The sequence below is a fragment of the Enterococcus sp. DIV0174 genome, assembly GCF_050529065.1.
GTDB lineage: Bacteria > Bacillota > Bacilli > Lactobacillales > Enterococcaceae > Enterococcus_B > Enterococcus_B thailandicus.
In genome coordinates this window covers 1,325,589-1,383,259 of record NZ_CP172881.1, presented here as the reverse complement: position 1 = coordinate 1,383,259, position 57,671 = coordinate 1,325,589, and the positions used below count along the sequence as shown (strand labels likewise).

At 36.0% G+C, this 57,671-nt stretch carries 49 protein-coding genes (2 of these 49 cut by a window edge); 17 read left to right on the top strand and 32 right to left on the bottom strand.

What is annotated here, in order from left to right; translation table 11 throughout:
- Positions 1-588: the start of a sensor histidine kinase gene (locus IGJ93_RS06620; RefSeq protein ID WP_373270177.1), read on the bottom strand. The gene continues 723 nt to the left of window position 1, outside the view; only the first 588 of its 1,311 coding nucleotides appear in the window; its start codon is at positions 586-588; its stop codon lies off the left edge, out of view.
- Between the two features lie 13 nt (positions 589-601).
- Entirely contained in the window at positions 602-1,276 is a 675-nt protein-coding gene (locus IGJ93_RS06615) for a response regulator transcription factor (protein WP_075491162.1), read from the bottom strand.
- Positions 1,277-1,472: 196 nt separating this feature from the next.
- On the opposite strand from IGJ93_RS06615, the gene IGJ93_RS06610 reads away from it, so the two are divergent.
- From IGJ93_RS06610 to IGJ93_RS06590, 5 genes are all read left to right on the top strand, one after another.
- The gene (locus IGJ93_RS06610; RefSeq protein ID WP_075491164.1) at positions 1,473-1,889 is read left to right on the top strand and encodes a hypothetical protein; all 417 of its coding nucleotides are present in this window, start codon (positions 1,473-1,475) and stop codon (positions 1,887-1,889) included.
- Positions 1,890-1,916: 27 nt separating this feature from the next.
- Positions 1,917-2,423: a cysteine hydrolase family protein gene (locus tag IGJ93_RS06605; protein WP_086270932.1), complete on the top strand. Its 507-nt coding sequence runs from the start codon at positions 1,917-1,919 to the stop codon at positions 2,421-2,423.
- A gap of 153 nt (positions 2,424-2,576) precedes the next feature.
- On the top strand, positions 2,577-4,772 hold the full coding sequence (gene topB, locus IGJ93_RS06600) for a type IA DNA topoisomerase (RefSeq protein WP_270492601.1): 2,196 nt from the start codon (positions 2,577-2,579) through the stop codon (positions 4,770-4,772).
- A gap of 122 nt (positions 4,773-4,894) precedes the next feature.
- Positions 4,895-5,188 carry a hypothetical protein gene (locus IGJ93_RS06595; RefSeq protein WP_172843746.1) on the top strand — a complete coding sequence of 98 codons (294 nt, stop codon included), beginning with the start codon at positions 4,895-4,897 and terminating at the stop codon, positions 5,186-5,188.
- 1,022 nt (positions 5,189-6,210) lie between these two features.
- Complete coding sequence (locus tag IGJ93_RS06590) at positions 6,211-7,638, top strand: amino acid permease (protein WP_071868385.1); 1,428 nt, start codon at positions 6,211-6,213, stop codon at positions 7,636-7,638.
- A gap of 204 nt (positions 7,639-7,842) precedes the next feature.
- Here the strand turns inward: IGJ93_RS06590 and IGJ93_RS06585 are convergent, their stop codons facing one another.
- Together IGJ93_RS06585 and IGJ93_RS06580 are read right to left on the bottom strand one after the other, a co-directional pair.
- A complete protein-coding gene (locus IGJ93_RS06585) occupies positions 7,843-8,136 on the bottom strand; it encodes an rRNA processing protein (RefSeq protein WP_067482048.1) in 294 nt (97 codons plus the stop codon).
- Positions 8,137-8,241: 105 nt separating this feature from the next.
- Positions 8,242-9,273 (bottom strand): Gfo/Idh/MocA family oxidoreductase, encoded by a 1,032-nt coding sequence (locus IGJ93_RS06580; protein ID WP_071868383.1) that lies wholly within the window; start codon positions 9,271-9,273, stop codon positions 8,242-8,244.
- A 201-nt stretch (positions 9,274-9,474) separates the two neighbouring features.
- Between IGJ93_RS06580 and IGJ93_RS06575 the strand changes: the two genes are divergently transcribed.
- The gene (locus IGJ93_RS06575; RefSeq protein WP_075491608.1) at positions 9,475-10,347 is read left to right on the top strand and encodes a MurR/RpiR family transcriptional regulator; all 873 of its coding nucleotides are present in this window, start codon (positions 9,475-9,477) and stop codon (positions 10,345-10,347) included.
- A gap of 39 nt (positions 10,348-10,386) precedes the next feature.
- Here IGJ93_RS06575 and IGJ93_RS06570 read toward each other — a convergent pair whose 3' ends face one another.
- Together IGJ93_RS06570 and IGJ93_RS06565 are read right to left on the bottom strand one after the other, a co-directional pair.
- Positions 10,387-11,331, bottom strand: coding sequence for an L-lactate dehydrogenase (locus tag IGJ93_RS06570; RefSeq protein WP_067482042.1), 945 nt, complete (start codon positions 11,329-11,331; stop codon positions 10,387-10,389).
- 130 nt (positions 11,332-11,461) lie between these two features.
- Positions 11,462-12,514: a family 20 glycosylhydrolase gene (locus IGJ93_RS06565; RefSeq protein WP_095803647.1), complete on the bottom strand. Its 1,053-nt coding sequence runs from the start codon at positions 12,512-12,514 to the stop codon at positions 11,462-11,464.
- A gap of 202 nt (positions 12,515-12,716) precedes the next feature.
- On the opposite strand from IGJ93_RS06565, the gene IGJ93_RS06560 reads away from it, so the two are divergent.
- Positions 12,717-13,766, top strand: coding sequence for an AI-2E family transporter (locus IGJ93_RS06560; RefSeq protein WP_067482039.1), 1,050 nt, complete (start codon positions 12,717-12,719; stop codon positions 13,764-13,766).
- A gap of 126 nt (positions 13,767-13,892) precedes the next feature.
- On the opposite strand, the gene IGJ93_RS06555 is transcribed toward IGJ93_RS06560, so the two are convergent.
- Positions 13,893-14,921, bottom strand: a complete 1,029-nt coding sequence (locus tag IGJ93_RS06555; protein ID WP_430596883.1) for an MBL fold hydrolase — start codon at positions 14,919-14,921, stop codon at positions 13,893-13,895.
- Positions 14,922-15,027: 106 nt separating this feature from the next.
- On the opposite strand from IGJ93_RS06555, the gene IGJ93_RS06550 reads away from it, so the two are divergent.
- On the top strand, positions 15,028-15,456 hold the full coding sequence (locus IGJ93_RS06550; RefSeq protein WP_071868378.1) for an Rrf2 family transcriptional regulator: 429 nt from the start codon (positions 15,028-15,030) through the stop codon (positions 15,454-15,456).
- Positions 15,457-15,519: 63 nt separating this feature from the next.
- On the opposite strand, the gene IGJ93_RS06545 is transcribed toward IGJ93_RS06550, so the two are convergent.
- The 4 genes from IGJ93_RS06545 to IGJ93_RS06530 form a co-directional block, all read right to left on the bottom strand.
- Positions 15,520-16,377, bottom strand: coding sequence for a class C sortase (locus IGJ93_RS06545; protein WP_430596882.1), 858 nt, complete (start codon positions 16,375-16,377; stop codon positions 15,520-15,522).
- 121 nt (positions 16,378-16,498) lie between these two features.
- Complete coding sequence (locus IGJ93_RS06540; RefSeq protein WP_430596881.1) at positions 16,499-18,358, bottom strand: SpaH/EbpB family LPXTG-anchored major pilin; 1,860 nt, start codon at positions 18,356-18,358, stop codon at positions 16,499-16,501.
- Entirely contained in the window at positions 18,351-19,955 is a 1,605-nt protein-coding gene (locus IGJ93_RS06535) for a SpaH/EbpB family LPXTG-anchored major pilin (RefSeq protein WP_430596880.1), read from the bottom strand. The genes IGJ93_RS06540 and IGJ93_RS06535 overlap by 8 nt, the downstream gene beginning before the upstream one ends.
- Positions 19,952-23,542, bottom strand: coding sequence for a SpaA isopeptide-forming pilin-related protein (locus IGJ93_RS06530; protein WP_430596879.1), 3,591 nt, complete (start codon positions 23,540-23,542; stop codon positions 19,952-19,954). The genes IGJ93_RS06535 and IGJ93_RS06530 overlap by 4 nt, the downstream gene beginning before the upstream one ends.
- 434 nt (positions 23,543-23,976) lie before the next feature.
- Here IGJ93_RS06530 and IGJ93_RS06525 point away from each other — a divergent pair, with 434 nt between their 5' ends.
- Positions 23,977-25,464: a helix-turn-helix domain-containing protein gene (locus tag IGJ93_RS06525; RefSeq protein WP_270344517.1), complete on the top strand. Its 1,488-nt coding sequence runs from the start codon at positions 23,977-23,979 to the stop codon at positions 25,462-25,464.
- A gap of 117 nt (positions 25,465-25,581) precedes the next feature.
- Here the strand turns inward: IGJ93_RS06525 and IGJ93_RS06520 are convergent, their stop codons facing one another.
- The 6 genes from IGJ93_RS06520 to ptcA all read right to left on the bottom strand — a co-directional run bounded on the left by IGJ93_RS06520 (position 25,582) and on the right by ptcA (position 32,312).
- Positions 25,582-26,556 carry a Gfo/Idh/MocA family protein gene (locus tag IGJ93_RS06520; RefSeq protein ID WP_075491536.1) on the bottom strand — a complete coding sequence of 325 codons (975 nt, stop codon included), beginning with the start codon at positions 26,554-26,556 and terminating at the stop codon, positions 25,582-25,584.
- A gap of 213 nt (positions 26,557-26,769) precedes the next feature.
- Complete coding sequence (locus tag IGJ93_RS06515) at positions 26,770-27,567, bottom strand: MurR/RpiR family transcriptional regulator (RefSeq protein WP_071868372.1); 798 nt, start codon at positions 27,565-27,567, stop codon at positions 26,770-26,772.
- A 7-nt stretch (positions 27,568-27,574) separates the two neighbouring features.
- Entirely contained in the window at positions 27,575-28,675 is a 1,101-nt protein-coding gene (gene aguA / locus IGJ93_RS06510) for an agmatine deiminase (protein ID WP_075491535.1), read from the bottom strand.
- 114 nt (positions 28,676-28,789) lie between these two features.
- Positions 28,790-29,887 carry an agmatine deiminase gene (aguA, locus tag IGJ93_RS06505; RefSeq protein WP_067482016.1) on the bottom strand — a complete coding sequence of 366 codons (1,098 nt, stop codon included), beginning with the start codon at positions 29,885-29,887 and terminating at the stop codon, positions 28,790-28,792.
- Positions 29,874-31,259, bottom strand: coding sequence for an APC family permease (locus tag IGJ93_RS06500; protein ID WP_071868369.1), 1,386 nt, complete (start codon positions 31,257-31,259; stop codon positions 29,874-29,876). Before IGJ93_RS06500 ends, aguA (IGJ93_RS06505) begins: the two co-directional genes overlap by 14 nt.
- A gap of 18 nt (positions 31,260-31,277) precedes the next feature.
- The gene (gene ptcA, locus IGJ93_RS06495) at positions 31,278-32,312 is read right to left on the bottom strand and encodes a putrescine carbamoyltransferase (RefSeq protein WP_430596878.1); all 1,035 of its coding nucleotides are present in this window, start codon (positions 32,310-32,312) and stop codon (positions 31,278-31,280) included.
- Between the two features lie 271 nt (positions 32,313-32,583).
- Here ptcA and IGJ93_RS06490 point away from each other — a divergent pair, with 271 nt between their 5' ends.
- A complete protein-coding gene (locus IGJ93_RS06490) occupies positions 32,584-33,243 on the top strand; it encodes a GntR family transcriptional regulator (RefSeq protein ID WP_067482010.1) in 660 nt (219 codons plus the stop codon).
- Between the two features lie 80 nt (positions 33,244-33,323).
- On the opposite strand, the gene IGJ93_RS06485 is transcribed toward IGJ93_RS06490, so the two are convergent.
- Positions 33,324-34,637: a PTS sugar transporter subunit IIC gene (locus tag IGJ93_RS06485; RefSeq protein ID WP_075491533.1), complete on the bottom strand. Its 1,314-nt coding sequence runs from the start codon at positions 34,635-34,637 to the stop codon at positions 33,324-33,326.
- 15 nt (positions 34,638-34,652) lie between these two features.
- Positions 34,653-36,428 (bottom strand): glycoside hydrolase family 9 protein, encoded by a 1,776-nt coding sequence (locus tag IGJ93_RS06480; protein WP_430596877.1) that lies wholly within the window; start codon positions 36,426-36,428, stop codon positions 34,653-34,655.
- A gap of 1 nt (position 36,429) precedes the next feature.
- Between IGJ93_RS06480 and IGJ93_RS06475 the strand changes: the two genes are divergently transcribed.
- Genes IGJ93_RS06475 through IGJ93_RS06465 form a run of 3 tightly spaced genes read left to right on the top strand, consistent with a single transcriptional unit; the run spans position 36,430 to position 38,049 of the window.
- Complete coding sequence (locus IGJ93_RS06475) at positions 36,430-36,609, top strand: HAD hydrolase family protein (protein WP_143353570.1); 180 nt, start codon at positions 36,430-36,432, stop codon at positions 36,607-36,609.
- A complete protein-coding gene (locus tag IGJ93_RS06470) occupies positions 36,554-37,657 on the top strand; it encodes an SIS domain-containing protein (protein ID WP_075491531.1) in 1,104 nt (367 codons plus the stop codon). Before IGJ93_RS06475 ends, IGJ93_RS06470 begins: the two co-directional genes overlap by 56 nt.
- A 29-nt stretch (positions 37,658-37,686) precedes the next feature.
- Positions 37,687-38,049 carry a DUF2200 domain-containing protein gene (locus IGJ93_RS06465; RefSeq protein ID WP_075491530.1) on the top strand — a complete coding sequence of 121 codons (363 nt, stop codon included), beginning with the start codon at positions 37,687-37,689 and terminating at the stop codon, positions 38,047-38,049.
- Positions 38,050-38,107: 58 nt separating this feature from the next.
- Here the strand turns inward: IGJ93_RS06465 and IGJ93_RS06460 are convergent, their stop codons facing one another.
- The 6 genes from IGJ93_RS06460 to IGJ93_RS06435 all read right to left on the bottom strand — a co-directional run bounded on the left by IGJ93_RS06460 (position 38,108) and on the right by IGJ93_RS06435 (position 44,322).
- Positions 38,108-39,121 (bottom strand): Gfo/Idh/MocA family protein, encoded by a 1,014-nt coding sequence (locus IGJ93_RS06460; RefSeq protein ID WP_071868367.1) that lies wholly within the window; start codon positions 39,119-39,121, stop codon positions 38,108-38,110.
- Between the two features lie 17 nt (positions 39,122-39,138).
- Entirely contained in the window at positions 39,139-40,299 is a 1,161-nt protein-coding gene (locus tag IGJ93_RS06455; RefSeq protein ID WP_075491529.1) for a Gfo/Idh/MocA family protein, read from the bottom strand.
- Positions 40,299-41,165 carry a sugar phosphate isomerase/epimerase family protein gene (locus IGJ93_RS06450; protein WP_075491528.1) on the bottom strand — a complete coding sequence of 289 codons (867 nt, stop codon included), beginning with the start codon at positions 41,163-41,165 and terminating at the stop codon, positions 40,299-40,301. Before IGJ93_RS06450 ends, IGJ93_RS06455 begins: the two co-directional genes overlap by 1 nt.
- Before the next feature lie 19 nt (positions 41,166-41,184).
- Positions 41,185-42,081, bottom strand: a complete 897-nt coding sequence (locus IGJ93_RS06445) for a carbohydrate ABC transporter permease (RefSeq protein WP_430596876.1) — start codon at positions 42,079-42,081, stop codon at positions 41,185-41,187.
- 2 nt (positions 42,082-42,083) lie between these two features.
- Positions 42,084-42,959: a carbohydrate ABC transporter permease gene (locus IGJ93_RS06440; protein WP_071868431.1), complete on the bottom strand. Its 876-nt coding sequence runs from the start codon at positions 42,957-42,959 to the stop codon at positions 42,084-42,086.
- 70 nt (positions 42,960-43,029) lie between these two features.
- The gene (locus IGJ93_RS06435; protein WP_071868363.1) at positions 43,030-44,322 is read right to left on the bottom strand and encodes an ABC transporter substrate-binding protein; all 1,293 of its coding nucleotides are present in this window, start codon (positions 44,320-44,322) and stop codon (positions 43,030-43,032) included.
- A gap of 263 nt (positions 44,323-44,585) precedes the next feature.
- On the opposite strand from IGJ93_RS06435, the gene IGJ93_RS06430 reads away from it, so the two are divergent.
- Positions 44,586-45,503: an ArsR/SmtB family transcription factor gene (locus IGJ93_RS06430; RefSeq protein ID WP_075491525.1), complete on the top strand. Its 918-nt coding sequence runs from the start codon at positions 44,586-44,588 to the stop codon at positions 45,501-45,503.
- Positions 45,504-45,553: 50 nt separating this feature from the next.
- Here IGJ93_RS06430 and IGJ93_RS06425 read toward each other — a convergent pair whose 3' ends face one another.
- The 6 genes from IGJ93_RS06425 to IGJ93_RS06400 all read right to left on the bottom strand — a co-directional run bounded on the left by IGJ93_RS06425 (position 45,554) and on the right by IGJ93_RS06400 (position 54,025).
- Positions 45,554-45,787 (bottom strand): hypothetical protein, encoded by a 234-nt coding sequence (locus IGJ93_RS06425; RefSeq protein WP_071868361.1) that lies wholly within the window; start codon positions 45,785-45,787, stop codon positions 45,554-45,556.
- A gap of 71 nt (positions 45,788-45,858) precedes the next feature.
- The gene (locus IGJ93_RS06420) at positions 45,859-46,080 is read right to left on the bottom strand and encodes a hypothetical protein (RefSeq protein WP_067481993.1); all 222 of its coding nucleotides are present in this window, start codon (positions 46,078-46,080) and stop codon (positions 45,859-45,861) included.
- Between the two features lie 177 nt (positions 46,081-46,257).
- Complete coding sequence (locus IGJ93_RS06415) at positions 46,258-47,109, bottom strand: class C sortase (protein ID WP_071868360.1); 852 nt, start codon at positions 47,107-47,109, stop codon at positions 46,258-46,260.
- A gap of 146 nt (positions 47,110-47,255) precedes the next feature.
- Complete coding sequence (locus IGJ93_RS06410; protein WP_075491523.1) at positions 47,256-49,139, bottom strand: SpaH/EbpB family LPXTG-anchored major pilin; 1,884 nt, start codon at positions 49,137-49,139, stop codon at positions 47,256-47,258.
- Positions 49,136-50,560 (bottom strand): SpaH/EbpB family LPXTG-anchored major pilin, encoded by a 1,425-nt coding sequence (locus IGJ93_RS06405; RefSeq protein WP_311797854.1) that lies wholly within the window; start codon positions 50,558-50,560, stop codon positions 49,136-49,138. Before IGJ93_RS06405 ends, IGJ93_RS06410 begins: the two co-directional genes overlap by 4 nt.
- Positions 50,561-50,563: 3 nt before the next feature.
- Complete coding sequence (locus IGJ93_RS06400; protein WP_430596875.1) at positions 50,564-54,025, bottom strand: vWA domain-containing protein; 3,462 nt, start codon at positions 54,023-54,025, stop codon at positions 50,564-50,566.
- A gap of 150 nt (positions 54,026-54,175) precedes the next feature.
- On the opposite strand from IGJ93_RS06400, the gene IGJ93_RS06395 reads away from it, so the two are divergent.
- The 3 genes from IGJ93_RS06395 to IGJ93_RS06385 all read left to right on the top strand — a co-directional run bounded on the left by IGJ93_RS06395 (position 54,176) and on the right by IGJ93_RS06385 (position 57,498).
- Complete coding sequence (locus tag IGJ93_RS06395) at positions 54,176-55,600, top strand: helix-turn-helix domain-containing protein (protein WP_075491521.1); 1,425 nt, start codon at positions 54,176-54,178, stop codon at positions 55,598-55,600.
- A 114-nt stretch (positions 55,601-55,714) separates the two neighbouring features.
- Positions 55,715-56,242, top strand: a complete 528-nt coding sequence (locus IGJ93_RS06390) for an HdeD family acid-resistance protein (RefSeq protein ID WP_071868356.1) — start codon at positions 55,715-55,717, stop codon at positions 56,240-56,242.
- Positions 56,243-56,337: 95 nt separating this feature from the next.
- Entirely contained in the window at positions 56,338-57,498 is a 1,161-nt protein-coding gene (locus IGJ93_RS06385) for a cation:proton antiporter (RefSeq protein ID WP_071868355.1), read from the top strand.
- 75 nt (positions 57,499-57,573) lie between these two features.
- Here the strand turns inward: IGJ93_RS06385 and IGJ93_RS06380 are convergent, their stop codons facing one another.
- Positions 57,574-57,671, bottom strand: the end of a protein-coding gene (locus IGJ93_RS06380; RefSeq protein WP_249024339.1) for an ABC transporter ATP-binding protein. It continues 1,597 nt past the right edge of the window; 98 of the gene's 1,695 nt are visible here — the last part of the coding sequence; the start codon falls outside the window, past its right edge — the gene reads right to left on this strand; it ends in the stop codon at positions 57,574-57,576.

Below are 57,671 nucleotides of genomic sequence, written 5' to 3'. Positions count from 1 at the left end.
ACTAATACCAATTGAAATCAGCCAGAAGACGATCATACAAATAATCATAACAGTTTGAAAGGTAGCTAGAGAATCTTTAATCTGATTTGTATTTGCTAATACTTGAATATAAGCAATTTCGCTCTGATTGGACTCAGCTTTACGTGTAATTGAACGAAAAGCCAACGAATGATCGTTCTCTGAGTCAGATAAATCGATACTTTGAATAACATCTAGATTTTTGGTATTCAATTTCAATCCTTGGATTTGATTTAAACGGCCACCAATAGCAGCTTTATTTAAAATCTCGCCAGAAGCAGACCACAAAATAACTTGGGTATTAAAACGATTGTTATCCGGATCACTTAAGGGTTGTCCGCCAGGAAAATTTTCTAAAAAGGGGTTTCCTTGTTCATAACGAGAAATTTCTAACTGAACGGCTCGCGAATTTGCATCAATTTGAGTTAGACTTAAATCAGTTTCTCTGTAGGCAGATTGGTTCAGAAGCTGAAGCGTGATAAAGCCTAATAAAATAAAAATACTAGCAAAAGCAGTAACATTAGTTAAAAAGAAACGGATTTTTTGCTTGTTAGGAAATCTGTCTTTTATTTTTTTCATTTTGTTACACTTCCTGTAAAATGTAGCCAACGTTTCGGAGTGTTTTGATGTCTTTCGCAAGAGTCGTTTCACGCAGGTGTTTTCGTAAATTACTCATATAAACTTCAACGACTGTTAATGTTGTATCGGAATCAAATCCCCAAATCCGATCGAAAATCTGTTCCTTTGTTAAAATAATACCTTTGTTTTGCAAAAAGTAAGTTAAGAGTTCAAATTCTTTTCCTTGAATTGGTAAAATTTCGCCTTTAAAAGAGACCTCATTACGATTTAAATCACAAGTAACACCTTTGTATTCAAGTGAATGCTCATTAAAAAGTCCCAAAGAACGTTTCAATAACGCTTTGACACGCATAATCAACTCTTCACGATAAAATGGCTTAGTTAAATAGTCATCAGCGCCTTTTTCAAACCCTTCGATTTTATCTTCTAAACCATCTTTTGCTGTTAAAATCAAGACAGGCGTCTGGATATTTGCTTTTCTTGCTTGGGCTAAAACTTCGTATCCGTTCATTTCGGGCATCATCAGATCAAGAATAACTAAGTCATAAATACCACTTTCTAATTCAAAGAGCCCTTCACTACCATTGTAAACTTGGACGACTTCTCCAAGATCGTTAATAATCTCTTTGATGTTGTCAGATAAAACTTTTTCATCCTCAACAATGAGTAACTTTATCATTGATTCACCTCATTTTTTATTCTAATTAATTTTAACATAGTTAACCTAAAGTTAGCTTAAAGCAATTTTGTGTGTCTAATTGAGGAATTACCGACTGCAATTATTAATAATAAGTAAAAAAAGCGTTTTTTCAGTGAAAATAAATGTAATGTTTCTGAAAATAGTTTTATAGTGTTGAAAAAGAGAGGGGATAGCTATGTTAAAGAAAAAAACAGTCTTTTTGGTGACTCGTACGCAATCACTTGGAAAACATATTACCAAACAGCTTTATCGGAACGTTCGGACAAGTGATTTGAAAAATAAGTTGAAATTTGTTTATGTAGAACTAGCGAAAAATCAAGACATGATTCATGCACTTCAAGGAGACATCGTTTTAGTCGATTATTTTTTGAATCGAGATGTACCCAAGATTGCTTCTAACTTATCACCAGATGTGTGCATTGAGTTATTGAATATTGGAAGTACTAGTACGCATTCGCCAATCATGCTCGAACGGCAACTTGAGCCTTTGCTACAGTTAAACCCTTTGGAAATTCGCGTGCATAATAATCAAGATTTCTCTTTGCTTGAATACGTGTTGCCAGCGGCAGATATCGGACTAAATCGGCTATAATGTAGAAAACAATGAGGGGACGTTTGTATGAAAGCACAACTATGTGATGCACTAGTCGTAATTGATTTACAAAACGGTGTTTGTCACGATAAAACTGAAATTTTTGGATTAGAATTGCTAACAAAACAAGTAAATGAACGTATACTTTTATATAAAGAACAACAAAAGCAAATCATCTTTATTCAACATTCCGATAAAGAACTAATTTCAGGGACAACGGCTTGGAAAATCATTCCCGAAATTATTCAACCAAATGAAGCGCGTTATGTAGAAAAAACGCATGCGGATGCTTTTTTCGAAACAGCGCTACAAAATATGCTGATGGAGTTAAATATTCAGACGCTGGAAATTTGTGGGGCACAAACAGAATATTGCATTGATACGTCAATCAAAGTTGCGCACCACCTAGGCTATCAAGTAAGGATGCTGCATTCTTTAACAACGACTTACGACAACGCATTTATGAGTGCGCAAGACACAATTGCATTTTATGAAAAAATTTGGGATCAAAGATTTGTTGAATTTATGGTCTAAATGGATAAATCTTCATTTTTATGAAACTACGAACGTATTTTCGCCTTTCCTTATCAGACTCTTGATGAGGTAAGGCTTTTTTTGGTTGTCAGATTCAAGAATTTGTTTCATAATAGGTAAGTCGAAAATAGCTTGAATAACGGAGGGAAAGCTATGAAAACAGTCATTTTAGCTGAAAAGCCATCACAAGCAAAAGCTTATGCTGAAGCCTTTCAACAACGAAAAAAACGGGATGGTTATTATGAAATCAAAGATCCGTTATTTACAGGTGAAGTAACAATTACTTATGGATTTGGCCATTTAGTAGATATGGTTCCACCGGGAGCATATGATCAACGTTGGGCGAGATGGTCCTTAGAAAATTTACCTATTTTCCCTGAGACTTTTCAATATGAAGTTCCTACGGATAAGAGAGCGCAGTTTGCAATTGTCAAAAGAGAGCTGCAGTCTGCAAATACCATTATTGTTGCTACTGATGGGGATCGAGAAGGAGAAGCGATTGCCTGGTCGATTATTCGTCAAGCAAAAGCATTTTCCAAAGAAAAAAAATATCTTCGTTTATGGATTAATTCCTTAGAAAAAGAAGCAATTTATGATGGCTTTAAAGATTTAAGACCAGGTGAATACTATTATCCGAAGTATAAAGAGGCAAAAGCAAGACAAAATGCTGATTGGCTAATCGGAATGAATGGCAGTCCCTTATACAGTTTGTTGCTTCAAAATAAAGGAATTGATGGTAGCTTTTCACTAGGAAGAGTGCAAACACCTACTTTATATATGATTTTTAAACTACAAGAAGAAATCAATCATTTCAAAAAGGAACCTTATTTCGAAGGTGAGGGAGAAATTCGACATCAAAATGGGCGATTCATCGGAAAAATGGAACCCAAAAAAAATTTCAAGACACCAGAAGCATTAACAGAAGAATTACAAAAATTAGGTACGCATTTGGGTGTTCAAGAAGGGCGAATCAACAAGGTAGAAAAAAAAGAAAAGCAAATACGTAGTCCACGATTATTTTCGCTATCTAGTTTGCAATCGAAAATGAATCAGTTGATGAAAGCTAGTGCAAAATCAACTTTAGAAGCGGTTCAAGGGTTATATGAAAGTAAATTTTTAAGCTATCCCAGAACAGATTCGCCATACATTACTGATAATGAACATCGCTATCTAGTTCAACGGTTAGAAAAATATAAAGGATTTCTTGGTATTGAAACGATTGAAACACCAGAACTCTTTCCGAAAAAACGTTACGTTGATGCTAGTAAAGTACAGGAACATCATGCAATTATTCCTACCAAAACGATCCCGACCAAAGAACGTTTTGCTAAACTTTCGCGTCTCCAACAAGCGGTCTATTTGCAGGTGCTACAAACGACGCTCGCAATGTTTGCAAGTAACTACATTTATGAAGAAACAACTATTTTGACAGCTGTAAATCAATTGAGACTAAAAAGTATTGGCAAAATACCTATCCAACAAGGTTGGCAAGCAATCTTAAATACTGGAAAGAAAAAGAAAAAAGACCTGCAAAAATTGCCGATAATTCAAGAAGGTGATTTTGTTGAAGTCGAATTGAAGCGTCTCGAAAAAGAAACACAACCTCCCAAACCTTACAATGAAGGGACGCTGATTACAGCTATGAAAACAGCGGGGAAAACATTAGATGATAACGAAGCACAAGAAATATTGAAAGAAGTGGAAGGGATTGGAACTGAAGCAACACGTGCAAATATTATCGAAAATTTGAAGCAGCGTCACTATATCGAAGTAAAGAAAAATGAACTATTTGTTACTTCAAAAGGTATCACTTTATGTAAAGCTGTCGCAAGTGAACCACTATTGACCAGTGCCGAAATGACTGCGCGTTGGGAAGGGTATTTACGAAAAATTGGAGAGAACCAAGGAACTCCTGAAGTATTTTTGGAAAATATCAAAAAATTTATTTTACATTTGCTAGATTCAGTTCCGCAACAAATCCAACAAGTTGATTTATCAAAGGAAGTTAGCGGTACACGTCAAATTAAGGCGATGGAGAAGAAGAACGATCAATTGGGTCGCTGTCCAAAGTGTCAAAAAGGGGTTGTGATGTTGTATCCTAAGGTTGCAAGTTGTCTCAACGCAGAATGTGACTTCAAATTATGGCCAATAGTCGCTAAAAAGAAACTGACTAAGACGAACCTACGTGAGCTTTTATCGAAAAGAAAGACCAGCAAGGTAATCAAAGGATTTACTGGTAAAAAAGGGAAGTTCGATGCAGTTTTAGTATTAAAAGCGGATCTAACAATTGGCTTCGAATTCCCATGGATGGACAAAGCAAATTCAGAAAAAGAGTCACAATCAGAGTAAAGACATTTATTCCGAAAAGTGAGAATTTTAACACTTAGAAAACAAAAATAAAAATATTTATAAAATAATAAAGATAAGAGGTACCGTTTTTGCGAAAAATTCATTCATTACTAAATTATTCAATGGGGGCAATTGTTTTAATTGCGCTATATCAAGCATTTATCAAGTATCCAACTTATGGGACGAAATTACTAGCTGTTACTTCGGAAAAGCAAACAGCTTATTCACCAACATTGATTTTATCGACAGTAACAGCGTTAGCAAAAAGTGCTTTGTACTTTTTTCATAAAACAACAAGCATGCTGAAACGAAAAAAACAAAGAAAACAACTATTCTTAGTTCTAGGAGCTGCCGGAGTGATCTATTTCTTGCCTGTAATCAAAGAGGTTTTTCACCAGGTGACAGCAGCTTTCTAAAAAATGTTTGAAACTCTCTTTTTAGATTAAGAAGTTTTAACATTACAATGCTTAATTATATATTATTGTCAGTAGCCTAAAAAGCCATCAAAAGAGGAATTGTATCCCAAGATTCCTCTTTTTTGTGCTTAATTAGTCTGAATCAATCAAGACACAGATAATAAAATAATTCCACTTTATATGTCTAAAACCAGTGTTTTTGATTATTTTCTATATTCTAATTGGTAATTTTGTAGCTGTATAAATGATTCCATTAATCCACCAAGCACGCCAAAAACCTGTGAATTCTTCGTGGCGAAGCAAATCTTATGTTTATCCTACGAACAAATGACAATATTGACTACGAATTTTTGGAATTTGGGTACATTTTTTCAGAAATTAAGTAGTTTCAAGCTAAATCTAAAACATTTTTACCAAGACAAGTGTACGTCAGAATTTTAAACACAAATTTTACTGTGTTTTACGTATATAAAACAAAAACGAATGATTTTCGTCAAATAATGCTTAATTTAGGAACAAAGGGAGGGTTGGTACAGCGATTTAAATTTTAAATTTATTTTAGTTTACATAATATATATTATACAAAGTAGATTATAAGAATGAGATTCACTCTTTTAATCAAATAATTGCTGTTTTATATTAATTTTAGCTAATTATTACTGAATACAACATTTAAAAATTATTTTGCATGAATTTTGTATGTTGCTTTTATCTTTACTCAACATAAATACTATAAAAAATGATTTATCTTTATGTATTGTGATCAATACAATTATTGTAACTTTTTTAATCGAAAAACTACTGATTATGTTTAAACGCTTGTGGGATTTCAACCTTAACTATTGATTATTTAGTGAAATTTGCAGATTGATTGTTTTAATCGCTTTATTTCTTAACTTATAGATGATTTTTATTTTTTAGTTCTCTTTGTGTTCTTTCGCTATATTTTAAGTGAAACACAGATTGTCTTTCATATTATTTTCAGAAAAATAAGATTATAATACTTGCTGGAGGTTATGTATATGGAAGAAAAGAAAAATTTTATTTCGTGGCCCGTGTTGGCATTAATGTCTTTTGTTACGGTTATTGGGTTTGATGATATTATTTATAATTTTGCTAATCAAGGCATGGGTGTTATTACTTCATGGGTTATTTTGTTAATACTATACGTTGTTCCCTATTCATTGATGGTTGGTCAGCTTGGGTCTGTCTTTAATCATGAAGGTGGTGGTTTGAGTTCGTGGGTTCGTGGGACAAGTGGTGATAAACTTGGCTATTTTACGGCATGGACTTATTGGGCTGCTTCTATCCCCTATGTTGTTGACACCGCTAATGCAGTGGTAGTTGGTTTTGGTTGGTTGATTAATGGAAATGATTCGATGGAAGACACAATGTCTAATTCGTTATTTGCTTTACTGACATTTGTTATTTTCTTGGCATTTATTTTCTTGCAACGTCATTTTAAGAAGTCTTTAGAAGTTCTAAGCACAATTGGCGGTGGTGCAATGTTTGTGATGACAATCTTATTCGTTATTATGACCTTTACTTCTCTATTTATGCCAAATGGACACATTGAAACACAACCAATGAATTTCAAAACAATTTTGCCAAAATTTGATCTGCATTACTTAACGACGATTGGGTTACTGATTTATGCAATTAATGGAGCAGAATTAGTTGCGCCTTTCGTTACTCGAATGCGTAAACCGAAGAGAGAATTTCCTAAAGCAATGATTATGTTAACTGTTATGACTATTTTCTTAACTGTTTTTGGTTCTTTTTCTTTAGGTGTATTCTTCGATGCGCACCATTTACCGAATAATCTAAAGATGAATGGTTCTTATTATGCTTTTCAACGTCTAGGTGAGTTTTTTCATATGGGGAATAGCTTGATGTATATCTTTGCGGTGACACAAATTATTTATATGTGTGCGCTGCTTGCAGTTTTACTTGATGCTATGACAAGAATGCTTATCTCAGATACAGGTAAAGAATTCATGCCTAAAAAATTAACAAAATTAAATGAAGATGGTCTACCAATTAATGGATATATTCTAACAACTGCGTTAAGTGCTTTTATTCTATTGTTGGGTGTTTTCTTGCCAGAAATGAATGATATTTTTAACTGGTTATTGAACTTGAATGGGATTATTTCTCCAGGTGTGACTTGTTGGATTTTCTTTGCGTTTATCAAAATCCGTTTAAATAGTCAAAAATACCAATCAGAGTACGTGTTTATCAAAAACGACCGATTTGCTGTTGCCGTTGGTGTCTGGTGTTTTGCTGTAACAATAATTGCAACTCTTTTTGGTGTCTTACCACAGGATGCCGCTTTTGGTTCATCACTTTTTTGGCATGAATTAATCATCAATATTGTTGGAATTGTTGTTTTGATTGGTTTAGGGTTCGTTATGCCCTATCTAGCAAAACGCGAAAGGAATCAAATTTAATAGTGTAAACATAAATAAAAAAAGACAAGGCACTAGCGTTTAGTGCCTTGTCTTTAGAATAAAGAGACGGGTAGAAAACTAGAAATCCAGTCGTTATCAACACATTTTCCAATTAAAAAAAGCCTAAAATCAACGTTCTGAGAAACGAATTTTAGGCTTTTTTTCTATTTAAGTGAGGCTACGTTTGTCTCAGCCTATTTTTGTTTATTTAGAATGTTTGTTTTTTGATGTCAATTCTTCAAATTTTTCTTTGACATCTTCTATGACTTCTTCAACTACTTCTTCAAGTTTGTTTGGTTCTTCTTTTGTGTCATCTTCAACCGCATTTGATCCAGATAATGCGACTGTTTTTTCTTCCCCAGAGTTAGTTCCAGATAATGCTTCTTGTTTGTTTTGTGTTTCGCCAGAATTAGTGCCAGCCAAAGCTACTTCATCATCTGTTTTTGGTGCCATTGATCCTCTTAGTCGTTTTCCTTTTTCACCATCGTAATTAGTCATAGTTTTGTCCCTCCAGAAAATTATCATGTTCTCTTATTTATCTTACCTAAGAATAAATAGACTGTCAAAAAGGATCTCTTTAATTTAAATTTTTGAATATAAATGTTATTCTTTCTCTTCGTTTTCTTGAATAGAACGAATGCCATTTTCTAAAATCTGCATTTGTAAAATGGTTTCTTCATCTTTAATGAGTTTTTCTGCACCATTGATTAATGTTTCATAAATACCGTCATATACACGGCTATAATCACCTATCTCTGAAGTCACCTTTTCTTCACGATAGATGTTTTTATCATCCATGTAAGTTAAAACACCAAAATGTTCCGGTAAATCTATTCCAAAATCAGCGTTATCTGGCATATAAAACATTTTCAAATGTTCTTCTTGACGATCTTTCGTTTGTTTGACAAACATGCCTTTTTTTCCATAAACAACAAAGCTAGGACGTTCTTTGATTCTAAAGTAACTTGATTTTATTGAGATTTTCATTGTTCCATAGAAAAAATCTAAATCAAAATAATCATTCATCCGACCTTTTCCTAATAATTGGCGAACATCATAATGAATGTCGTCTGGTTCACCAAAGTAAGAAAGAACTTGGTCTACTGTGTGACACGCATGTCCGTAAAGATAGCTGTTTGCTATAGAAAACGTAGTGGTGCTTTCAGGGATTTCTGGTCGAAAATAATCGTAATGCATCTCGATTTCTAAAATATCTCCTAGTTTGCCACTTTCAATTACCTTTTGTACAGTTAAAAAATCTGAATCAAAACGTCTATTTTGATAGCATTGGATAAACAATCCTTGTTCTTTAGCTAGAGAAAAGAGTTCTTTTGCCTCTTTAGAAGTTTCTGCAAAAGGTTTTTCAACTAAAACATTTTTGCCGTGTCTTAGTGCAAGTTTGGCATATTCATAATGAAATTGACTTGGTGTCGTGATAACGACTAATTGAATCTCAGGGTCGTTCCATAAATCAGCTAGTTTTGTAGTGTACTCGATATCATCAAAAGTTTCCCAGGCTGGTTCACTTGGTGAGTAAATTTTTTTTATTCTTATTTTGTCTGATAATTTTCTAGAAAAAGGTAAATGATAACGATTTGTACTCTTTCCATTTCCCAGATAAGCAATTGTTAACATAAATAAACCTCCTATATAGTTGATACGCCAAGTATACTGAATCCTGTGTTCAAAGTCTTAACGTACACGTATTTTGGTAAAAATGTTCTGAATTTCACTGGAAATTAACCGTTTTTTGAAAAAAAGTACCAATTTTTAGGAATTAGTAGCCAACCTTGTCATTTGTTAGTAAGATGATAAAGACGTTAGGAGGTTGAAAGCGTGTTGATTGAAGATAAATTAGCCGAACAAGAAACATTTACTACTACAGAGAAGCGGATTGCAGATTATATCCGATTACATTTTGAAGAAGCCGTCTATTTAACGATTGAGGAACTGGCAAAAGCTACATATACTTCTCACTCAGCTATTATTCGTTTATGTAAAAAAATGGGTTATACGGGCTTTAAAGAATTTCGCTTTGAATTAGGACGTGAAGTTCATCAACTAGTAGCCCAGTTTAATCATGTGATTGATCCAAATTTTCCATTTTCACATGAAGATAATGCTCAAACGATTGCTAAGAAAATGGCAGATCTTACTGTTCAGACAATAAAAAAAGCGCAACTACAAATTGAAGGACAAGAATTAGATACGATAGCAACCACGTTAAATAAAGCAAACCGAATGTTTTTATTCGCAAAAGGAGATTCCCAGATTACTGCAAGGAAGTTTCAAAATAAGTTAGTTAAGCTTAATAAATTTTTGATTCTTGCTGAAGAGTATAGTGATTCTTCATGGAATGCTGCTAATCTGATGAAAAATGATTGTGCGATCTTTATTAGCTATAGTGGTCGTATTCACCATTATGAACGGATATTGGCTTACTTGAACTATGTGGGTACCCCTTCTTTGCTAATTACAGGAAACGAACATTCTGAAATGGCAAAGAAAGCGACAATGAGTTTAGTTATTTCTCAAGATGAATATGACTTTGCAAAAGTCGCTACTTTCTCTTCTCAGATTGCTTTTGATTATGTGCTAAATACCCTTTATTCAGTCATGTATGCACAGAACTTTCAAGAAAATCTACTTAATCTTAAAGACAAGCAAGAACTTTTGCAAAAAGGGCTTTTGAAAGAATATCATAACTAAAAAAGGGAAGAGCTCCACCTCTTCCCTTTCACCACATTATTATTTTACAGTATCTAGAACAGCTTGTAATTCGGATACAGAGCGATTAAATGACTCTTGTTCTTCGTCTGTGATAGCTAATTCGATTATTTCACGGACACCATTTTCATCTACTACAGAAGGTACCCCAGTAAAGATGTCCTTTTGACTATATTGATTTGATAAATAAGCTGAAACTGGTAGCACGGCTTGCTCATTATTCAAGACGGCTTTTACAATCCGAGTAGTACTCATTCCGATACCATAGTATGTTGCTTTTTTTCGGTCAATGATTTCGTAGGCTGCATTTTTAACCTTTTCAGCAATTATTGTTAGCTCACCTTTTGTTAGGCGAGAATCACTTTCTACTAGTTCGAGAATCGGTTTGCCACCTACTGTTGTGTGAGACCAGACAGCAACTTCAGAGTCACCATGTTCACCCATAACATAGCCGTGAACACTTCTTGGGTCGACTTGTAATTTCAATGCGATTTCTTTTCTTAGTCTAGTAGTATCTAAAGTTGTTCCTGTACCAATCACACGATTATTTGGTAATCCAGATGTCTGCCAAGCAATATAAGTGAGAATATCTACGGGATTTGAAGCAATCACAAGGATACCATCAAATCCAGCATTCATAATTTGTACAACTATTTCGCGCATGATAGTCGCGTTTGTTTTAACAAGGTCTAGGCGAGTTTGACCAGGTTTTTGATTGATCCCTGCTGTGATGACTACTAGATTAGCATCTGCGCATTCAGTATAGTCACCAGATTTAACAGCAATATTTTCTTCGCCCCAAGCCATACCATCTAGCAAGTCAAGTGCTTCTCCTTCTGCTTTTTCGTGATTAACATCAATTAAAACTAATTCATTTGTAATCCCTTGATTAATCATCGCATAGGCAATACTTGTTCCAACGAATCCAGTACCTACAATTGCGACTTTTCTACTTGTTTTCATCATATATAATCATCTCTTTCTAGTAGTTTTCTTTTCATGAAAAGTATAAATGATTATTTTTCATTTATAAAGATGATATTTATAATAGTTTTTATTATGAAATCTTATAGAAAAGTAATGAGAATGAATGACTTTATTTTGTTGCTAGCTGATCATTCCAGAGCATTGTTTGTTGCACTTTTAGTGGTTCTTTAATCATTTGTAATACTTCCTCTTCCGTTAATGCATCTGGGAAGTCGCACCAGATGGCAAAATATGTTCCAGGTACTTTAGTTAGTTGCTCCTCTGTAATCTGTTGATTACCAGAAAAAATCGTTGGCTTCCACTCTTTTTTTATTTTATCTCCAGTAGGATAACGATAGCCCGCTCCTTCACCAAGTACAAAATAAAAATAGTTATCATTGAAATTTAACACTTGATGCCCTTCTTCAAAAAAGGTTTGAACATCTGCCATTTGTGCATTGTAATTTGTCCAATAAGTGATTTGAATTGATTTCTTCAGGCCGCTTTCCGCTTTCTGATTCTTTTTGTAAACTCCATCATTCCAGATACGTGCAGTTTTACCAGTTGATTCAACTAGAGTTGCTAGGTCATTGATATAATCAATAAATAGATCATAGGTTCTATCAGGATTCTGATAAATTTCCTCTGCTTTTCTCGCTAATTGAGGATAGCGATCTAATTCATCAAAACTAATATATTCGTCTGCTCCTAAATGAAAATAATGTGAATCATGGAATAGTTCTAAATATTCTTTGATAATTTCTTTGATTTTATTCACTGCCAGTTGATTTGTGATATCTATTGCACGGTTTGAAGGGAAAACATCTGAGTCTTCTCCTAAACGTTCCATCTGCCATTCTGGATAAATACTAAGTAGTCGTTTCAAGTGACCAGGACTATCAAATTCTGGAATGATTTCGATTCCCAGTTGCTTAGCATAAGCGATTAATTCTTTGATTTCTATTTTTGATAAGTAGTGCGACGAAGTTAACGCTGGAACAGTTTCGCATTCAATTCGGAAACCTTCGTTGTCCGAAAAATGAAGCTGTAACGCATTCATTTTTAGTGATGCCATGTAATCAAGTAGATCTTTTAAAAAATTTGGTGAATAAAATTTGCGACCAATATCAATTGATAAACCTCGTTCTGTGGAAATTGGTAAGGAATCTGTTAGTTTTGTCATTTTGTCTGCACCTCTACTTTATATATTTAGATCTCTTTAGTAGTATGACATAACTCTTTTGTATGTAAACCCTTTCTTTTTTAGATGTTAGTAAGGAATTGATAAGAAAGTACCTAATGTTACTTTTAACGGTTTTCTTTTTAAGTTTGTTCATTCTATAATGAGTTTGTTACGTACTATAATTTTCTGGGAGGTTGTATGATTGTCTTTTTACCAACGATTTTTGGCAAATGAAAAAATTCGTAGGTTGACTGTTCTACTTTCAGTTATCTTACTACTTTTCTTATCTAAAGCAATGATTACTACGGTCTTGCTCACCTTTATCTTTACCTATTTAATGATTCATCTTGTTCAGATTATTCAGCGTTTTGTTAAGATACCAACTGCAGCACTAACAGTAGTTATTTATTCGATAGTGGTTTACATGATTTATCTGGCACTAACGAAGTATATCCCTATCTTGATTCATCAGACTTTTGATATGGTTGGTTCAGTTATTCACTTTTATGAACAGCAACCTAAAGATGATAATCCACTACTAACCTATGTTCATAATTATATTGAACGCAATGATTTTTTTGAACAAGTGCAAAATAGTGCATCTATTGCTATTGGCTATCTACAAGATCTTGGAAAATTAGCTGTAGCGTTTGCCATGTCCTTTATTTTGAGTTTCTTTTTCATGATTGAGAAGAAAAAAACAGTGCTTTTTTCTCGACTCTTTTTGAAAAGTGAGTTTGCTTGGTTCTTTCAAGATATTTATTATTTCGCAGATAAATTTGTTAACACGTTTGGCTTAGTTTTGGAGGCACAATTTGTGATTGCTGTTTTGAACACCGTGATTACGACAATTGCCTTAGCTGCATTTGGATTCACTCAATTACCTAGTTTAGCGATCATGATTTTTATTTTGAGCCTGATTCCAGTAGCGGGTGTTATTATCTCTTGCATTCCATTGTCATTTATTGCTTACTCGCAAGGAGGAATCAGAGATGTTGTTTATATTTTAATCACGATTTTGATTGTCCACTTGATCGAGTCTTATGTATTGAATCCTAAATTGATGTCTAGCAAAACAGAATTACCGATTTTTTATACTTTTATCGTACTATTAGTCAGTGAGCGTTTGTTTGGTGTTTGGGGACTAATCGTGGGTATTCCGATTTTCACTTTCTTTTTAGACATTTTAAAAGTAAAAGAAATTCCTCTACATCTAAAAAAAGAGCAACAAGAAGTAATTAAAAAAGAGTAAAAAATAACGTCGAAGTCCTGTAGTGACCCCGAAAAGTTAGACTTTTTATAGAGTGGATTCATCCGCTCTATTTTTTATGCCGTTTTTTGATTTCATCCAGAACAATCAAAAGTCATGTTCCACCATTTATTTGGCACTTTGGTAACGGAGATACTTAGTAAGATAAGGGGTTATCTTATTCTCGTTTTCTAATAGATATATGGAATGAAAATGGTGGTTGCTTATTTCTCCAGTCACAACTTTAGCACTCATTTCTAAACTTCCATCTGGCAAATTTGGATAAGCTTTTTTCATTTTTTCGATAATCTCTGCGCTTGCTTGACTATCTTTTTCTACTTCAATAAATTTTTGAATATAGTCTTTGGTAAATTCAATATTTTTGGCTGAAAAATCATTTCCTTGTTCAAAATGCCCTGGAATAACTACTTTAGGCTGCAAAGAAGTTAGTTCATCAAGGTCTGTAATCCATTGTTCTTGGGCTTCAATCGTTTTTGTATCTGCCATAAATAAATGGCTACCTGTAGAAACAAGAATCCCACCTAAAAGTAAGTCATCTTCTTTATTGTAAAGTGTTTGTTCCTTTCTATCGCTGCCAAAAATTGAGAATTCTGTTCCCTCTAAGCTAATTGAATCTTTCACTTCTTCGGGAATAATGATTTCGTCGGGTGTATTTTCTTTTAGCGTATCCGACCATACAGAAAGCTTCGCCTTGTAAGTTTCTTTGATTCTTTCAATGTTAGAAGCTGTAGCTAAAAGTTTAGCGTTTGGAAATTTCTTTGTGATTTGGCTTGCTCCAAAATAATAATCTGGATCACTATAAGAAATATAAATTGTCTGAATATCAATGTTCTTGTCTTTAGCTACTTTTAAAATCTTTTCTGCGTCTGTTTTTGAAAACTGAGTATCTACTAATAAGCCTTTACCGTTTTTTTCAATAATTGTTGCAGTAGCCCCAAACACTTCATCTGGATTCATAGTGTAATATGTGATATTGTGCCCGTTCGTTTCTGTATACATCTTTGTGTCCTCCTTTGTCATTGTTGTGGCGTTACTTGAATTATTTTTTGTGTTTTCCTCTTTATTTTGAGATGAACAAGCAGCTAACAAAACCGTGCCCATACTAATTGCTAATAAAAATAAACCAATTTTTTTCATACGATACCCCTTTCTAGATAATACTTCCTGCCTGTATATTTGTAAATTACAGGTAAATAATATATAATAAAAGTATAGATGTCAAACAAAAAGAAAAGGTGATCGAATGAAGTATTCAGTGCGACTTAGTGATGCTATACATATCTTAGCTTATATTCAAATTTTTCAAGGAACTGATTTATCCAGTGAAGCAATTGCCAAAAGTGTGCAAACAAATCCGGTAACTGTTAGAAAAATCATGGGTGATTTGAGAAAAGCAAACCTAATTAAAACAGAATCAGGAAAGGCTGCCCCCTCTTTAGTAATGCCACCGGAAGAAATTTCATTAGCTACTATCTATAAAGCGGTCGAAAAAGACCCAGCAATTTTTCATTCAGATAAAAATACTGCCCCAAATTGCTTAGTTGGTGGAAATATTCAAAAAGTATTGGATCAGAAATATATTTTTTTACAACAATCAGTCGAAAACGAAATGAAAACTATTTTTTTATCAGAAATTATTGAAGGAATTCTTCAAGAAAGCACGAATGGTTAATTACAATCAAAAAAGCGTAAGCAGGCTCCTTCCAAGAGTAGTCTGACTCACGCTTTTTATTGATTAATGTGTTCTTTTCTTTTTGATTTTTCTAAAAATGAAAAGACTAAGTAACACGGCTAAAATTATTCCACCTATCCAAATAAATAATTTGTTTCGATTGTGGTTGATAGTTTCTTTGATTTCTTTCTCCGCTTCTGGCTTATATGGGATTCTGTGGCCCCGAACGAGCAAACGATGTGTATTGACCATATAAGGGGTACATGTCATCAAGGTAATAAGGTCTTCTCCATCTTGAATCAGTAAGTCTTGAGTGTCTGTAGGTTCAATCGTTTTTATTTGGTCAACTTCATAAGCTAGTCGTTCATTGTTGATGTCAATATAGAAAACATCTGTCTTTTTTAGTTTAGGTAAGTCCGTAAATAGTTTAGCTTCTGGTAATCCTCGATGAGTTGACAAGACGCTGTGAGTACTTGGACCACCAGAAGGGATACTTGTACCTTCAAGCAAGGAAACACCGTTTTGTAAAAACAATTCGTTTGTCTGATCAAAAATGGGTAAACTAACTTTGATTTTTGGAATAGTTAAAGTTGCAATTGTATGCTGTTTTAAATAAGATTGTTCTTTTTTGATTTTCTTTTGCTGTTCATTACTTACCGCATCATTAAATACTGCTACTCCAGGATTATTTCCATCTTTTGCTAACTCCGCATTCTGTTTATCTTGTTTCTCTTTTAGTTTGGCAACTGCTTCTTCATTTTCGTTATTGGCCTTTTGTTGGTAATACTGAACTAATTGTTGATCGAAATAACTATTAACGGCATCACTAACAAATGGATAGGAAAATAAACCAATACCAAGAAATAGAACAATTATCATGAAGATATCTGTTTTTTTTCTGTCCTTTTTTTGTTTTTTCATCTCACTCACCTCACCTGTTTGTAAAATCATCGAAAAATTGCTAGAAAAAGGCTGTAACAAAAATCAATTTTGACTTTTGTTACAGCCTCACCTTACCTACCACTCTTACAGCTACATCTTATTATTCTGATTTTCGTTTTTTAAAATAATAACCAGCAGATAGGACAGCTGTTAGTCCAGCAGCTAGGAAAACAGTAATCCCCATACCACCGGTAATCGGTAACTTACCTTTTGTCTTATTCACTACCACGAGTTCAACTTTTCCATTATCTGCGACAAAGTTTGTTGGTGTATTTGGTAAAACATAACCATCAGGAGCTTTTATTTCCACCAATTGATAAACGATATCAGCACCAAGTTCATCTGTTTTAGCAATACCGAAAACTTCAATTACGCCTTGGTCATTTGATTGAAAAACTGTTGCATCTCCTTGTGTAGCAACCCAACTAACTTTTCCGTCTGTCATTTTTAAAAAGGCCTCACCGCGCTTAACTACAAATTCTGCTCCAGCAAGTGTTTGTTTTGTATCCGCATCTTTTTTGACAAATTTCTTACCAAAAGTCTTTACTTCTTCCTGGGCTGTTTTTGGAATAAAATTATTGTCAAACTTGATTTGGTTGTCGATTGCTGTTGCTAGTGGAGCGCCTGGTTTGATTTTCATTTGAATTTCAAAAGTTAATATTTTACCTGCATGGTTTGCTAACTCAGCTGGTGTGAAGCTAACAATAAATGGGTTAGCTGTAATGTCAGCAATAGTTGCGGTCACATCTCCAGTGGCTGCGCCATCAATTTTGATACTTGAAAGAATTTCATCTGCTGTAGAAACAAGTTCCAGTGATGAATGATACGTATCAACTAAATCGAATTTCGTAAATTGCGCTACATCTTTAGGAATTTGTTGTGTGATTGTAAAGGTGACGATTTGATCCACATCTACATCTACATCATCTGCTTCTTTTTTAGGTTCAGGAACTTTGTAGTTGTATGCAGATGCATTTTCTTTATCAGTTAATAGCACTTGGAGTTCGTTGTAATGTGAGTATTTGATCGCCATTGAACCATCACTTGCATTACGAGTTGCAAAGGCTGTAACAACTGGATTATTCAAATAGTGATAAATTTCTGCTCCTGTTTGAAGTTGACTTGTTGCAACCGGTGTGTCTACTTCATAAAATTCATAAATACCGCCATCAGCTAAAATCAAATCTTCAACAGTAACTTGGCCAGATGCATCCGAGAAAAGAATTGTTGCTGCATCAACTGTTCCATCAAATTTGCCTGTGCTTGCTTGGTAATACATTCCTGATGCTTGATCTTTTAGAATGAACCCAGCGTCTTTTAATGCGACTGGATTTGCTTGATTTCCCTCAGCATCTAGTCCTACACCATATTTTTTGAATGTTAGGTCTGAGGTTTTGTATTCATTTTTTGGATAAAGATGAACAACCGGACGATTGTTTCCACCTTCATCAGTTACGGGTAATCCGACCACGAATGGCACTGATTTCTCAGCAATCGCACCAGCGGGAGTAGTCGTTTCTTTAAATAGATAAACAGCATTTCGTCCACCTGATTGTGTTGGTAAGGCGAGTGAAGAAATACCGCTTGAGTCAGTTAGTGCAAATTCATGAGATGCTAACCCAGTAGTATCTGCTGCAATTGCAGCATCGGTAGCTTCAGTGACTCGTTCTTCATGTGTACCACTTGCGCCATCATAAGCAGCCCAGTAAATGCTCGTTACATCATATGCTGTAAAACCTGCACCACTTAATGGTGTCGAATTTGGCCAAGTCATCTCATCACCAGTATTTTGAATTGACTCGGGTAGCGTATCAAAAGCAAGTTTGTGTAGTGTAACAGTTTGCTCTGTTTCAGTGTCGCCTTCTTCAACGGCATAAACAGCACTTCCCAACCCTAAAAACAACGGTAACATTAGTAAAAGTGAAAGAACCCAGGTAAATACTTTCTTTTGCTTATTCATTTTCCTCACTCCCATTCTTTTTTTTCACTCCATGATTGTGTTGCTTGACCAACAAATAACCTGCACTTGCTATCATGAGTAAACCAGCTGCTAATAGATAATTATTGAATTGATCTGCCGTTTTAGGTAAATCTTTTCCAAATTTGCTTGGTGTAGCAATTGAAGCCGTTGGAACAACGGGCGTAGCTGGTATACCTTTTTTGACTGTTTCCTGTTGATTTACAATTTTTAAAGTTTGGTTTTCTTGTTGTGTAAACGTTCCTTTTGCAACAACAAATGGCACTTTTTCTTTATTTAGAAGGTAACCTTCTGGGGCTTTGATTTCTAATAGTTGGTAGTTGCCATAACGTAATCCATTGATCCAAAACAGACCGTTTGTGTCAGAGACTAATTTCACTAGATTTTCATAAGAAGTTGGTACTTTCGTTGCATCAATCCAGATGTTTTTTCCATCTGCACGTGCTAAATATTCTCCTTTATCATTTAGTACGACAAACTCTGCACCCGTTAATTTTTTTGATTCATCTGTTGCATCAACTTTTACAAAGTATTTCCCTCCTGTTTCGACGGTTGTCGTTACTTCAATTTTTTTCTCACCATCAACTATTAGTGAGATTCGATTCAAGAAATCAGACTGATTTAAATTATTTTCTTGGATCAACATTTGATAAGAAAAAGTGATTTTTTCACCAACATGGTCTGCTAAAACCTTTGGATCAAATGCGACAGTGAATCCGCGCTCTGAAATCGAAGTGAATGTATAAAATGGACGCGTTTCAGGTTGACTAAGCGAAATTGAGACTGTTTCTTCGGCAGTTGCTTTTTGAATTAGCATCAAAGAGTCATCCGGTATATCAGTCACAACAAAGCTTTCGTAATTAGCAATATCTGATGGAACAGTCAGTGTTGACTGATAGTCGATTGGTTCACCAAATTCAAAGTCGATTTTCTCACCATTGATTTTTTTCGTTAGTGTTGGTGGAATTGTTCTGGTTGCTCGACTTTTTGGGAAAATTCGAATGGTTTGTAATTCATTCCCATTATTATCAAATACTGGTAAAACAACTAACATGGGGCGAGTGATAGAATTGACAGTTGGTGGATGATTCGTTTCTTTGATGAAGAAAACACTATCCTTATCCCCTTTTTTAGCAGGAAGTTCAAAGGAAGCAATCCCCTTTTCATTTCCCTGTGTTTGGGTAACACCAACGTATTTGGTCAATGCTTCAACATCCGCCGTTTGCATGTGTTTAAGAAATGCTGCTCGAAATTCTTCAATTGATTGATTTTCAAAATCTGAGGCTGCTAATTGTTCATAATACATATCTGTTACTTCATAAACAGTAAATTCAACATCATTTAAACCTTCAAAGTTCTGGAGTCCAATCGGTTCTTCAAAAGGATTTGTTTCACCATCATTGTGTTGTTCGTCAATATCTGCTTCATGGTCAAACAACAGTTTGTGAATGTGTAACGTGATTGTTGAAGAAGCCTCAGTTTCTGCATGAACTTCGGTTGAATTAATTTGCGCCATCATGAAGACAGAGAGAAGTGAAACTAGGACAATGCTTAATCGGGAAAGTAGTTGTTTCATCATGCTCTACCCCCTCTTCTTCTTAAATAAATGTAAAAACTCAACATCAACGTGCTACCGAGTGCTAAATACGGAATAATTGTCATTCCACCAGTTTCTGGAAGTGGCTGTTTTGCATGGTTTGTCACTTCTAATTGGATGATATTACCTGATACAGTGAGAACGTCTGTCTGTTCTTCTCCATCAATAGTCACTTTTCCTGTATCACTAATAACAATCACAACTGGTTGAGTTAAGCCGATAAAACCACTTGGGGTAAAGGTTTCTTCTAGGCTGTATTCTCCTGGTCGTAAGCCAGTAAAGATAAATGTGGAACTATCTGTTTGTTTAATCGTTTCACTATAGTTATCTGGTCCAGTAAGCGTGAACTCTGCACCATTTAGCAATCGACCATCTTGATCTTTTTTCTCTAGTTCTAAAGTAAAGTCTTTTAAGCGGTTAGTCAGTGTCAAACCGGTAATAATAAAGCGGTTTTGAGTTTCATCAAAAGTAGCGGGTTCTGAGTAGAGAAGTGTTTCATCCTTATCAAAAATTTGAATCACTTTATCTGAACCAATAACTACTTTCCAAGGTCCCTGATTGTTTTCATATCCAAGTGGTACATTCGTTTCTTTCAAGAGATACTCACCTGGTTGTAACCCTTGGCTAAATTGGACAACTCCATGTAAATCTGAAGTTGCTTCAATTGGTTCTAATAGATTTTCACCTTCCAATGTGAAAGTTGCACCTAAAAGTGGTGTTCCAGTTTCATTTGTTTTCTTAAATTCAAGTAAAAATGGAACGAGTTGGTTACTGATTTGATTGTTTTCAGGGAATCCAGTGACGCTTAAACTTAAATCAGATTCTTGTTTTACCAAAATCGTAAATTCTTCAATTTCTTGATATCCCTCAGGTGCAGCTAATTCACGAATGATATACTCACCAATCGGATATGCTGGAAATTGAACTAACCCGGAGTCATTAGAAGTTGCCTCAGCAAGAAGAACAGTTGGCGCAGACTTCTGATAAATACCAAATTTTGCCCCCGCAAGTGGTGTTTCATGATCCTCACCGACTTTGATAAAACTGATTCCTTTTTTCAGCAAAGTATTTGTAACGGTTAATGTTTGATTTGTTTCTTTTGTAGTTGATGCTGGTACGTATGTCGGTGCGCTGTACCCAGTGACGTGATTTGCTTCGCCGACTTTTTCGATGATACGGTATTCGATAAGTTGACCATTTCGAAGTGCGACCACATCAGTGAATATTCCTTCTGTCGACGTAGCTCCTTTTGGTACCGATAAGTGTTGATTTGGGACATCTACCCAGTTACCATCTTGATTTTTTTCTTGTAATTGTAAGGTGATGTCTTCACGTAAATTCCATTGATTAGATTCATCTTCCCAGATTTTTTTCGCCTGGATATCAAATGTGGTTACTGGAACTTTTACAGATGGAATTGCGAAATGAAGATAATCTGGCGTTGTTGTTCGATTATTTGTTACATAGGTTGTCTTATTCGCCGGATAAAACAGGCCATCGCGATAGGCTTCTTTTACTTCAACCAGGTACTCGATTCGATAACCTTCTCGTCCAGTCTCTGTCTTTCCTAGATTCATATTTGATAAGTTGATCGTACTTCCATTGATGGCAACTTGGACTTGTTGTGCAAATGACGGATAACTACCACTTGTAGATGGAATAACAGTCAACCCATTATCAACTTTCAAGGCAAAAGAACTTACATCACCAATCAAATTGACATAGTCACTCATTGGATCTGTAACCGTTGCTTGTTGGAGCGTAGCTGAGAAAGTAGTACTCAATGTTTTTAAAACCTGAATCAGCTGTTCACGATTATTTGCGGTGAAATAACCATTTTTCCCAATGGCTGTTAAGACACTTTCAGCAGTCTCACCTGTAGCAAAACCAATTGAGTATTTTATGATATTTTGATTTGCTGGATGCGTAGCTCTTTGATTAACATAATCAACTGTTGGTGTAACATGTCCAGTTGACGATGTTCCGTTCCCGTTGTAGTAATTTGTATTGTTCATTCGTGCATAGTAGCGTTCAGAATTGCCTAGATTTGTTTGATTCAAACTGAGTAGGTTATTTGTCAGATTCAAATAATTTTGATTTGGTGAAAAAGTAGGTTCACCATCAGTTAAAACGATTAGGACTTTTGCTGCTTCACTCCTAGTTCCATAACTTGGATTTGTTAGCATGGCATAACCTGCATCAAGACCAAGGTAAGTTGGTGTACCAGAAGTATCAGGTGTCGCAGTATAGATTGTGTGACTGGTAATTGCTGATGGACTTGTTGTGAAACCACTAGAACCAAATTTCCCAATTTCTCCATATGGAACATCGACTGAATTATTGTTGATTTGCATACGTGTAGAACCAAATGCTGCTAGTCCTAAACGAATATTTCCATCATTGCCGGGTCCAAGCAAATCATTTGCAAATGTAGTCACTGCGTCTTGTAAGGCGACCCAACGAGTCATCCCTTCAGGAACAGTTTCTTGAACCATTGAGCTCGACTTATCTAATACTAAAGAGATATCAATCGGTTGATTTGTTTCCAGTGCATCCCCAATTACATCTAATTGGACTTTAAATTGATTTGGGTTACTAGTTGGAATAACAATTTTTTTAATTGCTCCATCACCATAATCATGATAACCATTAGTAAAGTTCAGCGGATTGCTATCAATGATATTATTTATTGATGAAGTCCCCTCTGTTTTCTCTGTACTAAAATCATAGTTCTTGATGAATGTGGAAGAGTCATTGGTCGTGTAATTATTTGTCGAGTGTTCTGGATACGTTCCTAACGCATCATTAACGTAATTAAATGGATCGACATTGACCGGACTTCCTGCTAAAGGTGTCATAGCAAATGGTGCTGCAGTAATCAATGGAAGTGCCTTTTCATCAGAAGGTTGAGCAGCTTCAGTATCTGCTGTTTGCTCTTTTTCTGAAGTTTTATCTTCCTCAGATTCCTTCGCTTGTTCTGAGCCATCCGTGCCTAACGTATTTTCTTGAACAGTTGTATCATTTTCTTTCTTAATTTCTTCCTGTTCATCAGTAGATTCATTCGTTTGTTGACCATTTATAGAGGGATCAATGCTTGATTGGAACTCAATTGCTTGAGCTGTTTCTTCTAAAATTTTTCCTTGCTCATCTAATAATTTTATTTGAATTTTGATAGCTGATTGTTCAATAGCTGTTTGAAATTCGATTGTATTCATTTCGGCATCATGAACTTCTTCAATCCAGCCATTTTCAATTTCTATAAAATCTGTTTGCGTTACTTGTTTAATTGGCTGATCTTCAGCGGTAACTTTTAGTTGTAAAGTTGTTTGCGTTTCTTCGCTTACTTGTTTATGATATCTCAGGGTCCAGTTCTTGATACCTTCTGAGCCATCTTCTGTGGCAATTGAATCTTTCCCTTCAAGTTTCAACTGTTGACTGGTTGCAATTTCTCGAAATTCGGTGGTCTCTTCTGCATGAATTAAACTAGAAATCCCTAACAACTGACTAAAAATACTTAGCAACAAAACACCAATCCATAAGAAGCTAACTAGTTTTACTTTACGATTCATTCCGACTCCCCTCCCTCCAAATTCACAAACATGAAAAATGTTCCCTCTACAATTTGAAGTTTAGCAACGGAATTATGTTATAGCAAAAGTTAACAATGTGTGGTTTAAAGAGGATGTTCGTTTTTTATATGTTATTTTCTCAAAAATGTAACACATTTTATTTTTTGATTTATAAAATATTCACAAACTATGATAATGGCATGATGTAATGATGAGCGTATAACACATAGTTAGTATGAGTTATATTTTGATAAAGTAAAAATTTATGCATTAAAAGTGCGTAATATTTCTGTAAATCCTTTATTTGTATTAAAATATAATTAATATTTAAAATGTTTTTTGTTACAAAAAACGATATAGTTTAATTTTTTTGTCAGAAAGTTGATGGATTATGTAAGAAATCTGGTCAAAAATAAAGAAGGAGAGAGTTCATTATGTTTGAATTTGTGGTTCTTAATGATTATGACAGGCGAAAGTTAGCAGTTTTTCAGATCCTTAATTCACAGAATGCTTCTTGTTCCATTTCCTATTTAGCTAAAGAATTCAAACTATCTTTTCCAGCCACTCAATCGTTGATCCAGTCATTTGATCGTGACATGATTACGCTCTTTGATAAGAGTGTTTGGGATGAGAGCGGACGAGTTAATTGGCACACTAAAGGCTATAATTACAATATATATTTACAGTTTTTGATTAAGTGTTCTCTACCCTATCAATTTTTACTTTCTATATTGACAAGACCAGAACAAACGATTGAAGATTTTTTAGAAGAAAACTATATCAGTCGCTCGACTGCAATCAGAGCATTACAAACGACTAAAGTGTGCTTAGATGATTTGAATGTAAAACTTAACTTTTCTAAAATGAAAATTTTTGGAGAAGAAAGCAACATTCAACTGCTTTTTTTTTATGTGATTTGGTTAGGCTCCACTGGAGATGATGTGCTAACAAACGAAGAACTTGATTTACCGTATTATAATGAAAAAGAACTTTTAAAAGACTTTGATTTTTTTAACTTTTCTCATGTTCATCCAAAAGCAATCCGATTAATGTTAACGATTATGAAAATTAGAAGTTTACAAGGTTATGAATTGGATGAATTTGAAGGAAATGAATTGATTTATTTTGACGCTAATCCCGTTTTACAACAATATTTTTCTCAGTTTATTAAGGATCCCTATCAGATTATTTATCACATTAATTTTTTGAAATATGTATTTGTTTTTTCGTTCTACTATGCATCACCGGTTGATTCTCGCTTAACTATTTTAGTTGATTTTTATCAAAATTTAGAAAAGAGAGAACAGCAATTTCACAGGTTTTTGATAGAATTTAATTCATTTTATTCAAAAAAAATCTTACCTGAAAATCTGACTGAAGAAGAAGAACTGCTTATCCGTGCAAATTTATTTTCTACGCTATTTTCTCACTATACTAATGGGGGAAAACTACCCAAATTCTATGGGTTTGATGGCGTTTCTAGTTATTCAGAAACACCGGGGTATCAAAAGTTAATAGAGATTTTAGGTCATTATTTTGAGCAATATTTTCAAAAAACGTCCTTTTTTATTTTTAAAGATCGTAAAAAAGAATTGCTTGAAGATTTAAGTTTTATCCTCTATCCTTACTTCCAGAAAAAAATCAAAGATAGACGAGTGAAAGTTGCAATCATTCCTATGATTAATCAAAAAATATTACAGAATATTGTTTTGTTTTTATCACAATTGCAATTTGTTGACTATGAACTATCAGTAACTGACCATTCAGAAATCGATTTGTTTATCACTAGCTTTTCAGAAATTTTGCCGAGTACGACGAAACCATGCTTTATCGTCGAATTAACAGATGAATCAAATTATTTAAGTGAGTTGTTTAATTGGTTGTGGGATATGTATTTAAACAATCTAGCACCAGAAATGTAATATTAAGCAGCTGGACTAAGCAGAAAACTATCTGTCTTTGAAACAAGTAGAAATGTAAAACTGTTTTAGAGACAGATAGTTTTGTTTGCAGTTTTTTTTAAAAATTGATGCGAGGAATTAATTTCTTGATTTCGTTGATAATTTTGCCTGGTCAATCACCCACATGACAGTTTCACTATGTTTTAATTGTTTTTGCATGGCAAAAAAATCTTTACTTTGAATCATCTGATCAAACATTGCAAATTCTTGATACATTCTATGTGCGTGACTATTCGCAGAAATAGTTTCTAAGAGTTGATTTTTTTGATAGATACCAAAGGAAGTTAGAACATTGGCAGGACTGTCAACTACAATCGACCTATTTTCACCTTGAATAACTGAGCGAACGGGTGCATCAGAATTCTTAGCCGCGATACAAACTGCTTGATATTCCTTATATTGCAACACTAAAATGCCAGAAGTATCAACCTCTTTTTCCATATGTGGAAAATAATAGACTTCTAATGGTTTTCCTAATAGTCCTACAACAAAGTGGACATTGTAAATGTTAAGATCCATCAATGCTCCTCCACCTTTTTGAGCATCGAAAGCAGGCGCAATCTCTCCGTTTTTAAACGCATCATATCGTGAAGAATATTGAGAATAGTTGCATTCGATTAGCTTTATCTCTCCTAAGGAAGACAGTTGTTTCTTGATTTCCAAATAATTCTCCAGGTATTGGTTTGTAATTGCTTCAAGCAAAAATTTTTGTTTGCTTTCTGCTAAATGTTTTAGTTCTAAAAATTGTTGATAATCAGTAGTAAATGGTTTTTCGCAAATGACATTTTTACCAGCTAACAATGCTTTTTTTGTAAAAGAGAAATGTAAATGATTAGGGACAGCAACATAAACGGTATCAATCGTATCTTCCTGTAAACATTGTTCGTAGTCAGTAAAATAGTTTTTGATTCCATATTTTTTTTGTAGTTCTTCTAATGTCTCTTTGCTTCTTTTTGTTCCGACGATTGCTTCTAATTTGATTTGAGGTAAGTCTTTTGTAATTGTTAAAAAGTCTTGTACAATTTTGCCAGAGCCAATTATCGCTAACTTCATATTGTTCACCCTTTTAATTGAAATTTCATTTCCATAGATTGTTGTGGCCTCATTGAACCATGAAAATGATTCTTTGATAAGAGAACGACTGAAAATTGGCAGTTTGTACCAGAAAAAAGCCTGTTTATCGCAAAAAACTGAAACTTTTTACCAAAAAAGAAACTACCTATAGACACGAAGAACATGTTGTTCTAAGCTCTAAAGGTAGTTGATTCAACGAAATACCAGATGATAGTCCTGGGGATCACAGCCTTCGATATATTGATAAAGCAACAGCTCCATCAAGGCAATCATCGAGATATGCGAAGTAAGATTTAGTTGATTAAGGTACAATTCGTCTGTAAATAAGTAGAGATTGATATCGCTTGTGTTTTGCATCAGGTTATTGTCGGCACCGGTGATTGATACAATCAAGGGATGTGACTGCTCTTTTAACTTTCGAATCAAGGTAATTAACTCATTGTCCTCACCACGATAACTAAAAACGAAAACCAAATCTTTTGATTCAGCTTGTTGTAAAGCAATTGTTCTTGTTTGTTGATCTTCTGGAAAGATGACAAAAAATCCAGCTGTAGTATAGAGATATTTGATATAGCCCATAATTTCTTTGCTCATTCCTTTGGCGAATAAAAAGATTTTTGGTTTTTCCTGCATGGCCAAAACAATTTTTTTGATTTTATCACTATCCATTACACGAACGGACTCAATTAAATTTTTTAAGTATTCTTCCCGATAATCTCTTTGAGAAACCACAAATGGACTTTGTTGAGGAACATCATTTTTTGTTAATAAAGTGTATTTGATAACTGTTGAAAATTCACTATAACCACTAAAACCTATTTTTCTAACGAAACGCAAAAAAGTCGTGGTTGAAACAAAGCATTCTTCAGAAACTTCTCTAATACTTTTATTTTTGATGACATTCAAGTTTGAGATAACATAATCAAACAAAACCCGTTCATTTCTTGTCAGTTCTGCTAGATGGGAATTAACAATTTCATAGAAATCCATAATCATCCTACTTTCTATGTTTTGGTAGTGCCTGAGCAATACAGTGGATATTTCCTCCACCTAAAAGAATTTCTCGTGCAGGAACTCCGATGACCTCATATCCAGGATACAAGTCTTTCAGTATTTTATGTGCTTTTTGGTCATTAGGGTCGTCAAATACAGGATAGATTACGCCTTGATTTGCCGTATAATAACTAACATAACTAGCTGTTAATCGATCTCCAGGAAAGCGTGGAAGCATACCATTTACTGGGTCTACTCCTTGACTTTCTTCTTCAGTAATGTACATTGCTTGCGGTAAAGGCATTTTATGAATTTGTAGTCCCCGTCCCTGGGCATCTGTTACTTTTGATAAGTACATATAAGCTTCTCGTACAATTTCATACATTGGGTCTTCTGGATCATCGCACCAATTAAGGACGAGTTCACCGGGGCGAACGATATTCAACAAATTATCAATATCACCATTTGTTTCATCTAAAAAGAAGCCATGTGGAAGCCAGATGATTTTTTGAGCTCCGCAATACTCCAAAAGGATTTCTTCGATTTGTGTTTTAGTAAATTGCGGATTCCTTCCTTCAGATAGGAGACATTCTTCCGTAGTAAAAATTGTTCCTTCCCCATCGCTGTGAATGGAGCAACCTTCTAGTACGAAATTTGCTAAGGAATAATAGTCTAATCGTTGCCAATTACAAATTTTTTCTGCCAATAAATCATCTTGATCCCAAGGGAAAAACAGCCCGTCTAACAATCCGCCCCACGCATTGAATCGAAAGTCTACAGCACGAAGATTTTCTGACGTGTCCATGACGTAGACTGGACCTGTATCCTTGATCCATGCATCATCTGAACTCATTTCTAAAATACGGATGTTTTCGTTAAGTAAATGGCGAGCATTTTTGTATTGTCTTTTTGATACAAGCATTGTCACTGGTTCGAATTTCGCAATAGTTTGTGCAACTTCTGCATAAGTAAGTTGAGCTGGCTTTGCACCATTTCGCCAATTATCAGTTCTCTCCGGCCAAATCATAAAACATTCCTCATGAGGAACTGTTTCTGCTGGCAAGCGAAAACCATCTTGCTTCGGGGTACTGTGTTCGATTTTCATTTGGACAACTCCTCTTCTCCTATTAGTATAGCAAAAAACGAGGATTCGAAACAAACCTGTTTGCGAATCCTCCGTCCTCTCCTTTTAACTTGTTAAATCATTTCATTGTATCTTTTAGTGGCTACTAGGTATCTGTTGAGTGATACAGTGAATATTCCCTCCGCCTAAAAGGATTTCTCGTGCAGGAACCCCGCTAATTACACGATCTGGATATAATTTTGCTAAAAGTTTTTCTGCCTCATGATCCATAGGGTCACCAAATAATGGAAAGACGATTCCGCCATTAGCCGTATAATAATTAACATAACTAGCAGCTAAACGGTCGCCTTCTTCTCTTGGCAAGGTACCTGCTACAGCGTCTACACCTAAGCTTTCTTCTTTAGTAATCGTAACAGGATTTGGTACATACATTTTATGAACGACCAACTTCCGCCCTTTGGCATCTGTTTCGTTTTCTAAAATATTCAAGCATTCTTGAGAAATTTCATACTGCGGATCAGCTATGTCGTCTGTCCAAGCAAGAACCACTTCACCTGGCTTAACAAAATTAGCAATATTGTCAACGTGACCATTCGTTTCATCTAGATAGATTCCACGTTTCAGCCAAATAATTTTTTCAACGGCTAACTGTTCTTTTAAAACATGTTCAATTTGTTCCTTAGATAATTGAGGATTCCGTCCGTTTGAAAGTAGACACTCTTCCGTTGTTAATAAGGTACCCTCTCCATCGACGTGGATTGAGCCGCCTTCTAAAACAAAACTATCTAACCGATAACGATCTTTACGTTCGATTTCACAAATTTTTTGAGCGACTTGATCGTCTTTATCCCATGGGAAATAAAGACCATCTTCCAATCCGCCCCACGCATTGAATGACCAATCGACACCGCGGACTTCACCACTACTACTTTTAACAAATGTTGGGCCACAGTCACGTACCCATGCATCATCATTAGCGATTTCAACTACTCTGATTTCTTCCGGTAGTAAATGACGTGCATTATTATATTGGTCAGGATTTGCTCCCACGGTTACTGGTTCGAAGGCAGCAATTGCTTTGGCTACTTCGACAAATGTTTGTTGTGCTGGCTTTCCACCATTGCGCCAATTATCTGATCGTTGGGGCCATAAAATATAAACGCCCTCATGGTTTTCAAATTCGCCAGGCATCCAAAAGCCATCTTGTTTTGGGGTACTATCAATTGTTTTCATGAGAATGAACTCCTTTTTCTAACGTTTTTCCTGCGTGTTTTATCATTATTTCACCAATCAATGCTACAAGAATTGTACCTATCAATACCGGAATTTTTCCGGAAATTTCTTCTGGACTATTATCAAGTGGTACGACTGAGAAAATTAAAGTTAAGACCAGTAAAGTAAATGGAACATAAGTCAGAATTCGAAGAAACCATGTTGGTCCAGGAACTTTGAATGGTCGAGGTGTATCGGGATCTGTTTTGCGTAGTTTTAAAAATGCTGGGAACATCATGATATATGATAACAATAATGCAACGACATTTAATGAAAAGAATGCCCAAAAAATATTTTCGTTGGGGATCATTGGTGCGGCGACAACAAGCAATGTTGCAATGATTCCGTTAAGTAAAGAAGCACCAACGGGCATTTCATTTTTGGAATTTACACGTGCAAAAATCGCAGGCATATCGTTATTCTTTGCTGCGTATAAAGCAACATAATTCACACCTAAAGACCATGAAATCAAATTGGCAGCTAAAGTATACATAAATAATAAGCCAATAATCACTACAAACGGATTCAAGCCACCGACTAATAAGATAAAGCTGTCGATTAAGCCGCCTGATGCAGATAATTCATCGGCAGGAACCGCTGCGCCCATACCAAATGCCGCAAATAGATAAAAGAATGCAATAAGTATTCCACCATAGATAATTGATTGCGGAATTTGCTTTTTCGGATTATCCATGTCGCTTGCCATAGTAGTTACCACTTCGAATCCCAAAAAGTTAAATAGAATAACTGAAAGAAAGCTAAGGCTCTTAATATCCATTTTTGGAAGTAAAGCTGCTCCTGAAAAATCGTTTGCTACACCTTTCGTTACCGCATGATAGATACCCAGAACACCTAAACAAATCATGATGGCAACTTTCGCAAAAGCGGCAAGATTCAAAATCCATTTACTGTCACTCACAGGATAACAACTAATAAAAGTAACGACCCAAATGAAGAGCAACTGGATTCCAATAGTTACAAATAAATGAAGCTGAATTTGAAAAATTTGTGATAGGACTTCTTGGAACAAAACGGCTAAGCTTGCCATCCAAATAGGAAAGTTGATCCAATAAAACCAGGCAACTCTTCCACCCCAACGTCGACCAAAAGCTTTCTTTACCCAATCATAAATTCCGCCGTCGCCTTCATAAGTTGTACCTAACTCTGCAGAAATTAATCCATAAGGTAAGAAGAATAAAATCAGTAGTAACCCCCACCAAAAAAATTGTGAGGAGCCAATTGCTGCGGCGGGGGCAGCAGATTCTACTACCAGGATAACCACAACTGCCATTAATACAGCGTCAAATAATCGGAACTTCTTTTTTTCCATTATCCTTGCTCCTTTCTAGCCTTAGTTTTTGCGTTCGTATTGTTTTGTTTGACGTAATAAACGTTCAAATTCACTATTGTATGTTGTGACTACTGCTTCACTCGCATAGTTTAAGTAAGGATTTAAGAAGTAAACTAGCAAAGCCCGCATCGCTGTTAATCTGTTTTCGGCTTCGTCCAGTACCACTGAGTAAGGTGCATCTAATACTTCATCAGTTACTTCTTCTCCACGGGTAGCGGGTAGACAATGCATAAATTTAGCATGTGAGGCCGCTTTTTTCATTAAGTCTGCATTGACTTGATATTTTGGATAAAATACGTTCATCCGTTCTTCTTCAGATAGTTCCGCTTCATACAAACCATACCAAACATCTGTATAAACAAAGTCTGCATCTTTCATAGCAAGATCAGCGTCTTCAGTAATTAACACGCTTCCGCCAGATATTTGTGCATTTGCTTCACCAATAGCCAATGTTTCTGGTTTGATTTGGAATCCTTTTGGTCCAAATTGAACAAAGTCCATCCCCATTTTTGTAGCAATAAACATTAACGAAACGCAAACTTGTGTCGCATCACCGACAAAAACGACTTTACAGTCACTTAATTTTTTGCCGGCTGGTAGCTGTTCTGTCATGGTGATGATGTCACCTAGTTCTTGAGTCGGGTGATTATAGTCGCTCATTCCGTTTATTACAGGAATCGTTGCTGTTTTAGCTAATTCAACTACTGAGTCATGACGTTCTACCCGAGCCATCAAAATATCTACTAAGCGAGATAAGACGCGGGAAGTATCGCCCAGACTTTCGTGTCCACCTAATTGGATTTGTCCAGGCGCTAGGTATTGTGCGTGCCCACCTAGTTGCGTCATAGCTGTTTCAAAAGATACACGGGTACGTGTAGAAGATTGCTCAAAAATCATTCCTAACGTTTTGTTTTTCAACAAAGGAGGATAGTAGCCATTAGTAATTGATTCTTTCAATTTCAATCCCAATTCAATCAAGTAATCTACTTCTTCTTTTGAAAAATCATTTGTATCGATAAAATCACGTTTTTGCATTTTACATTCTCCTTCAATTATCTATTTTTTGTCGTTTATACTCGAGTAATCCTTTTGACACTTTGAGCATACTTGTTTTTTTAATAAGTTGTAAGGGCTTTTCTAGTTTAAGAAAGGAATAGAAAACAAAAAGAACATGTTACATTTTGCGTAACATGTTACATGCTTTTTTTATAAAATAGACTAACGAGCTACTAGTTGCATAACATACTTTTAAGTGGTTTTCTGCTATAATAAAACAGATATTGATGGTGGAGTTGGAGGAATGAACATGATTGATAGCTTGCAAAATCAAGCATACCAGGAAATTAGAAAACGAATTATTTTTTCAGATTTAGAACCAGGACGCAAAATATCTGAAAAAAGTTTAGAAGACTTACTTAACATTGGCCGCACCCCTATTCGTGAATCTTTGATACAATTGCGTCAACAAGAACTTGTTTATACGATTCCTCAAAGTGGTACCTATATTTCAAAAATTGATTTGGCTTCTGCGCAAAATGCACGCTTTGTACGTGAGCAACTTGAACAGCAAATCATGGTTGAGTGTTGTACAAAATTAACTCCTGAAACACAACAACGATTACAAGAAATATTAAACTTACAACAAAAAACAATTGAAAAACAAGATGCACGTGGATTTTTTCATGCGGATAATTTATTTCATGAAACGTGTTTTGACATTGCTGAGCGCAAAGAAGTTTGGAATTGGTTAGATAACCATAATACGCATTTAGAACGATTTCGTTGGCTACGGGTGACGATTTCTGGGTTACCTTGGGAAACCATCACAAACCAGCATCAGCAATTATTTGACGCACTAGTTGCTAAAAATCCTGAAGAAGTTCGCTTTTTAACGATTTTACATTTGCATATGATGTTGAACGAGCAAGAGTCAGTTGTGGAAAGATATCCAGAATATTTTGCTTAATGAATGTTTGAAAAGAGCCGAGACAAAATGATGTCTCAGGCTCTTTTTTCACTTAGTACTTCTTTAGTTTTTACCTTGGCTTAGACTTCTTCTTTAACAACCTTATTTGATAAAAGTACAAATGGCAAGTAAATCAACGTTCCGATAAAAATAATCACAGCTTGTAACAGCGCAGCGCGAATATCTCCTGCTGTTGCTAAGTAACCGGAAAGAATGGGTGGTGTTACCCATGGTATCGAAATATAAGTTGGTTTGACCCACTCCCAACTAGTTGCTAAATAAGCAATAAACGTTGCAATCATTGGTGTTAAGCAGAACGGAACTGCGTAAATAGGATTAAACACAATTGGCAATCCAAACATCATTGGTTCACTGATATTGAAGATACTAGAAATCCCGCCTAATTTTGCAATCATCTTTTCATCCTTACGTTTAGAAACAAGTAAGACAGCAATCACTAAACAAATCATGGTTCCTCCCCCACCCATATAGACATACGCGTCAAGAAAAGATTGTGTCACAATATTAGGAATAACATTTCCGCTATTGATGGCATCAATGTTTTGTTGTAACGAAGTTAATAAGATGGGACCAGAAATTGCACTAAAAACGAATGAACCATGGATACCAAAAATGAAGACGAATGTTGAAAGAAAAACATACAATAAAATACCAGATAATGATTGGAATCCACCAACTAATGGTGCTTGTAGCACTTCAACAACTAATTCAGGAACAGTTACTCCAGTTAAAGTCCTAATACCTGCTTCCATTAATGCAAAAACAGTGATAGTCAATAATGCGGGAATAAGTAAGTTAAATGACTTTGCGATTGCGGGTGGTACACTATCAGGCATTTTTATTTTCAGTTTTTCGTTAGTAGATAATTTACATAGAAGAGTAATCCCAACTAACGCAGCTAAAATGCCTAACAACATGGTTGAAGCACTAGTATAAGTTTGTGTCAAAATACCATTGGCTTGAATTGATTCTCCATTATTTCCTACAATGGTTAATGTATTGGGAATTAAGGTGATATAGCAAGCTAAGGCAATGATCCCTTCAAGCGCCCCGTCATTTCCGTAAGAACGTGCTAAGCGATAGCCAATCAAGAATGTGACCATAATACCCAACATTCCGATTGTTCCATTGTATCCTTGGACACAGAGCTCTGAAAGGAACATTCTCCCAGGCATTTCTCGTAGTAAACCAGTTTCTTCAGCAAGCAAAACATTATTAATCAAGACAAAAAATGCAGAGGCAATTGTAATTGGAATCGTACTGGCAAAAGCATCTCGAATAGCAGCAATGTATCGATTGGTTGAAACTTTATTTGCATAAAGTGCAATTATTTCACCAATTGTTTCTTTAGTTATTCCGGGATTTTTCAACATAGTCATTCTCCTTTTTTATATACTCAATGCGTGAACGACGGACAACCATTTCCCTGCAAGTCCAACCCAAACTTCTTTATATGTGGCATTGTTAAATTGTGGCCAATAGGGAATATCTTCATTTTCAAAAGTCTGAATACCAACAGGCAGCTCACCAATCATTTCACCAGAAGAAACAGTGTACATTTGTGGATAGTTGTACCCTTCTCCGTACATCATTGATTGTCCAAATGGTTTTTTCCCAATGAGCCATTGGAGCTGTGTGAAGCCAATGTTCTTTAACTTATCATCTGTTAATAAATTTCCTATTATCGTTGCACTTTCACCCATTGATAGAAGCACAGCATTATTTCCACGGAAGGAAAACCACACAGGAAATTTTTTTAGATAAAGATCTGGTGCAATCTTTTGACCAGCTAATAGCTGTTCTTTAAATTCGACTCGCGCTTTCTCGTCGACCAATAGGTGCTGGCGATTAAATGATTCATCATCGTCTTTCTCACTCATTTTATAAATCCCACTGGCAATCATGGGGTAAGGTGCTGTAGCACTCGCTAAATAGGTTAGATAGTCACCGTAATGCTTAGCGGCTTTACGAATCTCACTTTGTAAATTTTCATTCACAACTTTTATTGCCTCTGAGAAAGCGTAAGCATAAAGATGCTCCCTTGCTTGATGATTAAAATGTTGAATGATTTTTTGTTGTTCATCACGATAGAAAAATCCTTGTAAAAGTGTTCCATCGTCCAATGAAATACCTGTTTGTTCCTGACACATTAGTAAGTTCGGAAGTAGCTTCTCCGTCTCGTTAATGAAAAAGGATTTACCTGTTACTTGATACATCAAACTATTGGTCCAGATTAACGTAGCTAAATATAAACTTTTTGAGGTGCTATACGTATGTTCCCAAAAAATTGGCTCATGCTTAAACGGTGCTTGTTCAAAACCAACTTTGGCATCCTGATAGTCTTCTTCTAGAATGGAAGAAAGAACAGAGTGTAATTCATGTCCCTTTGGTAACGTTACCAAAATTTTCGCTAAACAACCAACAATTAAAAAATTATCGTAAGGGCTGTTATGTACTCGCGCAACTGCGTCATCCATGTCTCCCAATTGATTATCTGTCCAACGTGTCATCCCCGCACTGGTAGCGCGAAATCCTTGGCCAAGTCGAGTTTTCAAAATAAAATCTATTCCCCAAGCCCCTTCTTCTCTTAGACGTTCTGCTAGCGAAGTATCTTGTGAATCTTGACTACTTGCTGCTAAAAAAAGTGCTAAAGTAACTTCTGCCGTTTGAACTAATTGTTGAGAGAGGTCACCTGCATCATGCCAGCCACCATTAAAAATAATTTTTTTGCCTTCATGAGTAGCTAGTATATCTTGGTGGCATGTTCCATGTATCCCACTGATTGGATATCCACAACGTTCGCAAAAAATAAAGTTTAAGCTTTTCCAAAGTGAGTCTTGCAACAAAGAAATGAACTGATTTTTAATCGTGAATGTCTTTGTACTAAGCTGCGCTACTTTTAAATGATAGGTCCCGGGAACTTGCCAATCTGTAAAATCAAGAATGCCGAATTGCCCTTGGTCATTGGTTGTCAGTGATACAGTCTGACTGAAAACAACGGTACCAGTATTTTCCTCAACTAAGTAAAAAGTCTTACCAGCATATAACGCAGAGATGATTGCTTCCTTTCGACCAGTTGTTTGATAACCGATGTGTGAAAAAATAATTTTATCTGTATCGGCATGCCATCCTTTAGTTGAGAGAGAATGATTACTTTTTTCCAAGATGAGTTCATCGGCTAATGCATCCGAAGAAGTGAAGAAACAAGCGACACATCAAACATTGACGAACCAACAATCGGGAGTTGCCTACTTTCTGTCAACTTATTTTAATTTAAAGGAGAATAATTATGAAGGAACTGACCATGTGGAGTTATATCAACCAAGAACAACCTATTTTGCTTGAAATTTTGGAAGCGTATCCTAAAAATATAGATACTGCTCTCTTTCAATTACCGGATTTTGATGATATTTTGATTTTAGGAACAGGATCTAGTATCAATGCAGCATTGAGTGCTCGTTGTTATCTTGAAAAAATGACTAACAAAACTGTTACGATTCAAGAACCATTTAATTTTCAACACTATGCACATAAGGTCAATCACCCACAATTGGTTCTGGGTATTTCTCAAAGCGGTCAGAGTACCTCTACGATCGATGCATTGAATCATTTAAACAAGCAGTCTTTTAAAATTGGTGTGACAAGTATTCCAAATAGTGAAATAACGCAAGTGACTGATACTACTTTAGATATTTTATCTGGTAAAGAGCGTGTGGGATATGTTTCTCTTGGCTTCACTGCTTCAGTTTTAGCATTAATGCTTCTAGGACTTCGTTTAGGCGTACATTTGGGAATTGTTAGTGAAGAGCAAGAAAAACAAGAATTAGTTGAATTTAAACAGTTGCTGGAACAAATTGAGTTAACAATCAAATTAAGTCAATCGTTTTTCAAAAAAAATGAACAAAGTTTACGTGAAAGCCAACGCTTCATGTCTATTGCATACGGTCCAGCGCTTGGGACAGCGAAAGAAATGGAAACAAAATTTTCAGAAACGATTCGAGTGCCCTCACAAGGACTTGATTTGGAAGCATTTATGCACGGCCCCTATTTAGAAATGAATGATACTTACCGTCTTTTCTTTTTAGATACACCAGTTAAACCTCTTGTTCAAAAAAAAGCACAGCTGTTGCGTACATATGAGGAAAAGGTGACTTCACACATTTTTGTTATCTCAATTAAAAATGAACGAACTCCTACTTTAGCTGACCCCAATCGTCATTTGCTACTTCCAGAGATTTCTGATGAAAACAAGTGCCCTTTACTTTTGATTTTACCTTTTCAAGTGTTAAGCTGGTTTATATCTAGAAGCAAAGGAATTGATATCACAAAACGAATTTTTACTGATTTTTCACAAGCAGTAGAAAGTAAAACGACTGTCCAAGATTATGTGTGATTTATTAATCTCAATCAGGAGGGAAAAAGATGCCTAAACATCGAATTTACACAACTAGTTTTGCCAGTGTCTACCCCCACTACGTCACAAAAGCGACGAAGAAACAGCGAACAAAAGCAGAAGTGGATCAAATTATCTTATGGTTAACAGGTTACACACAAGATGAATTAGAGAACCAATTGGCTAAAGAAGCAACTTTTGAAACTTTTTTTGAAGAAGCACCATTGTTGAATCCCAAACGTTCACTGATTACTGGCGTGATTTGTGGCATTCGCGTGGAAGAAATGGAAGATTCCTTAATGAAAGAAATTCGCTATCTCGATAAGTTGGTCGATGAATTAGCTAAAGGTAAAAAAATGGAAAAGATTTTGAGAAGTGAGTCTGGAAAATAAAGATAGGAGTTAAAGCCCCCAAGTTGTATTGAGCTTTTACAACTTGGGGGCTTTTAAATTAATTATTTAGCGAAATCCATTTGTTCCTCCGACTAGAAGTATAAATACCTAAAACAATTTTTAGTGATTGAAGTGCATCAATTCCGGCGAGACTTGCTATATGGTCGTCCGTTTGTCCATTGATTTCCTTGATAAAGGCAGCAATAACTGCCTGATGTCCACGCCCCCAATACCTTTTTGAAGCATAAGTTAAATGTTGTGGCAGATCTTCTAAGATTACTTGTTGGTTAAACTTCAATTGTTCTGTTGTTAGTTCAATCTGTCCTTTTTCACATTCAAAGGTAAGTTTTGGTGATGGGTTACCTGTATAATTATTCGTTGCTTGGATCACGAATGGTGTGCCGTCATGGTATAGGGCAATCGCCATCGCTGTATCTTCAACTTCGATTATTTGCTCTAAACAAGCAGTCATGATTTTCCCTTTGATTTTCTCGGGTGTGCCAACTAACCAAGTAACAGCATCAATCATGTGGATCGCTTGATTGATCAGCACACCTCCCCCTTCTCGTTGCCACGTTCCTTTCCAATCTGATTGATAGTAGCTCGGAGTTCTTTCCCAAGCCAGTTCGCATTTGATACCAGTAACTTTACCGTATTTGTTGTCTGCTAGCTGTTTTTTGAGTAGTAAATAAGTTGGATTCAGTCGATTTTGATAGCAAACATGGTAAAGTGTGGATTGTTTTTCTATGATAGAAATCAATTCTTCAGTTGCTTGGAGTGTTGTTGCCATTGGCTTTTCACAAAGAACATGTTTTTGTGCGTTCAGTGCAGCGATACTCATTGCCTGATGTAAATCATGAGGGGTACAAATGATTACCAATTCGACCTCTGTCATTGCTAGTAGTCGATTGAAATCTTGATGAAAAATACAAGAGAATTGTTCTGCAAAAGTGAGACCAATTGTCTGATTTATATCACAGCAAGCGATTAGCTGGGCGTCCTCCAATGTTTGAACTACTTTAGCATGTGTTTGGGCAATTGCACCACAGCCTATTATTCCGACACCAACCATTTTGTTTTTCCTTCTTTCTAATACGTTTTTTTTGTGTCTAAAATTACTTCTGCTCGTTGTTTTTCAGTTGATGTCTCAATTTTTTTAGTTAATTCTTCTAAAAATAAATGTTCGTTGATTGGTAATGGAACCCATTCTTGAAGCCATGAAGAAAGATGGATGGCGTTTGAAATACTAAGGCCTTTGATTCCCTCTTCCGCAGGAGAAACCAGTTCTTCCTGAAATAAGATGTGATTGATGAAATTTTGAGTGATTTTTTTATGACCAGATTCATTATCAAAAGTGACAGGAATCTTAATAGACCAAACTTCTGGTTCACCAAAGCCTCCTGTATAGGTTTGATTCCAAGTGGTTTCATCAATTCGAGTTTGCCAAAATTTTAATTGCTGATCTTCAATGACAATTTTTCCTTTTGAACCCACGATTTCAAAACGATTTGTTCCGGGAGTTTCAGTCGTCGTTGTAACAAAAACACCAGTAGCTCCATTTTGATACTCCACATAGGCGGTAACTTCTGTTTCGACTTCGACATTTCGGCGTTTTCCATTATAAGTAAATGCGAAAATCCGCTGAGGCATACCGCAAATCCACTGCCATAAATCAAGCTGATGTGGGTCTTGATTCAGTAAAACACCACCACCTTCTCCTTTCCAAGTAGCACGCCAATTGCTAGAGTCGTAATAGCTTTGCGAACGATACCAATCAGTGATAATCCAATTTGTTCGGCGAAGCTCACCGATCTCACCTGAATCAACGAGCTCTTTCGCTTTTTGATAAAGTGGATTCATTCGTTGATTGTACATCAGTGCGAGTGTTAGTTCTGGATGTTTTTTGGCTTCTGTTAACATTTCTTGCACTTTTTTTGTATAGACACCCACAGGCTTTTCAATTAAGACATGTTTACCCGCTTTTAGGGCTTCAATGGCTAAAATTGGATGGTCATAATGCGGCGTAGCAATAATCACTGCATCAATTTCAGAAGAAGAAAATACACTGGCAGCGTGTGTAAAGTATAGATAACTTTCCCCAAGTTTTTCACGAATTTTGGCTAACTTCTCTGGCTGGTTATCGCAAAGACCAGTTAATACGACATTTTTCATCTCATTAGCTAATAAATTATTTACATGTGCAGTTCCAATATTTCCCACACCAATAATCGCAATTCGAATTGGTTTCATCATTGCCACCTCACATCAAGTTTTGTTAGTAGTTTTTTTAATGACTCTGACGCAAGAATGAACATTCTTGCGTTGTCAGCTTTTTTTGTTAATTGTTGATTGGTTGGTTCTAAACGTTCAAAACCCTCAAAGAAAGTCAGGTGTGGTTCAAGCGAAACAAAACCGTTGTAGCCATTAGAAGTTAAATCGTTTAGAATTTCTTCAAGTTTTCCGTCTCCAAAACCAGCTGGCCTGACTTCGTGGTCACTGAACCGAGCGTCCTTAATGTGGAGGTAAGCAATTGAGGGCTTCAGTAATTCGTATGCATCGGGAAAAGCTTCAACGTCGCATTGAACAAAATTTGCTGGGTCAAAGACAGCCTTGACTTGCGGATTATTTAACTCATTGAGCAAATAGGCACATCGTTCGGGGGTATCACCAAAGATTTCTTTTTCATTCTCATGAAGCAATGTGATTTCAGGATATGCTTTCGCAATGGCTACAAAGGCTTTCCATCGAGTAACGACTTCTTCTTGATAATCATCTGGATTTTCTGCAGGATCAATAAAGAAACTGAACATGCGGACATACGGGCTCTGAAAAATGTTGGCTAGGTGTAGCACATGTTTAAAAAGTTCTAAGTGTTCAGAAAACGGGTCATTGATATTTATTTTCCCAATAGGTGAACCAATACTGGATACGGTGATTCCTGCTGTATCTAATTGTTGTTTATAGCGGTGAGCCTCTTCAAAGGTTAACTCACTGACATTTTTTCCATCAAGTGTTCGTAACTCGATGTGTTTGATTTTTTGTTCGATTAACCCAGCAATTTGTTGTTGCATACTGGGATTAATTTCATCTGCAAATGCGCTAATTGTCACGGTCATTTTTGTCTTCCTTTCTTTTTTAACCTTTCACACCACCAGCAGTTGAACAACCGATGAAGTGTTTTTGAGCAGAGAAATAAACAACTAATGAAGGAATCAAACCAATGATCGACATGGCAATTGTTCGATTCCAGCTGAAATCTGCTGAAGTAGTGTCCATCGCCATCCTTAAGGCAATCGATACTGGGTATTTTTCTACAGAAGAGATGTAAATCAATGGGCCTTGAAAGTCGGTAAAGGTCCAGATAAATTGAAACAAAGCTGCAGTAATCAATGATGGTTTGAGAATGGGTACAAGGATTCTTGTTAAAATTGTGAAAGAATTACAGCCATCAATCGTTGCAGCTTCGTCTAGTTCTTTTGGTACTGTGCGGAAAAATTGAACCAGCATGTAAACGAAAAACGTATCGCAGGCAAAAGCTGAATTCGTAATCAAAGGTAGATACGTATCAAGCAAATTTACATTTCGCCAAAAAATATACATTGGAATTCGAGTAACGATTCCAGGCAAAAATAAAGTAGCAATCATTATTGGAAATAAAATTTTCTTGAAAGGAAAATCAAAGCGAGCAAAGCCATAAGCTGCTAAGGTACAGGAAATCAAAGTCAAGAGAACTTTAGGGATAACAATCAGAAAAGAATTCAAGAAATAAGTAGCAAACGTGTACTGACTCGATGTTTGCCAACCTTCAATGTAAGGCGTAAAATCAAACGTTTTTGGCATAAACCAAATGGATTGAAAAATTTCACTATTTGTCTTAAAGGAAGCACCAAATAACCATAGAATTGGGTACAACATGATGAGCGCGCCTGCAATCAAAATAAGATATTTGATCAACAAAACTAATCGTTTTTTTCGTTTTACTTGTCGATTCATTTTTTCTGTTTCAGTTTTATGCTGCAATGTTTGCTGCATGGTTAGCCCCTCCCATCGGCATAAAAGACCCAATTTTTAGAAGTCTTAAATAAAATTGCGGTAAAGATCATAATCATCACAAATAATACCCACGACAACGCACTTGAATAGCCCATGTTAAAAATCTTGAAGGCATTGTCATAAATATACATAGGTAATAAGTACGTGCTACGCATTGGTCCCCCACCCGTGATTAAAAATGGGCCATCAAATTCTTGGAACGCTTGAACCAATTGTAAAATTAAATTAAAAAAAATAATCGGTGTCAATTGTGGCAAAGTAACAGAGAAAAATTGTCGAAATTTTGATGCACCATCGATTGCTGCAGCTTCATACAAATCTTGAGGCATCTCAGTCAACGCATTTAAGAAAATCACCATAGCTGAACCAAACTGCCAAACACGTAGCAACACAATGGTCAACATGGCACCTGTCCCACTAGAAAACCAAGCAACATTAGCAAGCCCGATACTGTTTAACACCATGTTGACTAATCCATCATTTTTAAATAGGAATTGCCACAACACAGCAATCGCGACATTTGCACCTAAAATCGAAGGGATATAATAAGCTGTTCTGAAAAAGCCAATTCCCTTTAGCTTAGCATTCATTACATAGGCTACGAAAAGTGCAAAAATCAGCTTAAAAGGAACAGTTAGGAAAACGAATTTGATGGTTGCTTTGACTGACGACCAAAAAATGGGATCATCAGTAAACATTTTGATGTAATTGTCAAAGCCAATAAACTTCGGCTCGGTTAGCATCGAATAGTCTGTGAAGCTGTAAAAGAGTGACATGGCAAAGGGATAAACAACAAAAAAGAGAATCCCAATCATCCAAGGTGTTAAATATAAAAGACCAATGTATTTTTTTTTGATCATTTTTTTCCTCCTATAAAAGTTAAGAAATCAGATGCCATGATTTGCTATGCGTTAAAGCATAGCTGGCTTAATTCACGGAGTCTTCCTCTTCCTTGAATGCTTGGTAAAATTCTTTTGCAGCCTGCTTAGTGTCGATTTTTCCATAATCTAATCGAGTAATGATATCTAAAGTTGCATCATTTAGCTTAGCTGTGTCCCAACGATACATAGTGGATAGATTCGTATCGACCTTCTTCTCACCTTCCACTAAAATTTCTGTCGCTAATGGCGTAATCAGTTCACTTTCTTCTAAAGCTTGTTTACCGCTCTCACTATCAGGTACGCCGTTTTCTAATTTTTGAATTTTATTTGCTTCTGAATCATTCATTAAATAATTGATTAGCTTTGCAGCAGCTTTTTGGTGCTTGCTAGAGGTTGGAATAGAATAAACCATCGATGGCTTCGTCCAGACTCCTGTTGATTTTTCATTACTCATTGAAGGATAGCCTGCTAACGCTAATTCAAATCCTTGTTCTTCCAATTGACTCTTAATGGTATTTACGTTGGCAATAAATTCAAAGAGTGTTACCCACTTTCCTTCAAGTAACGCTGGTGCTGGTGCGCCGTCAATTGTTCCTGCATTGTCTACATCTTTTTTAGAAGGAATGATTCTTTGCTCAACGAGTTGATGATAAAAATTGACAAGTGTGAGGAAATCTTTTTCTGTGTAGTTCAACTTGCCATTCTCATCTGAAATTGGTAATCCAGTTTGTTGCGCAACAATTTGAAAGAAGACAATGGGAGAACCATACTTAGCGCCAAAGAAATTTGCGGCTGGATAATAGTCATCAGGTAATTTTTCCCGCATAGCAATTAAATCTTCCCAAGACTGGGGTGCCTCGATATTGAACTGATCTGTAACTGTTTTGTTGTATAACAAAGGACGATAGTTGGTTGATAATGGTAATCCTAACAAATGGTCATCATATTTTAGTGAAATCAAGGACTCTTCAGAAAAGTTGGTAGAAATTGCTAACTCTTTTGAGAGAGTCTCTAAATCAACAAGTTGGTTTTTGTATTGATTTAGCCACATTGAATCCAAACGAATGACGTCTGGTGCTGTGCCACCAGATAGTTGTGTTGTCATTTTTTCTTGATAACCTCCGTACCCACTAAACTCTGCCTTGACTTTGATTGTGGGATTTTCTTTTTCAAAAGCTGTGATGGCTTCTTGCATGACTTTATTCCGCGCATCACCACCCCACCAGCTGATTCGAATTTCTTCGGTTTTGGCTGAACTTTCCGAGCTTTTGCCACAGGCGGCCAAGCTAAAACTTAAAATGGCGATCCCCGCAAATTTGATGATTTTTTTATAGTACACTTTGGACACTCTCCTTTTGAGTTGGTTTCCTATCGATAGTATTAAGCGCTTACAAGTAGAAATGTTAGCTTGAACCATGGGTATCGTCAATAAGTTTAGCAAGGTTCGAGCCACTTTCAACTGAGAAGTTAACGAGTGTATTTTATTTTCTATAGGCTCTGTTAACCCAATAGTTAACAATTCGATTAGGCAATTGTATTCTCTAGCGGAGATATAGTTTACTTACATACATAACTAAATTATTTATGAAAGGAACCATTAAGATGGAATTATATTTAGACCAACATTCTTTACCAACTTATAAAGCATTAGCATCAGAAACACGGTTAGCGATTTTGCAATTGCTAGCAGAAAGAGGTTTGACTGTTACCGAACTTGCGAAGGAACTCAATTTAAGTAAGGCAATCATCTCAAGACATGTTCGTCTATTAGAAGATTGTCGCCTGATTCGACTGAATGATTCTTGGTTCAATGATGACGAACAACACAAGCGCTTGTTTTCGTTGGCCCTTGATCGAGTGGAAATCGTCTTTCCGCAAAAAGTTTTTTTACCTTTTAAAAAAGCAAGCGTTGAAACTCGGCTAGGCTTATTCTCTGATTTTTTGGTCGTGCCGACTTGTGGACTCGCGGATACGGAAACGATTATTGGTCTGTTAGATGAGCCACAGTCCTTTGTTGACGAACACCGATCAGAAGCTGCCCTTTTATGGTTTTCTCGTGGGTATGTAGAATATATCATTCCTAATAAAGCACCAGTTGGTTCAACGTTGCAGTTATTGGAACTCTCATTTGAAATCTCTTCAGAATTTCCAGAATCAAATAATAATTGGCCAAGTGATATCAGCTTTTATATTAATGGAATCAAGCTAGGCACTTGGACCTGTCCTGGAAACTTTTCAGATGTCAGGGGAAAATTAACGCCTGATTGGTGGAAGAATCATTTTAGCCAATACGGCCTTTTAAAGCACTTGCGCATCACTAATTCTGATACTGGAATTGATGGAGTCAAAATTTCTGAGGTTCGATTAGCTGATCTGGGTATCGAAGATCAATCATTTTATCGGTTTAAAATTGCTGTAGACGAAGGGGCAGTCAATCAAGGAGGCGTTACTTTATTTGGAGATACCTTTGGCAATCATGAACAAAATATCCGAACAACCATTTATTACAGTGAAGAATAAAAAAACTGAAACCAGTAAATGGTTTCAGTTGACTGATGAAGGATAAATACTCAATTCTTTCGCTGGAAATTTTTATGTGGATGTTTTTTGTAATAAAAAGTTGCACGGATGCTTGCACCTAACAAAAAGGCTCCGCAAATAAATAAAAAATGAAAAAATTCAGGGAATTGAAAAAAGGAATCAATTTTATTGACTGAGTATCCAGAAAGAAATGAAATCAGAAAAATATAACGCATTTTATCATTACGTCCCCACTCATCTAGCCAATAATAAAATTTTTTCATGAAATCCTCCGCTCTGTTTTTTTATTTTTTAAAAGACTCAAGTCAATTCTTTAATTAGTCGCTTTCTGTGTTTATTCAGATGCAATCCAGTCGTCAAAAAAAGTTTTTTTATATTTTTTAAAGACCGTTGAATCTAAATGGCTTTTGTTTTCGATTACTGAAAAACGGACATCATCAGAATTGGTAAAGTGACGGTCGAAAAAGGCAGATTGATCAGCGTTATCTAGAAAGAGTGGCTTGTTTCCATGTGTGGCTGCAGTGGCTTTTTTTGGACGTTCCTGGTTGACAATCATGGATTTCCTCCTAATTTTGCAAGTTCCCTTGCTTTTGTTTTGGGAATCTTTTCAGTTTACATTCTAATGAATCAATGTATTATCGTCAACTAATAGCTGAAAGAATAAACAAGCTCACGCATAAATGATTTTATTTAGCGCGAGCTTGTTTTGGCGTAATTTCGTTAGCTAATTTTATTACTTACGGGCTTTTTTTCGTTGGTGCCGTCTGTAAAAGAGAATCAAAAACAAACTAATCAGAAGTAATGCACTTAACAGAATACCCCATAATAAAAATTGGTGTCGCTGAGTTACTTTTTTGATTCCTTTTGAAACTTCTTCTGGTGTGTAAGGCACACGATGACCTCTTACTAATAAGCGATGACTATTAATCATGTAAGGTGTACAAGTTAATAACGTCACCAAGTCTTTTCCTTCTTCAATATGCAGATATTGCGTATCGGTGGGTTCGACCGTTTTGATTTGATCTACTTGGTAAGCAAGAGTCTTACCGTTTACTTCTAAATAAAATTCATCCCCTTCAGTTAATTCAGGCAAGTCGGTGAATAGCTTTGCTTGTGGCAAGCCTCGATGTCCAGAGATTACTGCATGGGTGCTAGCCCCACCAGTAGGATAAGATGTACCTTCTAGTAAGGAACTCCCCTTTTCTAGTAATAATGAATTCGTCTTATCAAAAATAGGTAGACGAACATTGATTTTTGGAATCGTCAAAACACCAATCGTATGACTTTCGAAATAAGTTTTGTCGGGTTTTTTCTCCGCCTTTTTTGGTTCAGAAAAAGGATCTAGTCCGGGATTTCCCCCTTCTTTAGCCAGTTGCTGATTTTTCTTTTCCATTTTTGCTTGTAACTTCGCCATGGCATCTGCATTTTCTTGATTGGCTTTTGTTTGATAATGAGAAATGATTTGCTGATCGAGATAGTTGTTCAAGGCATCACTGACAAAAGGATAAGCCAAAGCACCTATGCCAATGAACAATAAAAGAATCATTATGCTATCAATCACTCGTCGTCTGTTTTTTCGTTTCATGGATTCCTCCTTGGATGAAGATCAATAAATAAAAGAGCCTAGGACAACACAATGTCTCAGGCTCTTTTATTGTTTTGGTAGATAGAATCCTTTGATTATTTTGTTAATCGAAAGGCTTGCTTCACTTTTTAGCGGAAGTTCAGCTTCTATACATTTTCTTTGCGACGTTTAGCAAAGTATAGCCCTACAACAACAAGTAATAAAGCACCTGTACCGATGTACAAGTAGATTCCTTTACCACCAGTTGAAGGTAAAGTTCCTTTGTGTTTGTTTGGAACTTTTTCTGGAGCAACTAAGTTTTCAGTTGTTCCGTATGAGTGTTCATCAACTTCAAATTCAATCCGATTTGTTAATAGAACGTAGTCGTTAGGAGCAACTGTTTCTTCCAAGTAATACGTTCCATAGTCTAACCCTGTTACGTCTACTAATCCATCTGCTGATGTTGTGAAAGTAGTTGCATCTTCTTTGTTTTTCACCCAAGTAACAGCTTTTGTTGCCTCATCAATTTTCAAGTAATTAGCTGTATCGCTGTCTTCGTCACGTACGACAAATGAAGCGCCTGCTAAAGCTTGTGTTGATGAAACATCACCATCTACTTTGATAAATCTTTTCCCACCAGTAACAACTTCAACAGTTGGTGGTGTTTTATCATCTGTGTGTCCATTGTCTACGTTGGCTTCGTTTTTAAATCCTTTGGTTGGATCTGCTTTTTCATTTAAGTGCATGTAGTAAACAAATTTCAAAGTACCACCTGGTGTTAATGAAGGAATAAATGCAGGATCAACTGCTACAGTGAACCCATTTTCTTGTTCTGTCACTTGATAATTTGCGGGTGCAATTACTGTATCACCATCATAAAGTGCGTAGGCATTGTCACCTGAAGCAATGTTATCAAACGTTAAAGCTTCGTCATGTGTATCAATTAGATTGAATTTAACATATTTGTTTGCATCGCCTTCTTTATCTGCAATACCTAAAGGAATATTGACAGAAATTTCGTATTGGATTTTTTCACCGATTGCAACGTCTTTTCCATCTAAGTTAGGTGTTGTTTTTTCTACTTTTGATGTGTCATTTTTAATTGTTTTTTCTACAGCTGTTTGATTATCAGCTTCAATTGTAAAATCTGTTTTCGTTTGGCTTTCAATCAATTCCGCATTATCTGGTGCTTTAACTTCTTCTAATACATAAGAACCGACTTCAAGATTTTTGATTGTTAATTCACCAGTCGCAGCATCAGTTTCTGTAAAATCGTTTTCGCCAATTGCATAATTTTTTCCGGTGATGAAGTGTTTCGCTTGGCTTTTATCGGTTGTCCAAGTGTAAAGACCATCTTTCACACCTTGGATATATTTTACGACGCTTGGAGTTCCTTCTGTTTTTGAGATAACAAATTCTGCACCATTTAAAGATTCATTTTCAGCAGTACCAACTTTTTTGACGTGTAATGCACCATCGTTGGCTACGATATTTTTTGGATATAAATGAATGGTTGTTAATTCTTCTGTTCCGTATTTGTAAGAACCATCTGCTTGTTTGATTAGTTCATAAACAGGAAAAGCAACGACCATATTGGCTGCAGCAGTTACGCCATCTTTTGCTTCTTCTTTGATGGTATAAACTGCATCTTTACTTTGTTGTTTCTTTGGCAAATCCAAGCTAACGTTTCCGTTCGCATCGGTTGTTCCTTGTGCAATAGGTGTGCCAGTTGTTAAGCCTTGAACTGCTTGCTTAGCAGCATCGACTGTTGCGCCTGCTTCACGTTGAGCATAGAATTCTGCTGTTACATCATAGATACTAAACGTTACACCAGCTAATCCTTGGTACTGGTCAAACTCACTCATTTCTTTCCCGCTATTTTGAATCAATGGGTCAGGAAAATCAGTCATCTTCTTTTTGTGCAAGATTACTTTTGCTGTGTCATCATTTTCTGCTGCAAAAGCTGGAACTGTACCTACTAGGCCTGTAAAAAGTGGTAAGGTCAGTAACAATGTGCTTAATAAATACCAAACTTTCTTAAACTGTTTCATTTTTTTGCTCCTCGTTTTTGATAAATTATCCAACCAATGACTAAGCCAATTAATAATGTTCCAAGTAGTCCCCACCAAATGGTTTGTTGGTCATTTGTTTTTGGTAATAGCCCTGAATGTTTTATCTTTTTATTGACGACTTTTAAAGGCTCTGTCGCTTGCCCATTTGATACATAAGAATGTTCTGTAATCGTAAATGGAACTGATTCTTGACTTAAGACATAGTTATCAGGTGCTTTGATTTCTTCTAAGAAATAGTGTCCATCTCTTAAGCCTTTGACTGCAAAATTTCCAGAACGATCAGATAGAAACTGTTTTGCTGCTTGTTTATCTTTGTTCCAAGTGTAGCCACTAGCTGATTCATGTAAGTAGTTACCTGTTTTGTCTTTTACGATAAAGACTGCTCCAGCCAGTTTTTCTGTTTGATTTTCGCTTGAGACTTTAACAAATCGTTTACCACCTGTTCGTACAGCAGTTTTCTTTGTGATGGAGTGTTTATCACTGTCTAAACGACCTTCATTGAGAATAGCTGTATCAGGTTTTGCATCTTTTTCTAATGTCATCTGGTAAGAAATCACTAGTTGTTTCTTCGCAAATTTTTGGAGTTCTTGAATTGAAAAATCTAACGTAAATCCATGGGCGTGCGTCTTCGTCGTATAGCCGCTGGTTAACTCTTGTCCATCCACAGATACCTTCAATGTGTTCGGTAAAAGCGTCAGTACTGGATCAGCAGTATCTGAAATACGAAACTGGTGATAATCTAAGATGTTTGCCGGAATAGTTGTCTTCAATTGGTAGTGAACAGCATCACCCACAGTAAATCCATTTTCTCCCTCTAACACCGTTTTTTCTAGTGGTGGTAAGTCATACGCATTTTCTTCGTTTTTAGGGTAAAGGTGGATTGTCGACAAATCCGTGCCATTACTATCTTTTACTGGTAAAATCACGACCAGATTACTTGCTTTTTCTTTGACGACTTCTGGTGCATGAACTTCAATGAATAAATAAGCTTTATCACGTTGCTTTTCGTCTTTAGTTGGCAAAGTAAAAGATAAGATCCCATCTTCACCGTTTACATGACTTGTTGTTCCTTCAGTGACCAGCTTTCCCGCTGAAGCGCCTGTTTGTGCTAATTTAGTTTGAGCCGATTGAACAGAATCTCCCCCACTGCGTAACTGATAAAAGGAATCGGTTACGTCAAATACTTGATAGTCCACATCATTGAGCCCACGATAATTTTGTAATAAGGTACCTTCTTCACCAGAATTTTCTTGTTCTGTAGGCAACTGACCTTCAGGAAATAGTAATTTGTGTAAAGTAATCTGAACGTTTGCTTGCGTATTTTCTGCCAATGCTTGTTGTGAAAAGCCGAAAAATACAAGCACGAACACACACAGTTTTAATAATCGCGCGTTTTTCATTCGTTACACCTCTCCTTCTGTTCGTTGCTTGATGAATAGATAACCACCGACTGTTGCTAAACTAATTGCAGCGATCAAGTAGAGCCAAACACGACCAATTCCACCAGTTTCTGGTAGAGGAATTTTTGCTTGGTTCGTTACATCTAAACTGATTTGATTGTTTTGTTCACCAGTGACGAGCACATCGTCGATTTCTTTTCCGTCAATAGTTACTGTCCCATCTTCGTTAATCACAAGTTTAATGGGTTCTTTGAGTCCTTGATATCCTTCAGGTGTAAATGTTTCTGTCAAAGTATATTCACCAGGCTGTAAGTTTTCAAAGAGGAAGGTATCTGTTTCTTCGCCATCTTTTGGTAATTCAATATCTGTATCTGGACCAGTTAAGCGGAATTTTGCACCTTTTAACGCTGTCTGATTATCTGCTTTCTTGTGCACCGTCAAATCAAAAGCTTTTAGATGATTCTCGTGCGTCACTGTCCACTCCGTTGCATCCTGATCGATGTTCTTACCATCGTAATGAATCTGGCCATATTTATCGACTTTGAATTCATAATTTCCAGCAAGCGTATCGTAGCCGAGTGGGCCAGTTGTTTCGACCAAGCGATAAGTCCCAGACTGATTGATTACAAAATGGGCAATTCCAGATTGATTTGTTTTTTCGGTACCCACTTTTTGATAAGTCCCTTGTTCGTCTTTTCTTTGCAATTCAAATGTTGCGTCTGCTAGATTAACTTGTTTACCGTTTTGCAACGTGTACTTTCTGATATTGATTGGTAATTCGGAAAACTGATTTTCAATTTCTAGCGTAATTACTTGATTGCTCGTAGTTACTTCTTTTCCATCAATCTTGACTGTCCCTTGATTCGTAACTTCGATGTTCCAAGTTGTTTTTTCGCCTAGTTCATGGCCTGCCGGAGCTTGAAGCTCTGTCAGTGTATATTTTTTCCCTTTTTGTAAGCGAACCTCTTTAGGCAATGAGTAACTGCCATCTTGGTTGTCAATTAGCGTTGTTTTGACGCCATCACCAGTTAACTCAAAAATTGCTCCTTCGAGATTTTTTTCACCAGTTGAAGAATTCTTAATCACTTTCAAGTCTAATGGTTTAAACTGTTTCGTGTTTTTCCAAGTTGTTTCATCTACTTTTTCTTGGTCATAACCCGGGACTGCCACTTCATTAGTCATCTGATAGCTGAAATATTTCCCTTGATTGTTGTATTGAGGAAGACTAAGGGTTTCATCATAAGAATCATCAGCTGTTTTTGATAACTGTGTGATATCGGTTCTTTCCCATGTGTTACTAGTGTCATTTTTAGGTTTAGAAATCTTGATGTAACCAGTCTGCCAATTTGCTGAATTTGTCACTTGTTGACGTGTGACTTCATAGGTAACACTTTCTGGTCGGCTACTTGTATCTTGATCAAATTCTTCCCAAATCTTTTTGAAATTCAATTTGACCCCAGGAGCTTTACCAGAAGGAACACCAAAATCTGCAAGTTCACTTGACGTTGCCATTGGTTGAAAAGTTGTTCGTCCATTCATTTGATACCAAAAATCTGGTTTGAATGAGTCTGATTCCGTTTGAAGTCTAATTTGATAATGAATTTGGATTTCTTGCTGTTTTCCTAAATAAATACCATTACTTTTTACCGTTGTTCCGTCCATTGTAATGCTTGGCATAGATGGGACTTGAACTGAGCCGACACTTTTAATACTTAAAGTATCTGGTTCATAAATAAAAGGTTCAGCAATTGGATCAGTGACATTTCCGTTCACAACGGTTCCGGCAATTTGCACGGCTTTCTTTGCCAAATAATCCGAGATGTCTGGTGCATAGTCAGCAGATTCATAATATAAATCGCCATTTTCGTCTTCAGAAACCATTTGCCGCATTTTATTTTCAACTTCTTGTTTCGATAAACCAGCAGTTGAATCACTTTGTAATTGAATACCTAATCCGTGAATCTCAATTCCGCGTTGTTTTAGCGCTAGGGCTTCACCAATCGTTGCGATAAAGGTACTGTTGATTCGACGATTCGTATTGTTCTGGTCCCGCGCATTGTAACTGTTTGAAATGTAGGAAGTATTTCCGGGTTTGTCTTGACTCGTAGTAAACTGCGTACCGTAATAACTACCGTCAGCTTCGGTTTGAACACGGCTAACATGATATGAAAATGTTGGTACACCATCCGTTAGTAGAACGATGACTTTTTTGTGTCCATTTGGTGTTGCTAACATGTTACCGGCATCACGTAATGCTTTTTGTGTAAAAGTACCACCAGTTGTACTACTTGGCGTAATATTTTTGATTGGGTTTTTCACAGAGTCAAATGAGCCCATCGGAACTGTTCCGTTTTTGTAGCCATCACTTGAATAACCTACGTAACCCATATTGATACTGTCAGTAATTCCGCTATCAGCTAATGTATCAACAAAACGGTTTACGCCTTTTTGAACCTCTCCGATTCGGTTGTTATCGTTCATACTTCCTGACCAGTCAACGACTAAGACTAAATCTAAAGGTGTGATCTCTTTTTGAACATTTCCACGAACATTTAAGTAGACATCAAATAGTCCGGGCGTGGAAGTTTCTTTTGCGTATTTGCGAATGGCATAATCTGCTTGGTCGCCAGTACCACCATATTCGATATACGAGTTCGTTTTATTTAGCGGATCACCATTCCAAGAAGTTTGCCCATCCCATTCGGTGCTACTTCCCTGTTTATTTCCTTGATGGTTGATGACTTGCTGATTACCAGTTGGTTGCCAACTAGCTGTTGGATAAGTGCCTGAATTATCGGTCGTGTACTGTGGATTAATCGACTCATGTTCTTTTCGGGAAAGATCGGCTGCTGTGGCCATTTTTGCTTCGGCGAAAGGCCGAACAATTTCTTCTGACGTTGGCTCGACATCACTTTCTTCTGCTATAGTGTTATCTGTCGTGCTGTCAGTCTCCGTTTCTTTTGGAGTCGTCTCACTCGTAGTTTCGTCAGGCATAAAAGATACTTCAAATTCATTTTTTTCGTACAATAACTTAGGTGTTTGGGTTACATCTAAGGAGTGAGAATCAACAGCTAACGAAAGTTGAACTTGCTGATTTGTTCCACTGGCAATTGTTAAACTGAGAATATGATCTTCTACTTGATAAGAGTAGCCATCTTTTTGAAGTTCTTTTGTATCAATCAAGCGAGCGTTCGTCAACTTGATTTCTTTTTTTAGTGCAGCATCTGTCTGATTGATAAGATTCAGATCCACATTTAAAGAGGTCTGATCTTTTTCATCTGTTGTTATCTGTGCTGACGTGATATCAACGGTATCAACAGCTTCTGCTTTCACAGTGATTGGCATTAAATAAGATGAAACAAGTAATAGCACAGCGCCAATAACCCCAAGTTTCTTCAATAATTTAATTTCTATTCTCTCCTTTCCTGTGTGGGTCAATAATTCAATTAGAATAGCTAATGGCACAATTTTTCATTATTCTAATCTAATAATTATTATACGAAGAAGCCAGTAATTAAATCACACCAGTTTTTAAACCGAGCGGTTTCATTTATGAGATTGCTTCATTCTTTCGATGGTTGTTACATTAAAGTAAAGGGTTGGGGAGGAAAAAATATGATTAGGCTATTGGAAGATAATTATCGGAAAATGGAAGAAATTATTAGAATATTATCCATTTCTGACAAATGGATGACTAAAAAAGAACTTGCAAAATATATTGGAAGCTCTGAGTCAACGTTTATTCGTTATATTGAAGAAATCAAACAGCGTTGGGGATCAGTATTCACGATTCAAACTTCCCATAAACTTGGCTATCGCTTGGAAAGGTTCAACGTCTCAGTTTATCTACAAATGTTAACGGATATGGCACAAACCTCAACAAATACCCAACTATTGAACGAATTCATTCAAAATCCAGGCAATACGATTGAATATTATTGTGACACGATCTGTATCAGCCGCTCCTCCTTTGCTCGAAAATTGAAACAGTGTAATCAAGTATTGGAGAAATATTCACTGAAAATTGTTGTTGACCAGGGCTATCAACTAACAAGTACAGAAGGTGAATTATCATTACGAATTTTCGTTACCTTTTTCTTTTTGATCTACTACGGTCACTACGCACTACCTTACCAACTAGACAAAAAGGAAGTGAAGCAATTGATGCGTCGTAACCACTGTCAATTAAATATTGTCAGTGGTGATAATAGTTACGAGCATACTTTTTTTATTATGTATTTCATGGTTAGCTTGGAGCGAGAGCAGCAGGGATTTCCACTCTATTCCGAGAGACAATCTCCTGAAAATATGAAAATCAAACACGAAGATTATGTCTTTTTAAGTCAGTATTTGATTGGCTTAGATGTTGAAACGTATCAAGAGGTACTCTACCATTTTCAAAAAGGACCTTTCCAACAGTATTCTTATGAGGAAAAAAAGGATATCAGTGAAAAAATCCGTACCAATCTAAAATTCAATTCTTTTTCACAAACTGAGCAACTCACAGAAGATGCAGTCGATTTTATCGTGCATCTCTTGACTTGTCTTTATTTATTCTCTCGACTAATTCCGTTTGATACAACGGAATTAACACAACGAGCAACTTTGTTCACAAGACATATTCACTTTACTCAACTCCATTTATATGCAAGACTTCAAGCAGAACTGCACTTCTTTTCCGCTCTATTAGAAACCAATTTACTAAACCATTCTTCTTCCTATATTTTTTGGCTGTTGAATGGCTATCCAGGCATCAATCAAAGCATTGTAGCATCTAAAAAGATTTTAGTTGTCAGTGATATGGGAATCAATCATAGCCAGTACATTGGTAATTATGTTCATGCGACACTTTCTTTACACAAAATCCGTTCAGATATGTTAGCTATCACAGATGAAGAAGTCGTTGACTATGATTTAAACGCATTTGATCTGATTATCACCAATCAACCTATCCCACAGACTGATGTTCCAAGCGTCTTGATTAATGACGCTATTTTATTTTCAAATGAAAGTGAATTGTTAGACCTGTTGGATTTTTGATTACTGCGTTATTTATAAAATAAGTTATCTTGCATTTTTAGTGGTGAATGCTAATCGGTTTTCTTTGCAAACTAACAGTTTATGTTATAGAATGAGAGAAAAGGAGGTTTTCGTATGATTGAGGGATTAAAAAGAAACTTTAAAACTTATGCTTTAGTCAGAGCTATTATTTATATCGTTTTAGGCGTATTGATCGTTATTAATCCAAGAGCTGTTTTTAATCTGATTGGTTATCTGATTACTGCTTATTTCTGTTTGTTAGGTATTTTCAATTTATTTGAAGATTATAAACGTAAAAAACAAGTCGGAAGCTGGGGCTTTGGTCTGTTTAGCGGAATCATCTTTCTGATTTTGGCATTGGTCGTGTTGTTTTTTGCACCAGCAATTGCTTCGATTTTACCGATTTTGTTAGGCTTAGCAATTATTTGTAACGGCATTTTCCAATTGATTATGGGATTGAATATGAAATCGACACCATGGCTTATCTACAGTGTGCTGTTATTGATTGGCGGAATCGTTTTGTTGTTCAACCCATTTGCTAGTTTGTTAGTTTTATTCCAAATCTTTGGGGGAATGCTCATTGTCATGGGCGTGTCAGAAGCAATCAGCTTTTTCAAATTAAAAAAAATGACGATCAACTAAGCTAAGTGTTAATTGTATCAAGAGAAATGGTTCGCCTGATTTTTGTGTAGCAGGTGTGCTGTTTCTTTTTTATTCAAAGGAAAGGAAATGATCAAATGGAATTTATTGGAACCTTGTGTCTAATTTTGATTGCGACAACGCTTGGTTCACATCTTTCACGTCGTATTGGGATTCCCGCTGTAATCGGGCAGTTGTTAGTCGGCGTGATTTTAGGACAAGCAGGTTTAAATTGGGTGCATCCCAACATTTTAGTACATGATTTTTCTGAAATCGGTGTGATTTTATTAATGTTTCTTGCGGGTTTGGAAAGCGATCTATCTTTACTCAAAAAATATTTTAAGCCCGGTATGTTCGTTGCTTTGTTAGGAATTCTATTTCCAGTAGTATTTGGTTGGCTCACAGGTGAAGCTTTTCATGTGCCGCTAAATGAAGCACTGTTTTTTGGAATTATCCTTGCAGCAACTTCAGTAAGTATTTCAGTTGAGGTATTGAAGGAATTAAATGTGGTCAATACTAAAGAAGGCTCAACCATCCTTGGAGCTTCTGTAGTAGATGATATTTTAGTTGTCTTAGTGCTAAGTTTGAGTCTTTCGTTCTTGACTGGTGACACAGCTAACCAAACATCTCTTCCACTGATTTTATTGGAACAAGTGATTTATTTCGTATTTATTTTCTTGTTGGTTAAATGGATTGCTCCCCTATTGATGTCTTTCGCAGAAAAAATTTATGCAAATTCTGCTGTGATCATTGTTTCCCTAGTCATCTGTTTGGGGATGTCTTTTGTCGCAGATCTAGTTGGTCTTAGTTCAGTAATCGGAGCGTTTTTTGCAGGAATTGCTGTTAGTCAGACAAAAGTCAAACAGGAAGTTTATCGAAATGTAGAGGCTTTAGGTTATTCCGTCTTTATTCCTGTTTTCTTTGTCAGTGTAGGACTAGAAGTAGATTTCGCCAATTTCGGAAGTCAACTTTTCTTCATTCTTGCCTTTACGATTGTTGCAATCTTGACGAAGCTGGTCGGTGGTTATTTCGGCGCAAAAGTTGCTGGCTTTTCTGGAAATAGTTCCTTGATGGTTGGTGCGGGAATGATTTCACGTGGCGAAATGGCTCTGATTATTTTACAAATTGGACAACAAAGTAAGTTGATTGAAGCACGGTATTATTCACCATTAGTAATCATCATTTTACTAACGACTTTAGTTTCTCCATTGATTTTAAAACATTTTACGAGAAAGATTTATACTGTTAAAGCAAATTGAGATCAAAATAAAAAAGGTAAAACAAAACGATAGTCCGTTTTGTTTTACCTTTTTCTTTCCTATTTACTAACAAATTTAATTAACGATTTGTTCATTGACGTACTCAGCATATAAGTTGTGGGAATGAATCAACTCGCTGTGAGTTCCATGTCCAGTAACTGTTCCTTTTTCAA

What these genes read in the sequence shown, in the direction of transcription:
- IGJ93_RS06460 (WP_071868367.1), bottom strand. Translation starts at nt 39,121, where the DNA reads ATGGTTGGTGTCGGAATAATAGGCTGTGGTGCAATTGCCCAAACACAT.
- IGJ93_RS06565 (WP_095803647.1), bottom strand. Translation starts at nt 12,514, where the DNA reads ATGACAAAACTAACAGATTCCTTACCAATTTCCACAGAACGAGGTTTA.
- IGJ93_RS06450 (WP_075491528.1), bottom strand. Translation starts at nt 41,165, where the DNA reads ATGACCGTGACAATTAGCGCATTTGCAGATGAAATTAATCCCAGTATG.
- aguA (WP_075491535.1), bottom strand. Translation starts at nt 28,675, where the DNA reads ATGAAAATCGAACACAGTACCCCGAAGCAAGATGGTTTTCGCTTGCCA.
- IGJ93_RS06490 (WP_067482010.1), top strand. Translation starts at nt 32,584, where the DNA reads ATGATTGATAGCTTGCAAAATCAAGCATACCAGGAAATTAGAAAACGA.
- topB (WP_270492601.1), top strand. Translation starts at nt 2,577, where the DNA reads ATGAAAACAGTCATTTTAGCTGAAAAGCCATCACAAGCAAAAGCTTAT.
- IGJ93_RS06420 (WP_067481993.1), bottom strand. Translation starts at nt 46,080, where the DNA reads ATGATTGTCAACCAGGAACGTCCAAAAAAAGCCACTGCAGCCACACAT.
- IGJ93_RS06570 (WP_067482042.1), bottom strand. Translation starts at nt 11,331, where the DNA reads ATGATGAAAACAAGTAGAAAAGTCGCAATTGTAGGTACTGGATTCGTT.
- IGJ93_RS06410 (WP_075491523.1), bottom strand. Translation starts at nt 49,139, where the DNA reads ATGAAACAGTTTAAGAAAGTTTGGTATTTATTAAGCACATTGTTACTG.
- IGJ93_RS06415 (WP_071868360.1), bottom strand. Translation starts at nt 47,109, where the DNA reads ATGAAACGAAAAAACAGACGACGAGTGATTGATAGCATAATGATTCTT.
- IGJ93_RS06520 (WP_075491536.1), bottom strand. Translation starts at nt 26,556, where the DNA reads ATGAAGTTAGCGATAATTGGCTCTGGCAAAATTGTACAAGACTTTTTA.
- ptcA (WP_430596878.1), bottom strand. Translation starts at nt 32,312, where the DNA reads ATGCAAAAACGTGATTTTATCGATACAAATGATTTTTCAAAAGAAGAA.
- IGJ93_RS06535 (WP_430596880.1), bottom strand. Translation starts at nt 19,955, where the DNA reads ATGATGAAACAACTACTTTCCCGATTAAGCATTGTCCTAGTTTCACTT.
- IGJ93_RS06425 (WP_071868361.1), bottom strand. Translation starts at nt 45,787, where the DNA reads ATGAAAAAATTTTATTATTGGCTAGATGAGTGGGGACGTAATGATAAA.
- IGJ93_RS06390 (WP_071868356.1), top strand. Translation starts at nt 55,715, where the DNA reads ATGATTGAGGGATTAAAAAGAAACTTTAAAACTTATGCTTTAGTCAGA.
- IGJ93_RS06525 (WP_270344517.1), top strand. Translation starts at nt 23,977, where the DNA reads ATGTTTGAATTTGTGGTTCTTAATGATTATGACAGGCGAAAGTTAGCA.
- IGJ93_RS06605 (WP_086270932.1), top strand. Translation starts at nt 1,917, where the DNA reads ATGAAAGCACAACTATGTGATGCACTAGTCGTAATTGATTTACAAAAC.
- IGJ93_RS06475 (WP_143353570.1), top strand. Translation starts at nt 36,430, where the DNA reads ATGAGTTCATCGGCTAATGCATCCGAAGAAGTGAAGAAACAAGCGACA.
- IGJ93_RS06485 (WP_075491533.1), bottom strand. Translation starts at nt 34,637, where the DNA reads ATGTTGAAAAATCCCGGAATAACTAAAGAAACAATTGGTGAAATAATT.
- IGJ93_RS06610 (WP_075491164.1), top strand. Translation starts at nt 1,473, where the DNA reads ATGTTAAAGAAAAAAACAGTCTTTTTGGTGACTCGTACGCAATCACTT.
- IGJ93_RS06395 (WP_075491521.1), top strand. Translation starts at nt 54,176, where the DNA reads ATGATTAGGCTATTGGAAGATAATTATCGGAAAATGGAAGAAATTATT.
- IGJ93_RS06445 (WP_430596876.1), bottom strand. Translation starts at nt 42,081, where the DNA reads ATGCAGCAAACATTGCAGCATAAAACTGAAACAGAAAAAATGAATCGA.
- IGJ93_RS06555 (WP_430596883.1), bottom strand. Translation starts at nt 14,921, where the DNA reads ATGAAAAAAATTGGTTTATTTTTATTAGCAATTAGTATGGGCACGGTT.
- IGJ93_RS06470 (WP_075491531.1), top strand. Translation starts at nt 36,554, where the DNA reads ATGAAGGAACTGACCATGTGGAGTTATATCAACCAAGAACAACCTATT.
- IGJ93_RS06515 (WP_071868372.1), bottom strand. Translation starts at nt 27,567, where the DNA reads ATGGATTTCTATGAAATTGTTAATTCCCATCTAGCAGAACTGACAAGA.
- IGJ93_RS06590 (WP_071868385.1), top strand. Translation starts at nt 6,211, where the DNA reads ATGGAAGAAAAGAAAAATTTTATTTCGTGGCCCGTGTTGGCATTAATG.
- aguA (WP_067482016.1), bottom strand. Translation starts at nt 29,887, where the DNA reads ATGAAAACAATTGATAGTACCCCAAAACAAGATGGCTTTTGGATGCCT.
- IGJ93_RS06530 (WP_430596879.1), bottom strand. Translation starts at nt 23,542, where the DNA reads ATGAATCGTAAAGTAAAACTAGTTAGCTTCTTATGGATTGGTGTTTTG.
- IGJ93_RS06580 (WP_071868383.1), bottom strand. Translation starts at nt 9,273, where the DNA reads ATGTTAACAATTGCTTATCTGGGAAATGGAAAGAGTACAAATCGTTAT.
- IGJ93_RS06405 (WP_311797854.1), bottom strand. Translation starts at nt 50,560, where the DNA reads ATGAAAAACGCGCGATTATTAAAACTGTGTGTGTTCGTGCTTGTATTT.
- IGJ93_RS06385 (WP_071868355.1), top strand. Translation starts at nt 56,338, where the DNA reads ATGGAATTTATTGGAACCTTGTGTCTAATTTTGATTGCGACAACGCTT.
- IGJ93_RS06540 (WP_430596881.1), bottom strand. Translation starts at nt 18,358, where the DNA reads ATGAATAAGCAAAAGAAAGTATTTACCTGGGTTCTTTCACTTTTACTA.
- IGJ93_RS06585 (WP_067482048.1), bottom strand. Translation starts at nt 8,136, where the DNA reads ATGACTAATTACGATGGTGAAAAAGGAAAACGACTAAGAGGATCAATG.
- IGJ93_RS06455 (WP_075491529.1), bottom strand. Translation starts at nt 40,299, where the DNA reads ATGAAACCAATTCGAATTGCGATTATTGGTGTGGGAAATATTGGAACT.
- IGJ93_RS06545 (WP_430596882.1), bottom strand. Translation starts at nt 16,377, where the DNA reads ATGAAAAAACAAAAAAAGGACAGAAAAAAAACAGATATCTTCATGATA.
- IGJ93_RS06595 (WP_172843746.1), top strand. Translation starts at nt 4,895, where the DNA reads ATGGGGGCAATTGTTTTAATTGCGCTATATCAAGCATTTATCAAGTAT.
- IGJ93_RS06615 (WP_075491162.1), bottom strand. Translation starts at nt 1,276, where the DNA reads ATGATAAAGTTACTCATTGTTGAGGATGAAAAAGTTTTATCTGACAAC.
- IGJ93_RS06550 (WP_071868378.1), top strand. Translation starts at nt 15,028, where the DNA reads ATGAAGTATTCAGTGCGACTTAGTGATGCTATACATATCTTAGCTTAT.
- IGJ93_RS06430 (WP_075491525.1), top strand. Translation starts at nt 44,586, where the DNA reads ATGGAATTATATTTAGACCAACATTCTTTACCAACTTATAAAGCATTA.
- IGJ93_RS06465 (WP_075491530.1), top strand. Translation starts at nt 37,687, where the DNA reads ATGCCTAAACATCGAATTTACACAACTAGTTTTGCCAGTGTCTACCCC.